This is a genomic window from Vibrio rumoiensis 1S-45 (genome assembly GCF_000286955.2).
GTDB lineage: Bacteria > Pseudomonadota > Gammaproteobacteria > Enterobacterales > Vibrionaceae > Vibrio > Vibrio rumoiensis_A.
In genome coordinates this window covers 1-57,671 of record NZ_AJYK02000043.1, presented here as the reverse complement: position 1 = coordinate 57,671, position 57,671 = coordinate 1, and the positions used below count along the sequence as shown (strand labels likewise).

The 57,671-nt window shown below is 41.4% G+C and carries 53 protein-coding genes (1 of these 53 running past the window's edge); 35 read left to right on the top strand and 18 right to left on the bottom strand.

Going from position 1 to position 57,671, the window contains the following annotated elements; genetic code table 11:
• On the bottom strand, positions 1–1,024 hold the beginning of the coding sequence (gene rne, locus A1QC_RS05625) for a ribonuclease E (protein WP_026025825.1). 2,021 nt of this gene lie to the left of the window's left edge; the window shows 1,024 of its 3,045 coding nt (coding positions 1–1,024); it begins with the start codon at positions 1,022–1,024; its stop codon lies off the left edge, out of view.
• A gap of 665 nt (positions 1,025–1,689) precedes the next feature.
• Between rne and rluC the strand changes: the two genes are divergently transcribed.
• Positions 1,690–2,637 (top strand): 23S rRNA pseudouridine(955/2504/2580) synthase RluC, encoded by a 948-nt coding sequence (rluC, locus tag A1QC_RS05620; RefSeq protein WP_017025201.1) that lies wholly within the window; start codon positions 1,690–1,692, stop codon positions 2,635–2,637.
• Positions 2,638–2,652: 15 nt separating this feature from the next.
• On the opposite strand, the gene A1QC_RS05615 is transcribed toward rluC, so the two are convergent.
• Positions 2,653–3,234: a Maf family protein gene (locus A1QC_RS05615; protein ID WP_017025200.1), complete on the bottom strand. Its 582-nt coding sequence runs from the start codon at positions 3,232–3,234 to the stop codon at positions 2,653–2,655.
• 192 nt (positions 3,235–3,426) lie between these two features.
• Between A1QC_RS05615 and yceD the strand changes: the two genes are divergently transcribed.
• From yceD to A1QC_RS05540, 15 genes are all read left to right on the top strand, one after another.
• A complete protein-coding gene (gene yceD, locus A1QC_RS05610; protein WP_017025199.1) occupies positions 3,427–3,951 on the top strand; it encodes a 23S rRNA accumulation protein YceD in 525 nt (174 codons plus the stop codon).
• A gap of 43 nt (positions 3,952–3,994) precedes the next feature.
• Positions 3,995–4,165 carry a 50S ribosomal protein L32 gene (rpmF, locus tag A1QC_RS05605; RefSeq protein ID WP_017025198.1) on the top strand — a complete coding sequence of 57 codons (171 nt, stop codon included), beginning with the start codon at positions 3,995–3,997 and terminating at the stop codon, positions 4,163–4,165.
• A 9-nt stretch (positions 4,166–4,174) separates the two neighbouring features.
• Positions 4,175–5,200 (top strand): phosphate acyltransferase PlsX, encoded by a 1,026-nt coding sequence (gene plsX / locus A1QC_RS05600; protein ID WP_017025197.1) that lies wholly within the window; start codon positions 4,175–4,177, stop codon positions 5,198–5,200.
• 5 nt (positions 5,201–5,205) lie between these two features.
• A complete protein-coding gene (locus A1QC_RS05595; protein WP_017025196.1) occupies positions 5,206–6,156 on the top strand; it encodes a beta-ketoacyl-ACP synthase III in 951 nt (316 codons plus the stop codon).
• 67 nt (positions 6,157–6,223) lie between these two features.
• On the top strand, positions 6,224–7,150 hold the full coding sequence (gene fabD / locus A1QC_RS05590) for an ACP S-malonyltransferase (protein WP_017025195.1): 927 nt from the start codon (positions 6,224–6,226) through the stop codon (positions 7,148–7,150).
• Between the two features lie 26 nt (positions 7,151–7,176).
• On the top strand, positions 7,177–7,911 hold the full coding sequence (gene fabG, locus A1QC_RS05585; RefSeq protein WP_017025194.1) for a 3-oxoacyl-ACP reductase FabG: 735 nt from the start codon (positions 7,177–7,179) through the stop codon (positions 7,909–7,911).
• A gap of 181 nt (positions 7,912–8,092) precedes the next feature.
• Complete coding sequence (acpP, locus tag A1QC_RS05580; RefSeq protein WP_004406112.1) at positions 8,093–8,326, top strand: acyl carrier protein; 234 nt, start codon at positions 8,093–8,095, stop codon at positions 8,324–8,326.
• A 93-nt stretch (positions 8,327–8,419) separates the two neighbouring features.
• Entirely contained in the window at positions 8,420–9,664 is a 1,245-nt protein-coding gene (gene fabF, locus A1QC_RS05575) for a beta-ketoacyl-ACP synthase II (protein ID WP_026025824.1), read from the top strand.
• 124 nt (positions 9,665–9,788) lie between these two features.
• Entirely contained in the window at positions 9,789–10,610 is an 822-nt protein-coding gene (gene pabC / locus A1QC_RS05570) for an aminodeoxychorismate lyase (RefSeq protein WP_017025192.1), read from the top strand.
• Positions 10,607–11,632 carry an endolytic transglycosylase MltG gene (gene mltG / locus A1QC_RS05565; protein ID WP_017025191.1) on the top strand — a complete coding sequence of 342 codons (1,026 nt, stop codon included), beginning with the start codon at positions 10,607–10,609 and terminating at the stop codon, positions 11,630–11,632. Before pabC ends, mltG begins: the two co-directional genes overlap by 4 nt.
• Complete coding sequence (tmk, locus tag A1QC_RS05560) at positions 11,629–12,270, top strand: dTMP kinase (RefSeq protein ID WP_017025190.1); 642 nt, start codon at positions 11,629–11,631, stop codon at positions 12,268–12,270. Before mltG ends, tmk begins: the two co-directional genes overlap by 4 nt.
• 15 nt (positions 12,271–12,285) lie before the next feature.
• Complete coding sequence (gene holB, locus A1QC_RS05555) at positions 12,286–13,260, top strand: DNA polymerase III subunit delta' (RefSeq protein WP_017025189.1); 975 nt, start codon at positions 12,286–12,288, stop codon at positions 13,258–13,260.
• Positions 13,261–13,332: 72 nt separating this feature from the next.
• Positions 13,333–14,106, top strand: coding sequence for a TatD family hydrolase (locus tag A1QC_RS05550; RefSeq protein WP_017025188.1), 774 nt, complete (start codon positions 13,333–13,335; stop codon positions 14,104–14,106).
• 247 nt (positions 14,107–14,353) lie between these two features.
• On the top strand, positions 14,354–15,973 hold the full coding sequence (locus A1QC_RS05545) for a PTS transporter subunit EIIC (RefSeq protein WP_017025187.1): 1,620 nt from the start codon (positions 14,354–14,356) through the stop codon (positions 15,971–15,973).
• A 4-nt stretch (positions 15,974–15,977) separates the two neighbouring features.
• Positions 15,978–16,445 carry an RDD family protein gene (locus A1QC_RS05540; RefSeq protein WP_017025186.1) on the top strand — a complete coding sequence of 156 codons (468 nt, stop codon included), beginning with the start codon at positions 15,978–15,980 and terminating at the stop codon, positions 16,443–16,445.
• 376 nt (positions 16,446–16,821) lie between these two features.
• Here A1QC_RS05540 and A1QC_RS15430 read toward each other — a convergent pair whose 3' ends face one another.
• Together A1QC_RS15430 and A1QC_RS05535 are read right to left on the bottom strand one after the other, a co-directional pair.
• Positions 16,822–16,920, bottom strand: a complete 99-nt coding sequence (locus A1QC_RS15430; protein WP_017025185.1) for a MetS family NSS transporter small subunit — start codon at positions 16,918–16,920, stop codon at positions 16,822–16,824.
• Position 16,921: 1 nt separating this feature from the next.
• Entirely contained in the window at positions 16,922–18,394 is a 1,473-nt protein-coding gene (locus tag A1QC_RS05535; protein ID WP_017025184.1) for a sodium-dependent transporter, read from the bottom strand.
• A 641-nt stretch (positions 18,395–19,035) separates the two neighbouring features.
• On the opposite strand from A1QC_RS05535, the gene A1QC_RS05530 reads away from it, so the two are divergent.
• Together A1QC_RS05530 and A1QC_RS05525 are read left to right on the top strand one after the other, a co-directional pair.
• Positions 19,036–20,211 carry a patatin-like phospholipase family protein gene (locus tag A1QC_RS05530; protein ID WP_017025183.1) on the top strand — a complete coding sequence of 392 codons (1,176 nt, stop codon included), beginning with the start codon at positions 19,036–19,038 and terminating at the stop codon, positions 20,209–20,211.
• Positions 20,212–20,480: 269 nt separating this feature from the next.
• Complete coding sequence (locus tag A1QC_RS05525) at positions 20,481–21,524, top strand: type VI secretion system-associated FHA domain protein (protein ID WP_017025182.1); 1,044 nt, start codon at positions 20,481–20,483, stop codon at positions 21,522–21,524.
• A 163-nt stretch (positions 21,525–21,687) separates the two neighbouring features.
• Here A1QC_RS05525 and pyk read toward each other — a convergent pair whose 3' ends face one another.
• On the bottom strand, positions 21,688–23,133 hold the full coding sequence (pyk, locus tag A1QC_RS05520; protein WP_017025181.1) for a pyruvate kinase: 1,446 nt from the start codon (positions 23,131–23,133) through the stop codon (positions 21,688–21,690).
• Between the two features lie 329 nt (positions 23,134–23,462).
• On the opposite strand from pyk, the gene mlc reads away from it, so the two are divergent.
• Positions 23,463–24,677 (top strand): sugar metabolism global transcriptional regulator Mlc, encoded by a 1,215-nt coding sequence (mlc, locus tag A1QC_RS05515; protein ID WP_017025180.1) that lies wholly within the window; start codon positions 23,463–23,465, stop codon positions 24,675–24,677.
• A gap of 87 nt (positions 24,678–24,764) precedes the next feature.
• On the opposite strand, the gene A1QC_RS05510 is transcribed toward mlc, so the two are convergent.
• Positions 24,765–25,508, bottom strand: coding sequence for a YciK family oxidoreductase (locus A1QC_RS05510; protein ID WP_017025179.1), 744 nt, complete (start codon positions 25,506–25,508; stop codon positions 24,765–24,767).
• Positions 25,509–25,643: 135 nt separating this feature from the next.
• On the opposite strand from A1QC_RS05510, the gene sohB reads away from it, so the two are divergent.
• Together sohB and focA are read left to right on the top strand one after the other, a co-directional pair.
• Positions 25,644–26,705, top strand: a complete 1,062-nt coding sequence (gene sohB / locus A1QC_RS05505) for a protease SohB (protein WP_017025178.1) — start codon at positions 25,644–25,646, stop codon at positions 26,703–26,705.
• 290 nt (positions 26,706–26,995) lie between these two features.
• Entirely contained in the window at positions 26,996–27,838 is an 843-nt protein-coding gene (gene focA, locus A1QC_RS05500) for a formate transporter FocA (protein WP_017025177.1), read from the top strand.
• Positions 27,839–27,999: 161 nt separating this feature from the next.
• On the opposite strand, the gene A1QC_RS05495 is transcribed toward focA, so the two are convergent.
• Positions 28,000–28,251 (bottom strand): YciN family protein, encoded by a 252-nt coding sequence (locus tag A1QC_RS05495; protein WP_017025176.1) that lies wholly within the window; start codon positions 28,249–28,251, stop codon positions 28,000–28,002.
• 365 nt (positions 28,252–28,616) lie between these two features.
• Between A1QC_RS05495 and topA the strand changes: the two genes are divergently transcribed.
• Complete coding sequence (topA, locus tag A1QC_RS05490; protein WP_017025175.1) at positions 28,617–31,250, top strand: type I DNA topoisomerase; 2,634 nt, start codon at positions 28,617–28,619, stop codon at positions 31,248–31,250.
• Positions 31,251–31,333: 83 nt separating this feature from the next.
• On the opposite strand, the gene miaE is transcribed toward topA, so the two are convergent.
• The 3 genes from miaE to A1QC_RS05475 all read right to left on the bottom strand — a co-directional run bounded on the left by miaE (position 31,334) and on the right by A1QC_RS05475 (position 33,817).
• Positions 31,334–32,095 (bottom strand): tRNA isopentenyl-2-thiomethyl-A-37 hydroxylase MiaE, encoded by a 762-nt coding sequence (gene miaE, locus A1QC_RS05485; protein ID WP_039836476.1) that lies wholly within the window; start codon positions 32,093–32,095, stop codon positions 31,334–31,336.
• Positions 32,096–32,270: 175 nt separating this feature from the next.
• Positions 32,271–33,494 carry an HlyD family secretion protein gene (locus tag A1QC_RS05480; protein ID WP_017025173.1) on the bottom strand — a complete coding sequence of 408 codons (1,224 nt, stop codon included), beginning with the start codon at positions 33,492–33,494 and terminating at the stop codon, positions 32,271–32,273.
• Positions 33,494–33,817, bottom strand: a complete 324-nt coding sequence (locus tag A1QC_RS05475; RefSeq protein WP_017025172.1) for an MFS transporter — start codon at positions 33,815–33,817, stop codon at positions 33,494–33,496. Before A1QC_RS05475 ends, A1QC_RS05480 begins: the two co-directional genes overlap by 1 nt.
• Before the next feature lie 114 nt (positions 33,818–33,931).
• Between A1QC_RS05475 and A1QC_RS05470 the strand changes: the two genes are divergently transcribed.
• The 3 genes from A1QC_RS05470 (at position 33,932) to A1QC_RS05460 (ending at position 37,306) form a co-directional block, all read left to right on the top strand.
• Complete coding sequence (locus A1QC_RS05470) at positions 33,932–34,939, top strand: AraC family transcriptional regulator (RefSeq protein ID WP_017025171.1); 1,008 nt, start codon at positions 33,932–33,934, stop codon at positions 34,937–34,939.
• 177 nt (positions 34,940–35,116) lie between these two features.
• Positions 35,117–36,091 (top strand): HTH-type transcriptional regulator CysB, encoded by a 975-nt coding sequence (gene cysB, locus A1QC_RS05465; protein ID WP_017025170.1) that lies wholly within the window; start codon positions 35,117–35,119, stop codon positions 36,089–36,091.
• Entirely contained in the window at positions 36,092–37,306 is a 1,215-nt protein-coding gene (locus A1QC_RS05460) for a methyltransferase (RefSeq protein WP_017025169.1), read from the top strand.
• 1 nt (position 37,307) lies between these two features.
• On the opposite strand, the gene ald is transcribed toward A1QC_RS05460, so the two are convergent.
• A complete protein-coding gene (gene ald / locus A1QC_RS05455; protein ID WP_017025168.1) occupies positions 37,308–38,426 on the bottom strand; it encodes an alanine dehydrogenase in 1,119 nt (372 codons plus the stop codon).
• A 153-nt stretch (positions 38,427–38,579) separates the two neighbouring features.
• Between ald and lrp the strand changes: the two genes are divergently transcribed.
• The 5 genes from lrp (at position 38,580) to serS (ending at position 46,019) form a co-directional block, all read left to right on the top strand.
• A complete protein-coding gene (lrp, locus tag A1QC_RS05450; protein ID WP_017025167.1) occupies positions 38,580–39,074 on the top strand; it encodes a leucine-responsive transcriptional regulator Lrp in 495 nt (164 codons plus the stop codon).
• A 284-nt stretch (positions 39,075–39,358) separates the two neighbouring features.
• Positions 39,359–42,625, top strand: coding sequence for a DNA translocase FtsK (locus A1QC_RS05445; RefSeq protein WP_026025821.1), 3,267 nt, complete (start codon positions 39,359–39,361; stop codon positions 42,623–42,625).
• A 26-nt stretch (positions 42,626–42,651) separates the two neighbouring features.
• Complete coding sequence (gene lolA, locus A1QC_RS05440) at positions 42,652–43,251, top strand: outer membrane lipoprotein chaperone LolA (RefSeq protein WP_017025165.1); 600 nt, start codon at positions 42,652–42,654, stop codon at positions 43,249–43,251.
• A gap of 15 nt (positions 43,252–43,266) precedes the next feature.
• Positions 43,267–44,616: a replication-associated recombination protein A gene (locus tag A1QC_RS05435; RefSeq protein ID WP_017025164.1), complete on the top strand. Its 1,350-nt coding sequence runs from the start codon at positions 43,267–43,269 to the stop codon at positions 44,614–44,616.
• 92 nt (positions 44,617–44,708) lie between these two features.
• Positions 44,709–46,019, top strand: a complete 1,311-nt coding sequence (gene serS, locus A1QC_RS05430; RefSeq protein WP_017025163.1) for a serine--tRNA ligase — start codon at positions 44,709–44,711, stop codon at positions 46,017–46,019.
• Between the two features lie 111 nt (positions 46,020–46,130).
• Here serS and A1QC_RS05425 read toward each other — a convergent pair whose 3' ends face one another.
• Positions 46,131–46,724: an ATP-dependent zinc protease family protein gene (locus A1QC_RS05425; protein WP_017025162.1), complete on the bottom strand. Its 594-nt coding sequence runs from the start codon at positions 46,722–46,724 to the stop codon at positions 46,131–46,133.
• Between the two features lie 187 nt (positions 46,725–46,911).
• Entirely contained in the window at positions 46,912–48,228 is a 1,317-nt protein-coding gene (bioA, locus tag A1QC_RS05420; RefSeq protein ID WP_017025161.1) for an adenosylmethionine--8-amino-7-oxononanoate transaminase, read from the bottom strand.
• Positions 48,229–48,339: 111 nt separating this feature from the next.
• Here bioA and bioB point away from each other — a divergent pair, with 111 nt between their 5' ends.
• Genes bioB through bioD form a run of 4 tightly spaced genes read left to right on the top strand, consistent with a single transcriptional unit; the run spans position 48,340 to position 52,141 of the window.
• Entirely contained in the window at positions 48,340–49,392 is a 1,053-nt protein-coding gene (gene bioB, locus A1QC_RS05415; protein ID WP_017025160.1) for a biotin synthase BioB, read from the top strand.
• Between the two features lie 36 nt (positions 49,393–49,428).
• The gene (gene bioF, locus A1QC_RS05410; protein WP_039836428.1) at positions 49,429–50,613 is read left to right on the top strand and encodes an 8-amino-7-oxononanoate synthase; all 1,185 of its coding nucleotides are present in this window, start codon (positions 49,429–49,431) and stop codon (positions 50,611–50,613) included.
• A gap of 2 nt (positions 50,614–50,615) precedes the next feature.
• On the top strand, positions 50,616–51,464 hold the full coding sequence (gene bioC / locus A1QC_RS05405; RefSeq protein WP_017025158.1) for a malonyl-ACP O-methyltransferase BioC: 849 nt from the start codon (positions 50,616–50,618) through the stop codon (positions 51,462–51,464).
• Complete coding sequence (bioD, locus tag A1QC_RS05400) at positions 51,461–52,141, top strand: dethiobiotin synthase (RefSeq protein WP_017025157.1); 681 nt, start codon at positions 51,461–51,463, stop codon at positions 52,139–52,141. Before bioC ends, bioD begins: the two co-directional genes overlap by 4 nt.
• A gap of 112 nt (positions 52,142–52,253) precedes the next feature.
• Here the strand turns inward: bioD and A1QC_RS15600 are convergent, their stop codons facing one another.
• On the bottom strand, positions 52,254–52,406 hold the full coding sequence (locus A1QC_RS15600) for a hypothetical protein (RefSeq protein WP_017025156.1): 153 nt from the start codon (positions 52,404–52,406) through the stop codon (positions 52,254–52,256).
• Positions 52,407–52,869: 463 nt separating this feature from the next.
• Between A1QC_RS15600 and htpX the strand changes: the two genes are divergently transcribed.
• On the top strand, positions 52,870–53,733 hold the full coding sequence (gene htpX, locus A1QC_RS05395; protein ID WP_017025155.1) for a protease HtpX: 864 nt from the start codon (positions 52,870–52,872) through the stop codon (positions 53,731–53,733).
• Positions 53,734–53,817: 84 nt separating this feature from the next.
• Here htpX and rsmS read toward each other — a convergent pair whose 3' ends face one another.
• The 4 genes from rsmS to dinG form a co-directional block, all read right to left on the bottom strand.
• A complete protein-coding gene (gene rsmS, locus A1QC_RS15330; RefSeq protein WP_017025154.1) occupies positions 53,818–53,994 on the bottom strand; it encodes a pleiotropic regulatory protein RsmS in 177 nt (58 codons plus the stop codon).
• Positions 53,981–54,547, bottom strand: a complete 567-nt coding sequence (locus tag A1QC_RS05390; protein WP_017025153.1) for a primosomal replication protein — start codon at positions 54,545–54,547, stop codon at positions 53,981–53,983. Before A1QC_RS05390 ends, rsmS begins: the two co-directional genes overlap by 14 nt.
• A 27-nt stretch (positions 54,548–54,574) precedes the next feature.
• The gene (locus tag A1QC_RS05385; RefSeq protein ID WP_017025152.1) at positions 54,575–55,345 is read right to left on the bottom strand and encodes a sulfite exporter TauE/SafE family protein; all 771 of its coding nucleotides are present in this window, start codon (positions 55,343–55,345) and stop codon (positions 54,575–54,577) included.
• 63 nt (positions 55,346–55,408) lie between these two features.
• Entirely contained in the window at positions 55,409–57,496 is a 2,088-nt protein-coding gene (dinG, locus tag A1QC_RS05380; protein WP_017025151.1) for an ATP-dependent DNA helicase DinG, read from the bottom strand.
• Positions 57,497–57,671 lie beyond the last annotated feature (175 nt).

Below are 57,671 nucleotides of genomic sequence, written 5' to 3'. Positions count from 1 at the left end.
CTAACCCACCTAAATCGCGAAGGCGCAATTGACGAGCAATTTCATCTGCTGCTTCTAAGTTGGTGTTTAATGCCGTTTCTTCAATGTCACTACCTTTCGTTGCACGAGCGGAGTTAATATCGATAGACGTTAAAGCTTCAGTTGGGTCGATAACAATAGAACCACCTGAAGGAAGACGAACTTCACGTTGGAAAGCTGATTCGATCTGGCTTTCAATTTGGTAATGGCTAAATAGCGGAACATCACCATCGTATTTCTTAACGCGAGAAACAAAATCAGGGCGAACCAACTGAATATGATCGCGAGCACGTTCATAAATAGTGTTGCTATCGATCAGGATTTCACCAATGTCGCGACGTAGATAGTCACGAATAGCGCGAACAATCACATTACTTTCTTGGTGGATCAGGAATGGAGCGACTTCAGTATCCGATGCTTCCTTAATTGCAGACCAGTGCTTTAGGAGGATGTTTAAATCCCACTCTAGCTCTTCAGCACTTTTACCTACACCGGCAGTACGTACAATTAAGCCCATACCTTGAGGAAGTTCTAATGTGCTTAATGCTGCTTTAAGTTCAGTACGCTCATCACCTTCGATACGGCGTGAAATACCACCAGCACGAGGGTTGTTTGGCATCAAGACTAAGTAGCTACCTGCTAAAGAGATGAATGTAGTTAAGGCTGCGCCTTTTTGACCACGTTCTTCTTTTTCAACTTGTACGATAACTTCTTGACCTTCTTTAAGCACTTCTTTAATGCTTGGGCGGCCTTGATAAGAGTAACCTGCGGGGAAGTATTCTTTGGCTATTTCTTTAAGAGGAAGGAAACCATGTCGGTCAGCACCATAATCTACAAATGCAGCTTCTAGACTTGGCTCAACGCGGGTGATACGACCTTTATAGATGTTAGCTTTTTTAGATTCATGCCCAGGACTCTCGATGTCTAAATCAAACAGTTTCTGACCATCAACTAATGCGACGCGCAACTCTTCTTTTTGAGTTGCGTTGATCAACATTCTTTTCATTTTAAATTCTCGTTGTTTTTCTTCGTGATAATTGCTTATCGCTTTTGTCGTATCAAAGGTGCCAGATCCCATGGCTTTGGCTTCAACCTCACGGCTGTAAAGGGGATGCGCTGGGGCACGATAGTTGCCACACATTCATACCTGTCTTATTCAAAACTGGCTGTCTTAATTTAAGAACAGAATTCAGTTTCAATTACTTTGGGTAGAACAAGAATGCCTGGTCCGATTCTAGTCGGTATTACTTCTGCATTGATAACGTGAGTAGGCGATAAGTTGATCTTCTTCGGTTGTGTCTTACGCCTAATGCGGCACGACGGTGGGAAGCGTTCTACTCATAATCGCAAATAGTTGACATTAAATTTGCATAGAAAATGTTCAATACAACCATTGCAGCTGTGAACTATAGCAGCGAGAATAAATATCAGCAATCAGCTTTGTTATAAAGTGCACAAATAAATGGGAAAACCTGTGGTTAACTTTGAATTTAATTTCATTAAAAGCATTATTAATAGAGTGTTAAAGTCTATTATTTCAGTGTGTTGGTTGTGTTTCTGTTGTTATTTTATTCGCTTTCATGAAAAAGAGATACGTGGGGGATAAAAGCAGAGGTATAATTTTGAGATTGTTGTCACACTCATTTACGTTTGAATGCTAGAATAGCGGTTATGACTGATATTAAAACTGAAGTAAAATTTGTTGATATTGATGCTGATATGGCAGGGCAAAGAATAGATAATTTTTTGCGTAATCAACTCAAACAAATCCCAAAAAGCATGGTGTACCGCATCTTGCGTAAGGGAGAGGTTCGCGTAAATAAAAAACGGGTTAAAGCCGAATATAAGCTGCAAGCTGGCGACATGGTTAGAATTCCACCAGTTCGTATTTCTGAATCAGAAGATGCAGCACCAGTGAGTACCAAGCTCGATAAGGTGTCTGAATTAGAACATTGCATTATTTTTGAAGATGATAGCATGCTGATTTTGAATAAACCTTCTGGCACGGCCGTTCATGGTGGCAGTGGCCTTAAGTTTGGTGCGATAGAAGCATTAAGGGCGTTAAGGCCACAAGCGCGGTTTTTAGAATTGGTGCATAGAATAGACAGAGACACTTCTGGGATTTTATTGGTTGCGAAGAAACGCTCAGCGCTTCGTCATCTTCAAGCACAGTTTCGTGAGAAAACGGTTCAAAAATATTACTTTGCACTTGTGATGGGAGAGTGGAAGTCCAGTTGTAAAGTGATCAAGGCACCGTTGTTAAAGAATGAAATCAATAGCATCGTTCGGGTTAATCCAAATGGGAAACCATCAGAAACACGCTATAAAATATTAGAAAAGTTTGATCAGGCGACGTTGGTACAAGCGAGTCCAATAACGGGCCGTACTCATCAGATTCGAGTTCATTGTCAATATGCTGGCCATCCGATTGCGTGGGATGATCGATATGGTGACCGACGTTTTGATGCTTACACTCGTCAGTTTGGATTAGGCCGATTATTCCTTCATGCCGCCAATATTAAATTTATCCATCCGTCGACAGAAGAGGCCATGGATATCTCGGCGCCGATGGAAACGAAATTAGAAAAGACATTGTCGGCCTTAAGAAGTAAAAAATAACACTACAGTAATGGGCTAAAGGATATTAACCCCTTGTTTATTTAGCATGTCGATGAGTGTAATAAGAGGGAGTCCAACTAACGTGTTTGGATCTTTTCCTTCTAAACGTTCAAATAAAGCGATACCAAGACCTTCACTTTTAAAGCTACCAGCACAATAAAAAGGTTCTTCTTTATCGACGTAATTTTCGATTTGTTGTTGTGTTAGTTGGCGAAAATAAACCGTAAATGTATCTAGTTGAACGTCGGTATTTTTGTTAGTGGAATTGAATAACGCTAATCCAGTGTAAAAGGTAACCGCTCGTCCTGATGCATTGAGAAGTTGAGTTATTGCATTTTCTCGGGTTAACGGTTTGCCAATGATCTGACCATCAATTACGCAGACTTGATCAGAGCCAATAACCAATGAAGGGCGATCAAGCGAGCAGGATTCAGCTTTGGTTTGAGCCAAGCGAAGAACGAGATCTTGGGCATTTTCATGGGCTCTTGGCGTTTCGTCACAATCAGGTTCTTTAGTTTCAAAAGATATGGACAATTTCTCTAGTAATTGTTTTCGATAAATAGAAGTTGAAGCTAAAATTAATTGTGTTTCAATCATACTTTTCACTTGATGCTCGGTTCAATGGTCAATTGAGTTATACAGTAAACCAATCAGAAAGCGACGTCATTGAAATTTCTTTGTGGTCACTTTTAGATTAAGAAACGATTAAATAAAAGCGAGTAAGGAAAGTGCAAGTTTTTTGCCTTTTCCTTTGACTAAATTCATTTTGGAGGATAATATTCGCGCCCTATGCAAAAGGTAAAAATACCGCGTACAGTAGACCCAGCAAAATCTGCTCAAAAACGCTTAGATTATCAAGGTATAATCCAAGTTAGTTTATTAAAGCGAATTGCCGAGTTAACTGAAGGCGTCAAACGCGACGCAGAAGTTACATTGTCCTTTGATATGGATGAACAGCGACTAACCGTTATCTCTGGTAAAGCTAACGTTGAAGTCGAATTAGAATGTCAACGCTGTAATCAAAACTTCACCCATTGGTGTGAAGTAGAGTTCACTTGTACTCCTTATTATAATGAGAAAAGTGAACAAGACGCACCGGAAGAGTACGATTTGGTAGATCTGAACGAGTACGGTGAGTTGGATTTGATTAAATTAGTGGAAGACGAGTTCATTCTAGAATTACCTCAAATTGCAATGCATGACGAATCTGAATGTAGCGTTCAATCAAACAATTTGGTGTTTGGTAAACTTCCAGAAGAACTTCTTGAAGATAAACCGAATCCATTCGATGTTTTAAAAAATTTGAAGCGTTAGTGCTCTAGATAGCATCAACGTCTAAAAACAAAGGAGTAGGGTCATGGCCGTACAAAAGAGCAAAAAATCACGTTCAATGCGTGGCATGCGTCGTTCACACGATGCGCTAACAACTAGTGCATTATCTGTAGACGCAACTTCAGGTGAAACTCACCTACGTCACAACGTGACTGCTGACGGTTACTACCGTGGCAAAAAGGTTATCAACAAGTAAGGTTGACCTTTGCAAACTATTACCGTTGCACTTGATGCAATGGGCGGGGATTTCGGTCCTCGCGTAACAGTGCCTGCCGCCGTGCAGGCATTGTCACATTTCCCAGAGCTGAAAGTTATTCTGGTTGGTGATCGTGGACAAATCACGAAACAACTGACTCATCTCGGATTTACTCCGACCCCTCGTCTCATCATTAAACATAGTGAGAGATGTATTTCTAATTGTGAAAAGCCTTCTTTAGCTTTGCGTAATAGCGCAGGTAGCTCGATGCGTATTGCATTAGACCATGTTGCTGATGGCATGGCTGACGCTTGTGTGAGCGGTGGTAATACCGGCGCTTTGATGGCTTTGTCTAAATTTCGTTTAAAGTTACTTCCCGGCATTGATAGACCTGCTTTGGTGAGCGCTTTACCTACCATATCAGGTAAGAAAACTTGGATGCTTGATCTTGGCGCAAATATCTCTGTTGATGCCGATACTTTATTTCAATTTGCCGTAATGGGCAGTGCTTTGGCGCAAGTTCATATAGAAAAGCCTCCACGCGTGGCATTGTTGAATGTTGGCGAAGAAGAAATAAAAGGCAACGATTTGGTTAAACGTTGCTCAGAACTGCTCAGCCAAACCAAAGAAATTAATTATTCTGGCTATATTGAAGGAAATCAGCTTTTTTATGATGTCGCAGATGTGATAGTTTGTGATGGTTTTGTCGGAAACGTGTGTTTGAAATCCTGTGAAGGTGTCGCACACTTGTTTCATCAAAAGCTGAAAAATCATTTTAGTTCTTCAACAATGAAAGGGTGGATTGCCCAAAAAGTGTTTTCTCGACTATTTAATGAGTTAAAAACACTGAACCCCGACCAGTATAATGGTGCAAGTTTGCTAGGATTGCGCGGCATTGTTATCAAAAGCCACGGACAAGCGGACACATCTGCTATTATCAATGCAATTGGTGAGGCGGTGTATGAAGTCAAACAACAAGTCCCAAGCCGTATAAGCGATCGTTTAGAAGCGGTTTTACTCGAGAGGCATTATTAGTCTTCATGAATAGCAAAATTTTAGGTACCGGTAGTTACCTACCGAGTCAAGTGCGTACTAACGCCGATTTAGAGAAAATGGTCGATACGAGTGATGAGTGGATCATCACCCGTACAGGTATCCGTGAACGTCGTATTTCTGCACCGGATGAATCAGTTGCAGATATGGCATACCATGCTTCAGTCAATGCGATTGATATGGCTGGAATCGATAAGAACGATATCGACCTAATCATTGTTGCAACCACCAGTGGTAGCCACAAGTTCCCATCGTCTGCTTGCCAAGTTCAAGCTGCCCTAGGTATTAAAGGCTGCCCAGCTTTTGATATAGCGGCCGCTTGTTCTGGTTTTGTCTATGCCTTGTCGGTTGCTGATCAGCACATTAAGACAGGTATGGCGAAAAATGTGTTAGTAGTTGGTGCTGACGCGTTATCGAAAATGTGTGATCCAGAAGATCGTTCAACCATTATTTTATTCGGTGATGCCGCTGGGGCTGTTGTACTTGGTGCAAGTGAAGAGCCGGGTATTATCTCCACGCATTTACACGCAGATGGTCGCTTTGGTGAGCTACTTAGCTTAGAAGAAGCCAAGCGTGGTGAATACATTGATGCATGGCTGCACATGGCTGGTAATGAAGTATTTAAAGTTGCGGTTACTCAGTTATCTAAATTGGTTAAAGACACGCTAGAAGCTAATGGCATGGCCAAAACTGAATTGGATTGGTTGGTGCCTCATCAAGCGAACCTTCGTATTATTTCTGCGACGGCCAAAAAATTGGCGATGTCTTTAGATCAAGTAGTGGTTACGCTTGATCGTCATGGTAATACGTCGGCGGCAACGGTACCGACGGCTTTAGATGAAGCAGTACGAGACGGTCGCATTCAACGCGGTCAATTGTTATTACTCGAAGCATTTGGTGGCGGTTTTACTTGGGGCTCAGCACTCGTAAAATTCTAATTATTCCTATCTGCTTAACGTTACATGTTTAAGCCGATTTCATCTTTATATTTCAAGGAAATTTGCTATGAGTAAGTTTGCTATTGTTTTTCCTGGTCAGGGCTCTCAAGCCGTTGGCATGTTAGCGGAGCTAGGTGAGCAATTTGATGTTGTGAAAACCACTTTCGCAGAAGCATCAGATGCATTGGGTTATGATTTATGGGCTTTGGTCCAAAATGGCCCAGCAGAAGACTTAAATGAAACATTTCGTACACAACCGGCATTGTTAGCTGCCTCTGTTGCAGTCTGGCGTGTATGGCAAGAAGTGGGTGGAGAGCAACCTGAAGTGATTGCTGGACACAGCTTAGGAGAATATTCCGCATTGGTATGCGCTGGTGTGATTGATTTTAAGCAAGCTATTCAGTTAGTGGCGTTACGCGGTGAATTAATGCAACAAGCGGTTCCTGCGGGTGTTGGTGCCATGTCTGCCATTATTGGCCTTGATGATGATGCCATTGCGAAAGCTTGTGAAGAGGGTGCGCAAGGTGAAGTGGTTTCTCCCGTTAACTTTAACTCGCCAGGCCAAGTCGTGATTGCCGGTAATAAAGCTGCCGTTGAACGTGCAGGTGAGTTATGTAAAGCCGCTGGAGCAAAACGTGCACTGCCTTTACCGGTTTCAGTGCCTTCACATTGTGCATTAATGAAACCTGCAGCCGATAAACTAGCGGTAGCTTTAGCTGATATTGAATTTAAAACACCTACGGTTCCAGTCATCAACAATGTTGATGTGATTGCTGAAACGGATCCGGCAAAAATTAAAGATGCACTTGTTCGCCAATTATACAGCCCTGTTCGCTGGACAGAAGGCGTTGTTGCAATGCATGAACAAGGCGTAGAAAATTTATTAGAGTTTGGCCCTGGTAAAGTATTAACAGGTTTAACCAAGCGTATTGTGAAAGCACTGAGTGCACAGGTTGTGAACGATAATGCATCCCTTGATGCTGCTCGTAGCTAACATTTCAGTCATAACGAGGATTTATAATGAATCTTGAAGGTAAAGTTGCATTAGTTACTGGTGCCAGTCGTGGTATCGGCCGAGCTATTGCTGAGCTATTAGTTGAACGTGGTGCTAAGGTTGTTGGTACGGCGACAAGTGAATCTGGCGCTCAAGCAATTAGCGATTATTTAGGGGCTAATGGCAAAGGCTTAGCACTAAACGTAACGGATACAGATTCAGTTGCGAATACAATTAAGTTGATCAATGACGAATTTGGCGGCATTGATATTTTGGTGAATAATGCGGGTATTACTCGTGATAACTTGTTGATGCGTATGAAAGATGACGAATGGCAAGATATTATGGATACCAATTTAACCTCGATTTTCCGCTTGTCGAAAGCGGTTCTTCGAGGCATGATGAAAAAACGCCATGGTCGCATCATCAATGTTGGTTCTGTTGTAGGAACTATGGGTAATGCAGGTCAAGCTAACTATGCGGCTGCGAAAGCAGGTGTGATTGGCTTTACCAAATCAATGGCTCGCGAAGTTGCTTCTCGTGGAATAACTGTGAATACGGTTGCTCCTGGTTTTATCGAAACTGATATGACAAAAGCACTGAATGATGACCAACGTACTGCTACACTATCCCAAGTGCCAGCAGGTCGATTAGGTGATCCGCGTGAAATAGCATCAGCAGTGGCATTTTTAGCCTCTAATGATGCCGCCTATATTACTGGCGAAACACTGCATGTGAATGGTGGTATGTACATGGTTTAAATCATTCGAGTGTTTTTTAACCAGCACTTTGCATGATTTATGTCAAAAATGTACCAAATTTCAGTGAAAATGCTGAAATTTGTGGTTCGACCAGCTAGGTCGCCCTTGCAACTTTTCAAAGTTTGAATAAACTACGGACAACATCGCATTTAAGCGAACTCTCTGTAATAGGAAAAGAAAAATGAGCAACATCGAAGAACGCGTAAAAAAAATCATTGTTGAACAACTAGGTGTAGACGAAGCTGAAGTTAAAAATGAAGCTTCTTTCGTTGACGATCTAGGTGCTGATTCTTTAGATACAGTAGAGCTAGTAATGGCTTTAGAAGAGGAATTCGACACTGAAATCCCTGATGAAGAAGCTGAAAAAATTACTACTGTTCAAGCTGCAATCGACTACGTAAACAGCGCACAGTAATAACATCCCCAGGCGGTCTCCTTGACCGCCTGAGTTTTATCTAACACCTTCCATTTTTACACTACCTCAATTTTAATCTCCGGAGAAAGAATCGTGTCCAAACGTCGTGTAGTTGTTACAGGCATGGGGATGTTGTCACCGGTAGGCAACACAGTTGAATCCTCTTGGAAAGCCCTTTTAGAAGGTCAGAGTGGTATCGTGAATATCGAACACTTTGACGCAACAAATTTTTCAACTCGCTTTGCAGGTCTAGTTAAAGACTTTAACTGCGAAGAATACATGTCGAAGAAAGAATCTCGCAAAATGGATTTATTTATCCAATATGGCATTGCTGCGGGTATTCAAGCCTTTAATGATTCCGGTATTGAAATCTCTGATGAAAATGCGGCACGAGTGGGTGTGGCGATTGGTTCAGGTATTGGTGGTATAGGTCTAATTGAAGAAGCAGCGGCAGTATTGCATGAGCGCGGACCGCGTCGTATGAGCCCATTTTTTGTGCCATCAACCATTGTTAATATGATTGCCGGTCATCTTTCTATCATGAAAGGCTTACGTGGCCCTAATATCGCTATTTCAACGGCTTGTACTACTGGCTTGCATAATATCGGTCATGCCGCTCGTATGATCGCTTATGGCGATGCTGATGCGATGTTAGCCGGTGGTGCAGAGAAAGCCTCTACACCTCTTGCTATGGGCGGTTTTGCCGCAGCAAAAGCACTGTCTAGTCGTAATGATGAACCAGAATTAGCTTCTCGCCCTTGGGATAAAGACCGTGATGGTTTTGTTCTAGGTGATGGCGCAGGTATGATGATGGTTGAAGAATACGAACATGCGAAAGCTCGTGGCGCTAAAATCTACTGTGAGATTGTTGGCTTTGGTATGAGCGGTGATGCTTATCATATGACTTCCCCAAGCGCGGATGGTTCAGGTGGTGCACTTGCAATGGAAGCGGCGATTCGTGATGCTGGTATTACTGGTGACCAAATCGGTTATGTAAATGCTCACGGTACGTCAACGCCAGCCGGTGATGTGGCCGAAACCTTAGGCATTAAACGTGCTCTTGGTGAAGAAGCGTCTAAAAAAGTATTGGTGTCATCAACTAAGTCGATGACGGGTCATTTACTTGGCGCAGCAGGCTCTGTTGAAGCGATCATTACGGCAATGAGCCTAGTTGACCAGATTGTGCCTCCAACCATCAATTTAGATAATCCTGATGAAGGTTGTGATCTTGATTACGTACCACACACAGCACGCAAAGTTGAAAACATGGAATACGCTCTATGTAATTCCTTTGGCTTTGGTGGTACGAATGGTTCATTGATCCTAAAGCGTATTTAATGCTCGGTTATTAAGAATACCATTTTATAAAGCGGTCTAATGTTATAGCATTAGGCCGTTTTTTTTCGGTATGATGTCAGGTTCATAGATTCATATTATAAAGTGAGGATCAGGTGGTGATGCCATGTATTTTGTAAATGGACAACAGCGAGATGTTTTCACTTTAGATGACCGTTCATTTAACTATGGCGATGGTTGCTTTACTACCATGTTAGTTGAATCTGGCGCGATCTCGCTATGGCCACAGCACCAAGCCAGAATGAGTCATGCACTGCAGAGGTTATCTATTCCTGAACTCAATTGGCAGGAGGTTCATACATGGATAAACCAAGCCATTTCAATTTATCATGCTGGCCGTGTTCCTCAATTGAGTGGAGTCAAGCTACATGTAAGTCGAGGCACAGGAGGGAGAGGCTATAGCCCTCGTGAGGTAGAGAATACTCAAGTGACTATTCATCCGTTTGACTATCCATGTCACTACCGTCAATGGCAAGTGCAAGGTATTTCCCTTGGTGTGAGTTCCCTTCAATTGGGACTTAATCCTATGCTTGCAGGTTTAAAACATAATAATCGTCTTGAGCAAGTGTTGATCAAGGCTGAGATCGATAAACAAAAATATGATGATCACGTGGTGCTAGATATTAACCATCATGTCATTGAAGCAAGCGCTTCTAATCTTTTTTGGGTGAAAGATCAGTGTTTATATACCGCCGATTTAAGCCGATCGGGAGTCGCTGGGATCTTACGGGAGCAAGTGCTTACACTAACAGAGCGTTTATCAATGAAGTCCAAAGTGGGTTCGTTTACCTTAGAACATTTAACAAATGCAGATGAAGTGTTCATCACCAATGCATTGCATGGCGTTGTGCCAGTCACCAGTATTGATACACGTTGTTTTCAAATCGGAACTATCACTAGAGCCTTTCAGGAGAGTTTAAATCCGTGATTAAAAAGTTAATCCTATTATTCATCATTTTGGTGGTCGCCGGTGTTGGGGCTGTAATGTTTGCTAAAAGTGAAGTGGAAAGCTATCTCAATCAACCGATCAAAATAGGTTCGGACGATTTAGTGACGGTTGAACATGGAATGAGTTTAAGAAGTACGCTTTCTAAAATGGAAAGAGCAGAGTTAATTCAAGCCAGTCAATTTGAGCGTTTATTGCCTCGCCTATACCCTGATTTTGTGCATATCAAGGCAGGTACATACCAAGTGATCCCTCAAATGACCTTGAAGGGGCTTCTCACAGAAATGGTAGCAGGCAATGAATATCAATTTACCATTACCTTTATTGAAGGCAGCCGATTTAGTGAATGGCGTGATCAGCTTCTAAAAGCAAAAGGTCTAAAGCATAAGACTGAAGCCATGACAGAAGCGGATATAGCAAAAGCGCTTGGCAGCGATAAAGAAAAGTTAGAAGGTCTTATGTTGGCTGAAACCTATCATTATACTGAAGGCACTAGCGATCTTGCTATTTTGAAACGTTCTCATAAAGCCTTGGTAAAACAACTCAATGCAGCATGGGAGACGCGCCAGGAAGGCTTGCCTTTGCAAACCCCTTACCAAGCATTAACATTGGCCTCTATTATTGAAAAAGAAACGGCCATTGAATCTGAACGTGAAAGAATTGCATCCGTGTTTGTGAATCGATTGAATAAAGGGATGCGTTTACAAACAGATCCTACCGTTATTTATGGCTTAGGTGATAAGTACGATGGTGATATTCGAAAGAAGGATCTGACGACGCCAACGCCATATAATACCTATGTTATTAACGGCTTACCGCCAACCCCGATTGCTATGCCGGGCGTTGATTCAATTAAAGCAGCACTAAACCCAGAAAAAAGCCCTTACCTGTATTTTGTGGCAAGCGGAAATGGTGGGCATGTTTTCAGTAAATCGTTAGCGGAACATAACCGTGCAGTGCGTAATTATCTTAAACAATTAAGAGCCAATAAGAGTAAAGAATGAATAACGCTAAATTTATTGTGATAGAAGGCCTAGAAGGGGCTGGAAAAAGTACGGCCATTAATTGTGTTTTAAATGTACTGCATCAACACCGTGTGGGTGAAGTCATTCAAACCCGTGAACCGGGTGGTACGGTATTGGCGGAAAAGCTTCGTAGTTTAGTGAAAGAAGAGCATGAAGGTGAGGTTTTACAAGACATCAGTGAATTATTGATCATGTATGCCGCACGCGTACAATTGGTTGAAAATAAAATTAAACCTGCTTTGGCGCAAAATACATGGGTTTTAGGTGATCGTCATGATTTGTCTTCCCAAGCTTATCAGGGGGGAGGTCGTCAGCTCAGTCAAGATATTATGTCTAATCTAAAGCAGACTGCATTGGGTGATTTCAAGCCCGATCTTACTTTGTATCTCGACATCGACCCTGAAATTGGCTTACAACGAGCCAGAGGAAGAGGCGAACTAGATCGGATTGAGAAGATGGACCTTAGTTTTTTTGAAAGAGTGAGGGCTCGTTATACAGAGCTTGCTCAATTGGATAAGACGATTATCACCATTAATGCTAACCAAACCATTGAGCAAGTGGCCCATGATATTGAAGTAGCATTAAATCAGTGGTTTTCTAACGGTCAAACGATCTAATGATTAAGAAATTGAATGGTGAATGAATTGTACCCTTGGTTATTACCTTTATGGCAGCGTTGGAAAACCACTCTTAAGCAAGGTTCCATCCCGCATTCGATGTTGTGTTGCGCCGCACCGGGTACTGGGATTGAGCACGTTATCACTAAATTATCTTCAGCTATAGTGTGCAAAAATGCTGATGATGAAGCCTGTGGTTTTTGTCATAGCTGCGAGTTAAGTCAAAGTGGGCACCATCCAGACATACATTGGGTTTTACCTGAAAAAGAAGGTAAAGGTATTAATGTCGAACAAATTCGAGAAGCCAACCGAAAGGCGATGGAATCATCTCAACTTGGTGGCAAGCGTGTCATTATTATTAATCCTGCAGAATTAATGAATGAATCGGCTTCTAATGCGTTATTAAAAACATTAGAAACACCGCCAGAAAAATGTGTTTTTATTCTAATAACATCGGATAAACACAAGCTATTACCGACGATTATTAGCCGTTGTCAAAGTTGGCAGTTACCGCCAGTTAAACCGCAAGTTTTGATGGATTGGCTACAAGAACAGCCCGTTCTATCTAGTAACAATCCAATTGATTGGTTCTGCTTAAAGATGTATGCGCAATCTCCAGTGAGTGCCTTGGAATTTTTAGAGAAAGACAAGCATGCACAGTGGGAGACATTGCTTGAGTTAACGGCAAAGACATTGAAGCATCAATCTCTACCTTTGGCTGAATTACAGACATTCTTTAAGTCTGATCCAATTGAGAAAGTATCTTGGTTGACTTATCTATTCAGCGATATTCAAAAAGCGCACTTTAATGTGCTTGAGCTTCAAGCTCCCCCTATCTTTCATGAAATGGTTGAACTGGTCTCTTACCAGTCAGCCTATTCTCATTTCCACCATTTACAGCAATTGCATCACTCTTTGAAAACATCGAGTGGGTTGAATGCAGAGTTGCTTATTGTTGATTGGTTTATTTCTTTGATTGAAGACAGGTAATTATTGTCTATCATTTGAGTGGTGTACCAAATACATTTCTAATCAAGACCTTATTATAAACTGGAGCTATACATGTTAGTTGACTCACATTGTCATCTCGATAAGTTAAATTATGATGATTTGCATATCGACGTTTCTGATGTTGTCACCAAAGCGAAGCTGGCGGGCGTTGAACAACTGCTTAGCGTTGGCGTTACGCTAGAAGCATTTCCAAATATGTTGGAAATGATCGCTTCATTTGATCAAGTGCATGCCTCGTGCGGTGTCCATCCTTTAGACTGTGATAGTGACTTTGATCTCACCTTGTTTAAACAATACGCATCCCATCGTAAAGTGGTCGCAGTTGGCGAAACAGGGTTGGATTTCTTTTATCAACCAGAAACGGCTAATCGTCAGATTGAATTATTCGAACAACACGTTGAGGTTGCTAACGAGCTCAATAAACCTTTGATTATTCATACACGCAATGCGCGCCAAGAAACATTAGATGTACTGAAAAATGGCCATGCAGAAAAATGTGGTGGAGTGATCCATTGCTTTACCGAAGATTTAGAGTTTGCCAAGTCAGCGATGGAGCTTGGTTTTTATATTTCTCTTTCTGGAATTATCACGTTTAAGCAAGCGACAGAGTTGCAAGATGTCGTCAAGCAATTGCCTTTGGATCGCTTGTTAGTCGAAACCGACTCACCTTATTTAGCGCCAGTACCTCACCGAGGTAAAGAGAATCAACCGGCTTATGTTTTAGAAGTGGCTCAATTTTTGGCTAGTCTTAAAAATTGTGAACTAGAAGATGTGATTAGTGCGACAGGGCAGAATTTTCATAATTTATTCATTAATCGAGTGTAAATTTTATTAATTTAACATTTGCATTACAAATGTTAAATGTGAAAAAACATGAAAATAAAACTTGTTTTATTTGATGGGCGAAATAAATGAAGCAAAAAAATCATGTAAGATCAAAAAAAAATCACTTAAACATGACATATTTAGTGAACCGATTGACAATAAAAACCGACAAGTCTACTGTACGCCAACAAAAATTATAATTGTAAAAAATCGTAAAACTTAAATATAAATCGAAGGAGTAAGGGTTATGAAGGCCTTTTTTAGTAAACTGTCGCAAGCATTAATGCTTCCGATAGCGCTGCTTCCAGCAGCAGGTATTATGCTGGGGATCGGGGGAAGTTTTACCAACCAAAGTATGATAGATGCTTATAACATTTCTATTCTACAAGACGGTACAATACTGAATAATTTCTTGCAAATTATGACAGCTGCTGGTGATATTGTTTTCGGTAACTTGCCACTTATGTTTGCTGTTGCGGTCGCTATTGGTTTTGCAAAAACAGAAAAAGGGTCAGCAGCACTAGCTGCAGTCATCTCTTTCCTTATCATGAACGTGGTAATTGCAAAGTCTATGGCGGTTGCAGGTATGGTTGATGGGACATCAATCGTATTGATGGGTAACCACTACCAAGGTATTTTAACCGACATGCTAGGTATTCATAACACAATGAATATGGGCGTGTTTGGCGGTATGATAGCTGGTGCATTTACGGTTATTCTTCATAATAAATACCATGATATTCAATTGCCTGATTACTTAGGCTTCTTCGGTGGGGCACGTTTCGTTCCTATCGTTAGTGCATTTGCTGCTTTGTTTTACGGTATTGCATTAGTTTTCATTTGGCCATATATCGGTGCTCTTTTTGGTTCTATCGGTGCTGGTCTTGGTGAGCTAAAAGATGCTGGTTATGGTTTCATTGCATCATTTGCGTTTGGTATTATCGAGCGTTCTTTGATCCCTGTCGGTCTACACCATGTATTCTATTTACCACTATGGCAAACCAATATTGGTGGTTCTGCTGATATCGCTGGTCAAGTTGTATCTGGAACACAAAACATTTTCTTTGCTTCTTTAGCAAACGGTGATTACTCGCAATTTTCTTCAACAAACTTCATGACAGGTAAATTCCCATTCATGATGTTTGGTCTTCCTGCAGCGGCTTATGCTATGTATACGCTTGCCGACGATGACAATAAGAAAGCGGCTGGTGGTATGTTGTTCTCAATTGCATTGACAGCATTCTTAACTGGTATTACTGAGCCTATTGAATTTACATTCTTATTCTTGGCAGCCCCGCTTTATTACTTCATTCACGTACCACTAGCGGGTATTTCTTTCATGTTGATGGATTTATTAAACGTGAAAGTAGGCATGACGTTCAGTGGTGGTTTCATTGATTTCAGCTTGTTTGGTATGTTACCTGGCTTAACCGGTACTCATAACAACTGGTATTACATTCCTCTAGTGGGCATTATTTACGCGCCTATCTATTTCTTCTTGTTCCGTTGGTACATCGTTAAGTTCGACGTTAAAACGCCTGGCCGTAAAGGCAGCGCCGTTGCTACAGTGTCGAAGAAAGATTACCACGATGCAAAAGCGGCAGGTAAATCAGGCGGAAATGACGCACAGATTGATGCGATGATTGAAGCGCTAGGTGGCGCAGATAACTTAGTTGATGTTGATGCATGTATTACTCGTTTACGTATCACTGTTAAAGATGGCGATAAAGTAAAAGACAATGCATTCTGGACAGAAAACTTGGGCGCAAAAGGTCTTGTTAAAATTGGTACGACCGGTATTCAAGCCATTTACGGTGCTCAAGCAGCTGTTTATAAAGCAGCAATTAATGCGAAGCTTGGCCGTTAATTGAATGAGCTTTAAGCATAAATATAAGCGAGTGGGTACTTTCGTCATTGATCTCGCTATCGTGCAAATGTTTGCCATGATAGCGAGGGATATTTACCTTGGGGTGTTGGCTTATGCATCTCAGGGAAGCGGAGTATCTGTCTCGTTTAATGATACGTTGGCATTGCCAGTGTTGTTACTCATTATTGTTGGAGTGATGCTTATCACTATCGGCGTATATATGGGGTATCACTGGATTTGTTATCGCTTGCTTGGCAATTCATTTTCACGGTATTTTTTGCGTTTATCGGTTGAATCAACGAATGACCAACCGATGAATCAATCACGATATTTAAAACGTGAGTTTCAAAAAATATACTTGAGTGTTGCAACGTTAGGGCTGTATGTTTTATATAGCGGCGCTCAATTTTTAACGCATAGTAATCCGCCTTGGCACGATAGAAAATTCGATACGAATGTAATTGAATACTAATCCGGATTAAGCGGTACACAAAAACCAGTGATTATATCGCTGGTTTTTTTATGCCTGAATTTTATGACCTATCGGTGATTTATGTCGGTAAGGGAATTCGTGGTTTTTGGACAAAAGCCAACCTGCAGCCCAATCCTATCTAGCCTTCTCTGGCTGACAGCATCATTGACAATTAAATAAGTCTGGTAAGGGAGGAGCGGCTTCGTTGATGGGGTAAGTTAACTAGCTAAAATGATACAAGGTAGGGCTATAAAAAATGCCAGTTAGTATAGTGCTAACTGGCATTCAGGTATTGAGCCTGTTGAGTTCAAATAAACGCTATCTCGTTAAGTGAGGCTGCCACTTTTTAAGATGACAGCTTCAATGTTATAAACGTTTAGTCTTGATTAGACATCGCTCTGCGAATACATAAAGCAGCGCCGCCCCATGTAATACCTAGGCCGATAATCATCATGATAATTGCACCAGTAGTCATATTAAGCCTCTTTTGATTTTTTTGCGTTAACTGCGATAGCGATAACTAGCATCGCCGCTAATAATCCCCAACCAAGTAATAGAAGGTCAGACATTTCATAGCCGCCGTAGCCTTCATTTAGCGTTGCGATAATCTTATTCGCTAAAATAATAGCAATCATAATTGGTGTAACAAAGCGGATGCAAAGTTCGAACCAAATACCAATGCTAAAGTCAGAAAGATCATTCGCATGTTTACGAATATCGGCAATTTTAAATAACCAACCAACTAGCACTAATTCAATTAAGCAGCTTGAAAGTAGGGCGATGTTGTTAATAAAGTAATCTACTAAGTCAAGCAGCAATAGGCCGCCATTGGTAGCAAAAGAAAGTGATACCAATAAACCTACACCACAAACAATGCTTGCCGCTTTCTTACGAGACCACTTCAACTTATCAATAAAGGCAGAGGTTACCGCTTCCATGATGGAGATATGTGAGCTAAGACCAGCAACCACTAGTGCTAGGAAGAATAGCGGACCTAATATATAAGGTGCTGGAAGTAGGTTTATCGCCGCAGGAATGGTAACAAATGCAAGGCCAACACCAGCCGATACAACGTCTGTTAATGGTTTAGCTTGTTCTTGCGCCATATAACCCAATACTGAGAAGATAAGGACACCGGCAAGGATTGAGAAGCCACAGTTGATAAGAACCGTCATCAATGCATTGTTACTGATATCCGACTTTTCAGGTAGGTAGCTTGAATATGCCAGCATGATGGCGAAACCAACTGATAGCGTAAAGAACATTTGACCGTACGCCGCAGACCACACTGATGGATCAGTTAGTTTACTGAAATCAGGTTGGAACAGATAGTTAAGGCCATCAACCGCACCTGGTAAGAAAACCATGCGACCAATAAGAGCTAATACCATGATGAACAGGATTGGCATCATGATTTTACCTGCACGTTCAATCCCGCCTTTAACACCACTAAAAATGGCACCAAAAGTGATTGCCCATGCGACTACCATTGGAATGGCAATATGCCATTGAATGCTGCCTAGTTTGCTTGGAGAATTATCACCGCCAAGTTGTAGATACTCCCCAAAGAAGTAAGCATTTGGATCGCTACCCCAACCTTGAGTTACTGCTAAACCGGTGTACGAAATAGCCCAACCAATAATGGCAACATAGTAAACACCGATCACCGCAGCGATCATGACTTGGAACCAACCAAGCCATTCAAATTTACTGTTAATTTTGGCGAGTGTTTTAGGTGCTGAACCACGGAATTTGTGCCCCATGGTAAATTCTAAAATCATAAAAGGTATACCAGCAGTGAGCATGGCAAAAAGGTAAGGAATAAAGAAAGCACCACCGCCGTTTTCATACGCCATGTATGGAAAACGCCAAATATTACCTAATCCTATCGCCGATCCTACGGCTGCTAGAACAAACCCCGCACGGGAGCCCCATTGTTCTCTTTTCATGTACAAATCCTCTGTAACTGATTATGTGGATACTTAATCATAGGAGATATTAACCATGCCAATGGCCTAATATTCTACTTATATCATTAAGTTCCAGCTTATTATTCTAATTTTATGAATGTGTGTTGGCATAAGGTAGTATCTTCACCTATGCATACTCTGAGAGTACATATTGAAGATAAATAACGCAATAGAGTGTGTTGATGTCAGGTAATTGTTAAGTTAATCAATAAGGCTTGATATATCTAAAATTGTGTTATATCTAACTGGATTGATGTCATTTTCCAGTGTTTACAGCTATTTTGTTTCGATTAATGGTGATGTTAATGCTGTTAATTAATGCGGTCTGTATGATGTTTTAATGTACAAATTTATGACATGACACGATACTTTGTGCTGAATTATCTGGTTGAATTAGGCTGTTAAGTTAGCGAGTTAGTTCTTGTTCATTTTGTTTTAGTGTTTCTCAAGCCTAAACTGGCCAGTCATGCTAATATCTTGTTGTTTTTACTTTCTAGAGTTTTATTATGAATTACGATTTTAAAATTGCGTTAATGGTTATCTGTGGCGAATTAAGCTTTATAGGTGCTTATGCACTTATTGTGCTTACACATTAATTAAAAGATATTTAGGAGGAGTGTGTGAAAAACAGTGGTGTGATTACTGATCTAGGTGTTTCTGTTGATCCCACAGTCCTCAGCAAGTATTCCAATGGAAAGCATGCTTTGGTTGCCCAAGGTGGAGGGCAAAAGGGTATATTTACTGCTGGAGTACTTGATAGCTTGTTGGAAGCATCAATTGATCCTTTCGATGTATTTTACGGTACTTCGGCCGGAGCGCTGAACATCACCTCTTTTCTTTGCCGCCAAAAAGGTCTCGGTAAGGCATTTATTACCGACCTCACCACTCGCCCAGAATTCTTTCGTCTTTTTACTCATATTCGCCGCAAAAAACGCCTTGATTTAGATTGGGTGTTTGAGCAGCTTTCTGAGCCTCCTTATCTTCTGGATGTTGATGTAGGCCGTTTTGTTCTTGGTGATCGACAAGCTTTTGCTGCTGTCACTAATATTGATGATCTACATGATGAATATTTGCCGATTATGGTGAATGAATGGATTGATGTCTTGAAAGCAACTTGTGCGATTCCAGCTCTCTACAGACATGAAATTGAAATTAACCAAAAGCGCTATGTTGATGGTGGTGTTTCAGCGGCTATTCCTGCGCAAGAAGCCTGGAGAAAAGGCGCAAGACTTATTACCGTTATTCGAACTGAACCGGTGGATTTAAACGCAGAAATAGAACCAGAGCCGACCAATGAACCTTCATTTCTGAGTAAAGTCGGGCTTGATCAACATTTTGAAGCGATTCAAAATAGTATTGCTAACCGAACGGCAGGTTGGCGGGTGGATTTGAATGGCTTTCTTCAAGAGCGTATTGCTAAATCACAATCAATCGAAACGGATAAATTAAAGCCATTATTAAATGGCGGGCGTTGGTTGTTTGGAAGTGGCGATGTGTATCGCTTATGCCACTTGTTAGGGGATCAATTTGATGCGGGGATCATGGACATGCTGATGATTCACCATCAGACCTTTACCTTAACCCACAACTTTATGCTTAAACCACCGGATGATTGCTTTATTCTACAAATTGCTCCAGAAGAGCCGCTGCGTTCTTCTCCGCTTTTAAGTAAAGCTGAAGATTTAGAGTTTGATTACCAAATGGGTATTCAAGCCGGGCGTAACTTTATTGCTCAATTTTCATCGCTCAGTTCCAACCCCGACGTAATTCACCAAGGCGCATACACTAAAATGTAATTGAAATCTAAGCCACTTTCTTAATTAACTGAAACTGAGGTTTATACTCAAGTAAGTATATTATGGAAAGTGGTGAGGTTCATTCAATTAGGTTAGTTAAGTGTGTCGCATATTCCTTGTTATAACTTTTCCCGCTCTCGCTTTTCCCTCAATATCCACTTTAATCAGGTTTACACCTGAACCTTTTATTCTCCCCTCATCGAGGGTGATGAATACCAATCAGAGTAAACGTGACTTTAGCATCATAAGCTGTTGTAAATGGAGTGACTATGGAAGAGCACACTTTTCTTACTTTTGTGGTAATGAATACGCGCTTATTGAAAACAGGAGGCGCAGCCTCTCATCAATTTAAGCAAGAGGGGGGGTATATTGGTAATGATGATTCATGCCATTGGTTATTGCCCGATCCAAATAACGCCCTGATTACACCTTATTGCCAAGTGAAATATCAGAACGGCCAGTATCACCTTATTGATCTTCAAGGTGGGATTGGGGTGAATGATCAACAACCTCAATTTGAACAAAATAGATCGATTGCCGTTCAAAATGGAGATGTATTTAGAATTGGATCTTACCAACTGAAAGCACATTTAAAGGTGGTTGAAGTTGAAATGGAGCAATCTTACCGTAGTGTGAGTGAAGCGGTTGGACAAGATGTTCAAGAGCCCTCACAAACTTATATACCTCAACTGGATATTGATTTGCCATCATTTACGGATGCCCCAGTATCACAACCAGAGGCTACACACGTAGAGATTGAGCCCTCTGCGCACAAGGAGCAAAACATGTCGCCAAATGCGGATGTATCAAGGAAGAATCAAGCAGAATCTGAGTCATTAAAATCAAGCATTGAAGGGTTATTGTCAATTCATAACAGACAAGACAGCTATTTTCATTTACTCAATCGCAGTTTTCAGCCTATCCAAGATAATCCATTGCAAATGGGGCTTAGTATTGATGAAACTGAACAATTAATGTTTGGTGAAGAAAAAAGCTTATTTCATTTAGATCCTCCTCAAGCGATCTCGAACAGTCTTAAATCCATCGAGAGTCACAGCGAAAGAATGCATCAATCGACGACCATGGCATTGCAATATCTTTTAAATGAGTTGTCGCCAGAAACGCTATTAAAGCGATTCCAAAGCTATAAAAAGAATGCGCCAGATAATGTAGATGCAGATGCTTGGGCCTGGAAGATGTACCAATCCTATTTTTCAGAATTGACTTCAGGCCGCCAAAAAGGTTTTGAAAAGCAATTTTGGGAAGTGTTAGAGCAGTCTTACGATAGTATTCAGCGTCAGCAAAATAGTTAACCTAAGATTTGGATAACTAGGGCCATTTAATACCAATAAATTCAAGTGGCTATGGTGGCGTATAGGACTTCTTATTCAAACGAATATGAAACGCACTAAGCGAATAACTAAATGAGGAGCCAAATGGCTCCTCATTTTTATTTCTAAACGTAGTTTATAGATTTTATTCGACTTCGATTATTCGCATACAGTTAGTGGAACCAATCAAATCCATGACATCACCTTGTGTGATGATCACTTTATCGCCTTTGTTCAAGAAATGTTTGTCTTTTAAGGTTTGAATCGCTGCAAGTGCGCACGGCAATCCAGAACCAGCATCGTGTTCAAAGAAAACCGGTGTCACCCCTCGGTAGAGAGCTGCACGATTCAACGTACTTTCATTACGAGATAAGGCAAAAATAGGTAGTCCCGAACTCAAGCGAGACATCATTAATGGCGTTCTACCCGATTCTGTCATGGATATCACCGCGGTAATGCCTTCCATGTGGTTAGCGGAATACATGGTTGCCATAGCAATGGTTTCTTCTGCTGATTGGAATTTACGATCAAGGCGATAGTTAGACACATTAATCGATGGCATTTTCTCTGCGCCAACACAGACTTCAGCCATTGATCTCACGGTTTCAATTGGAAAGGAGCCTGCTGCTGTTTCAGCAGATAGCATCACGGCATCAGTGCCATCTAAAACCGCATTGGCAACATCCATGACCTCTGCTCGAGTTGGCATTGGGCTCGTGATCATTGATTCCATCATTTGTGTAGCGGTAATGACGTTTCTATCTAAGCTGCGTGCGCGACGTATTAATTGTTTTTGAACGCCTACCAGTTCAGCATCACCAATTTCAACGCCTAAATCGCCACGGGCAACCATCACCACATCGGAAGCTAAAATAATATCATCCATGCTTTCTTGGTTAACGACCGTTTCAGCGCGCTCGACTTTCGCAACTAATTTTGCCTCTAATCCGGCATCACGAGCAAGTCGACGTGCGTAATGCATGTCTTCACCATTGCGAGGGAATGATATCGCTAGGTAATCGACTTTGATTTTCGCCGCGGTGAGAATATCTTGTTTGTCTTTTTCTGTTAATGCGTCAGCGGAAAGACCGCCACCTTTTTTGTTGATGCCTTTGTTGTTGGAGAGCGGCCCTGCAACCGTTACTTCGGTATGGACTTTATTGCCTTCAACACTGGTTACTTTGAGCTGAACACGACCATCATCTAACAATAAAACATCGCCAGTTCCGACATCTTTAGGGAGTTCTTTATAATCTAAGCCAACCGCTAATTGGTCGCCTTGGCCTTTTTCTAAATCACTGTCTAATGTGAACTTGTCGCCAATATTGAGATGAATTTTGCCATCTTTAAATGTTGAAACTCGGATTTTAGGGCCTTGTAAATCCCCCAAGATAGCGACATGAATACCTAATCTTGCGGCAATGTTACGAACCTTTTCTGCTCGGATAATATGATCTTCTGCAGAACCGTGCGAAAAGTTCATTCTGACAACATTTGCCCCAGCTTTGATGATTTCTTCAAGGACATTACCTTGGTCTGTAGCGGGACCTAAGGTGGTGACAATTTTTGTACGTCTAAGTCGTTTCAACATGAAAAACTCCATCGTTGTTGAGTGTTTATATACCTAAGTGGATTCTGCACTTGGAAATATATATCTTGGTTTAAATTATCATGTTTTGCTTTGTTATTTCATTGTATGACTGCGAGATATGTGACTCCAAATAGATTGATTTTGGTTATCGCTTTGAGACTTTTATTTTTGAGACTATGGTTTAGCATGCATCAATTTGATGAAAAAGAACTAGAATATGAACAAATTAGCTTTTAATCGTGATACCTATCACGCTCCTTAACTGCTGAGCTTCACAATTAGTTTGCAGTGTAAAAAAATTAAAGCCTGATTCTAAAAAGGAGTAAGTAATGTACATGGCTCAACCTGGTCACATTGATCAAATCAAGCAAGTCAATACAGGTCGTGTATATAAACTTATCGATCAATTTGGTCCAATATCGCGTATCGATCTCTCTAAATTGAGTGGTCTTGCACCTGCGAGTATTACAAAAATCTCTCGTGAATTGATGGAAGGGCACTTGATCCATGAAACGGTCGTGCAAGAGTCCATTTCACGAGGCCGACCTGCCGTGGGGCTACAAACTGACAATGCTGGTTGGCAGTTTCTTTCTATTCGCTTAGGTAAGGGGTATTTAATTATTGCCCTTCATGAACTCGGTGGAAATGTTGTTGCCGATTATAAAGTTGAAATAGAAGAGACTGACCAAGTCGCTTTACAACAGCGTATATTGACGGAAATTGAACAATTCTTTGCGAGCCATGCTCATGTGGTCGAAAGGATGACCAGTATTGCGGTCACATTACCAGCCTTGGTGAATTTCGCGGAAGGCATCGTACTGCAAATGCCTTATTTTAATATTGAGAATCTAGCGTTAGGCCCTGCGATTTATGAAAAGACCGGCGTGCCAGTTTTTATTGCTAATGATACTTGTGCATGGGCCTTGGCAGAAATGCTGTTTGGGCAGTCTCAAGAGGTGGATAACTCACTATTAATTAGCAACCATCAAGGTGTGGCGGCTGGAGTGATTCTGAACGGGCGATTAGCCTATAGCCGCAATGGTAATATTGGCGAACTTGGCCACATTCAAGTTGATCCTGATGGCATGCTATGTGAATGCGGTAAGCATGGGTGTTTAGACACGGTTGCTTCATCGGAAGCGGTTTGTCGAAAGGTAGAACAAGCATTACGACAGGGTCAGAAATCGATGATCCCAGTGAGTGATGTTTCGATGGAACGAATTTGTGAAGCCGCCTTGAAAGGTGATGAACTTGCAAAAAATACGATTGAGCAGCTTGGTAAAGATCTTGGTAAAGGTATTGCCATTATGGTGAATATTTTCAGCCCAGAGAAAATATTACTCGGTGGGGCGCTCAATCATGCAAAGTCGCTGCTATACCCTGCGATTGAAAAATCACTACAGCAATACAGCTTACCGATCTTTCATAAGAATGTGCCCTTAGTGGAATGTAAATTTTTTACTCAAACCACTATGCCAGGGGCTGCACTGATAAAACAAGCGCTTTACGATGGTTCTTTATTATTGAAAGTGAGTGAAGGGTAATCTAGCGGTATCTGGAATCACTTAGGTAGGTAATGTAAAAGCCAGCAATTGCAATGCTGGCTTTTTGACTGATGAGGCTAATGGCACTTATTTTTTAGGTTGTGCATCTATGCATTGACCATGCACTTCTTTCCCTTCTGGTGCCATTAAATAGACATACAATGGCATAATATCAGCGGGAGTTTTGAGTAGCTCTGTATCTTCAGCTGGGTAGGCTGAAGCGCGCATCTTAGTACGAGTTGCGCCAGGGTTAATCGCGTTTACACGCACAGAAGTATCACTTAACTCGTCAGCAAGAATCTGCATCATTCCTTCGGTAGCAAATTTAGAGATGGAGTAACTTGCCCAGTAAGCTCTACCAATATGCCCAACCGTTGATGAGGTAAAGACGATGCGGCCATCATCCGATTTGTGCACTAAGCGCAGTAAGGCTTGCGTCATTAGTAATTGGGCTTTAACGTTCACTTGCATCACATCATCAAATGCGGCTTCTTCAATTTGCTCAAAAGGCGTGATTGAACCCAGTAAGCTCGCATTATGCAAAATCCCATCAAGCTTGCCAAATTGATCACCAATTGTATCGGCCATATCTAAATAATTCTGTTTTGTAGCCCCTTTCATATCAAGAGGGATGATTGCTGCTTGGGGGCCGCCATTTTTTTCAATCTCGTCATAAGTCGCTTCTAATTTAGAAACTGTTCGTCCAAGAAGAATAACCGTTGCACCTTTTTGAGCATATTCAAGGGCTGCCACTTTGCCAATACCATCACCAGCACCGGTCACCAAAATGACTTTTCCAGCAAGAGCGGTAGGAGAAACAGAATAATTCACAATATCCAATCCTTATCTAACTTTATGTCGCTTATTAGTTTATGCCATAATGTACCGCTATTTCGAGTAATAAGTGGTTGGCATTATTTTTACGCGCTTACCATACACTAAACCACGAGTTTTGAGGGAATGATATTGGAATTTTTGTTGGATTATGGGCTATTTCTAGCCAAAGTAGTGACCTTTGTTGTTGCAGTAATTGCTTTGATCGTTGGTGTTAAGATTATAGGCGGCAAAGGCAATGGAGCAAAAGGGGAGCTACAGATCACGGATTTATCAGAAAAGCACAAAGATACCGTGGCTCAATTAGAAGAACATTTGCATGATGAGGCGTTTTTGAAAGCGCGTCATAAATCTGAAGCGAAAGCGCAAAAAGAACAAGATAAGCAAGACGCAAAGCAAGCGAAAAAAGCGGCTAAGTCCGGTGAATTACAAGATAACCGTAAACCACATCTATTTGTTCTCGATTTTAATGGCAGTATTGATGCCAAAGAAGTGTCTTCATTGCGTGAAGAAGTCACGGCTATCTTATCGGTTGCTAAAGAAGGGGATGAAGTGCTGGTTCGCTTAGAATCTGGTGGTGGTATGGTGCATGGTTATGGTTTAGCGTCGTCACAACTTGATCGTTTAAAAGCGGCCAATATACCGCTTACCATTGCCGTTGATAAAGTCGCAGCAAGTGGTGGTTATATGATGGCTTGTGTGGCAAATAAAATTGTGTCGGCGCCATTTGCCATTGTTGGCTCCATTGGTGTTATCGCTCAAATCCCTAATTTCAATAAGCTGTTAAAGAAAAATGATATCGAATTTGAGCAAATGACAGCTGGTGAATATAAGCGAACATTGACGATGTTTGGCGAAAATACTGATAAAGCGCGCGATAAATTTAAGCTTGAACTAGAAGAAACGCACGTATTGTTCAAAGACTTTATTCGTGACCATCGTCCAGAATTGGATCTTGAAAAAGTGGCAACGGGTGAGCATTGGTTTGGTTCTCAAGCGCTTGACTTAGGCTTGGTTGATGAAATTAAAACATCAGATGATTTAATTGTTGAAGCGACCAAAGAAAAAGCTGTGCTTGCATTACATTACGTACGTAAGAAAAAGCTATCAGATAAGATATCTGGTACGGCGGCAAAAACTGCCGATAGCGTATTGTTAAAATTAGTTTCACGCGGTCAACGGCCGATTGTGTAAGTCTACTCATTAATAGGTAGATGAGAAGAACTGATTTATATCAATCTTTGTTTAATTAAGCTCACTTCGGTGGGCTTTATTTTTATCTGAAATTTCTCGATTTATTTGATTTTTGTGCCATTTTTAATCACTGTTCGTGGCTTTTTATTGTGTTTTATCCGCTTATTCATGGATTAGAGAATCTTTGCTGTGTGTTTTGCATACAGCGTGTAAGCTTGAATTAGATCACATTAAAGGGCAATAATCAGCCATCTTCTTTTAGTTTGTACCTAATTGTTACGAGAGTGAAAATGGACAATAATCAATTCGAATCGTTAATGCCGCCTGAAATGGCCAAAAAAGCCGCCGAAGCGGGTGCTTATAAAGTAAATAAACCCTTTTTTAAAACCTTTATGCTGGCAATTACCGCTGGTATGCATATTGGTATTGCGTTCATTTTTTACACCACAGTGACAAGTGGTACGGAATCTATCGCACCCGGTCTTGCTCACTTTGTTGGTGGCTTAGCATTCAGTCTTGGTCTTATTCTCGTGGTGGTGACAGGAAGTGAGCTTTTTACCAGTTCTACCTTAGTTGTCGTCGCAAAAGCCAGCGGTATGATCACTTGGGGGCAGTTAATGAAAAACTGGATTCAAGTATATTTTGGTAACTTCGTTGGGTGTTTGTTACTGGTAGGTATTATGTTGGTGGCTCAACAATACATGAGTGACAATGGTGAAATAGGTATTAATGCCATGCATATTGCTCAACATAAAATGCACCATACTTTTATTTCAGCAGTTGCACTTGGCATCATGGCTAACCTATTGGTTTGTATCGCTGTTTGGATGTCTTACGCTGGGCGTACGTTAACCGATAAAATGCTTATTCTAATTCTTCCTGTTGCCATGTTTGTAGCATCGGGTTTCGAACATAGCATCGCAAATATGTTTCAAATACCTCTAGCCATTGGGATTAAAAACTTTGCTCCAGCAGAGTTCTGGCAAATGACAGGAACAACCGCCAGTCAATTTGCGGATTTAAATATGATTGACTTTATTACTCACAACCTGATACCCGTAACGATAGGAAATATTATCGGTGGTAGCTTATTTGTTGGTTTATGGTTTTGGTCGATCTATCTGCGTAAATAAGCGAATAATTATTGCATGATATATTCAAAAATTGCCCTAGAGTTAACTCACTAGGGCAATTTTATTTTTTGATGATTGCAATTTTATTGGCTTGCGTGGGTCTTAGCTACTTAAACCCACGTTTGCTCTTTAGCTTCTCGTTATTCCAAGCACAAATTCAATTAAGGTTGCGCTAAACAAAATTCTTTAGAAAGATGCAAAGCTAAATACTTAAACATATTAAAAACAGCGGTAGTTTTTTCTGTTGGTAATCCTTGTTCATCTAAAAAGAACTCACCTTTAAAGATCAGAACCTCGTCTTTTTCGGTCACAGAGGTCGCACGCATGCCTTCAATATAGTCTGCATGATCTTGAATGATTTGGTTGGCAATCATTAATAATTCGAGTTCAGAAATGGCGATTTTGTTGTTCATGATTAGAGCCTATTTTAGGTTTGAATCGTTAGTGAAACGATAATCTTAAGCATTTAGCGTAACGACACTTTTAGTGAAAATCGCTTTTGAGTGATGAATTGTAGAGTGTTGCTTCAGTAAAGTTAACGAAAAACTTTATGATAAAATCACATGCTGAAATTGCACTTTTCATTATATGCAGACTGGATTTGGCACAAATTAAAGTTGGCATGAAATTTGGCGATTAGTCATGCAGTCACACTGAAAAATGAAAAAACAGGTTGATCTTATTTAAAACTCACTCGATAGTAAAAAAAGAAGCAATCAATTATAACAGCGCGCGTAGACTAATAAACGCGGCCTGATGAGGATGTTTAGAATCAGTTATGGGCAAATCTCTTGTTATTGTAGAGTCACCAGCCAAAGCTAAGACGATCAATAAATATCTTGGTAAAGATTTTGTTGTGAAATCAAGTGTTGGTCATGTACGTGACTTACCTACTGCGGGTCAAAGCAGTGGCAAAAAAGCAACTCCTATTTCAACCAAAGGTATGAGCCCTGAAGAAAAAGCTCGTATTAAGAAAGAGAAAGATAAAGCGGCTCTCATTAAAAAGATGGGCATTAACCCATTTAATCATTGGGAAGCGAATTACCAAATTTTACCTGGTAAAGAGAAGGTCGTTGCTGAACTTCAAAAACTTGCCAAAGATGCAGACTGCATTTATCTCGCAACCGATTTGGACCGCGAAGGAGAAGCCATCGCGTGGCACCTTCGTGAGATCATCGGTGGTGATGATTCGCGATATAAGCGTGTGGTGTTTAATGAAATTACCAAAAATGCCATTCAACAAGCATTCGAAACGCCAGGAGAACTAAACCTTGATGGTGTGAATGCTCAGCAGACCCGTCGTTTTCTAGACCGTGTGGTGGGTTTCATGGTGTCGCCACTGCTTTGGAAGAAAGTGGCGCGTGGTTTATCAGCGGGTCGTGTTCAGTCGGTTGCCGTGAAATTGCTGGTGGAGCGTGAGCGTGAAATTAACGCATTCATCCCAGAAGAATTTTGGGATGTGCATGCGGACACTAAAACTCAAGACAAAACAGATTTTCGTTTATTAGTTGCGCAAAAAAATGGCGTGGCATTTAAACCGGTTAATGAAGCAGAAACAAAAGCGGCATTATCGATACTTGAAAAAGCCACTTATGAAGTGTGTAAGCGCGAAGATCGCCCAACATCAAGTAAGCCTTCAGCGCCATTTATTACGTCAACACTGCAACAAGCGGCAAGTACCCGCTTAGGCTACGGTGTGAAAAAGACCATGATGCTCGCTCAGAGGCTCTATGAGGGCGGTTACATCACTTATATGCGTACTGACTCAACTAACTTGAGTAAAGAGGCTGTAGAGGCTTGTCGTGAATTCATTCAATCTGAGTTTGGTGATGCTTATTTACCATCTAGCCCGCTAACTTACGGAAGCAAGCAAGGTGCTCAAGAAGCGCACGAAGCGATCCGACCTTCAAGTGTTGACGTGAAAACCGAAGACTTGCAAGGAATGGAAGCCGATGCTCATAAATTGTACTCATTAATTTGGAATCAATTTGTTGCTTGTCAGATGACGCCTGCAAAATACGATTCCACCACCGTCAGTGTTAAAGCTGAAGATTTCACCTTGAAAGCGAAAGGTCGGATCTTGAAATTTGATGGTTGGACACGTGTTCAGCGCCCAATGGGTAAGAACGAAGATCAAATTTTACCGGCTGTGGCAGTGGGTGAGACCCTTGAGTTGAAGCAACTCGATCCTAAGCAGCACTTTACGAAGCCACCGGCACGCTTTACCGAAGCTGCTTTGGTTAAAGAGCTTGAGAAAAAAGGCATTGGTCGCCCTTCAACCTACGCTTCTATCATTTCCACCATTCAAGACCGTGGTTATGTAAAAGTCGATCAGCGTCGTTTTTATGCAGAGAAAATGGGTGAGATTGTGACTGACCGTTTAGACGGTAGTTTTAATGACCTAATGAACTACGACTTTACGGCTCGTATGGAAGAAAAGCTCGATAAGATTGCTGAAGGTCAACTGACTTGGACACAAGTATTAGATGAGTTCTTTAATGATTTTACGGCCGATTTAGATCAAGCCGATTTGGATGAAACCGAAGGTGGTATGACTCCAAATAAGATTGTTGAAACCGATATCGAATGCCCCACATGTTCGCGTCCAATGGGGATTCGTACCGCTTCAACCGGTGTATTCCTGGGTTGTTCTGGCTATGCGCTTCCACCAAAGGAGCGTTGTAAAACCACCATTAACCTCGGTGATGAAGAAGGTGTGGTGAACGTTTTAGAAGAAGACGTTGAAACGGCTGCCCTTCGTGCTAAGAAACGTTGTCCTATCTGTGAAACCGCGATGGATGCGTATCTAGTTGATGATAAACGTAAAATGCACGTTTGTGGTAATAACCCGAACTGTGATGGTTATGTGGTTGAGTTCGGTGAATTCAAACCGAAAGGCTATGACGGCCCATTGGTTGAGTGTGATAAATGTGGTTCTGATATGGTGCTGAAAAATGGCCGTTTCGGAAAATATATGGGTTGCACGAACGAAGAATGTAAGAACACACGTAAAATTCTGCGTAATGGTGATGTGGCACCTCCAAAAGAAGATCCTGTTCATTTCCCTGAATTACCGTGTTCAAATTCGGATGCTTACTTTGTGTTACGTGATGGGGCTTCTGGTCTCTTTATGGCGGCAAGTAACTTCCCTAAATCGCGTGAAACTCGTGCACCATTGGTTGCTGAAATGGCGGAATACAAAGATCGTATTTCTGAAAAATTCCAGTATTTAGCCAGTGCACCAGTGGCAGACCCAGATGGTGTTCCTGCTTTGGTTCGTTTTAGTCGTAAATCGAAAGAGCATTATGTTCGTTCAGAAGTCGATGGAAAACCTTCGGGTTGGACGGCGCTTTACGTGAATGGAAAGTGGGAAGTGACTGACAAACGTAAGAAACCGAAAAAAGAATCGTAATCTAGGTTTCTGACGGATAAACAAAAACCAACTGTGTGATGCAGTTGGTTTTTTTGATCGTAAATTATTCTAATTTAGGCTATTTAGCTTTTAGGCGGCACACCGCTGTGGAATCTAAAATCGGCTTCTTCACGTTCAATTAACTGTGCTTCTTTTTCACCGATCAAACGAACACGTTCAGAAATATCTTCCCCAGCAATCGCCTCCGCTAAAGCGAGGTAATCTTGGTAATGGCGCGCCTCTGAACGTAGCAATGAAACGTAAAACTTGTTTAATTCATCATCTAAAAACGGTGCTAATTTAGCAAAACGCTCACAAGATCGAGCTTCGATATACGCACCGATGATCAACTTGTCGATCAAGGCCGCAGGCTCGAAAGTTCGCACCATCTTCATTAAACCTTTCGCGTACGTGCCGGCTGTCATATTTTGGTATGGGATACCACGGCTTTCCATGATTTCTAATACTTGTTCAAAGTGATGGAACTCTTCTTTGATTAACCGCACCATCTTATCAACCAAATCTTGGCCATGTGCGAATCCATTTTTGACCGTTAAGCTTGACGATTGCATGATGCTTTTTTCAGGAAAGTTGGCATCACGTATGCATTTGTAGACGTAGTCTTCGTAAGGTTTCGCCCATTCTATTAAGGTTTGTCCGCTTTCTTTGTCTACGGCGTATTTTCGCACCATAAACATGGCGGTTTGGGCAGCTTTAAGCTCGCAGTTACAATGGTCTATTAATAAAGTCACCAATTGTTCTGGCTGTGTGGCTTTTTCAATCCAAGCATCAGGCGTTGGGCACTTTAAGAATGAGTTGATTGGGGCTAAGAGCGATTGATACATCGTGGTTATTTCGGTTGATTTGAATAATGCTGGTGATTTTATCATGGAAAGCGGGAAGTTTTTTGATCTATGCGTATTAACTTGGTGATAGACCAATTCTTAAACAAAACCTGAACACGATTTTGGTAAGTAAGCCTCCAATCGGTGATGTGTCATCGATTGGAGGTATAAGAGATTAAATGGAATGGAAGAAGTACAGTTGAGATTTCATTCGAATGATAATCCCTCGTATACCGTCAAGGAACCCTAAGAAAGCCGCAGGTTTTTCACCACTAATCCATGCGAGACCTACTGCGCCAACGGGGAGATCGTAATCTTCGGTTTCTATAATTTTCAAACGAACAAAGTGATGCTTATTTTGTAAATTTTTGCCTGTCGTTGCTGTTATCGATTGATCAAGGCCCAGTAAGTTGCTTTGTGCTTCACCTGTAGCTTCGACAATACCTTCCACTTCTGCTGCAAACACTTTACCTGGGTAAACCGAAGAGGAAAACTCTGCCGCTTGTCCTACTTTAATATTACGAATCGCTTGATGATTTACTCTCATCAATACGTATTTCTCTTCGGTGTACATTTGTAGCCGAGAGATTCGAGATACTAATTGGCCTTCACGAAGAATAAAGTTGGTGACAAAACCATCTGCAGGGGCTTTTACCTGCGTACTGGCTAGATCCCATTTCGCTTTTTCCATATTTTGCTTTTTATCATTTAATTCCGCTTGTCGACTGGCGACCGTTAACTCAGATTGACTGATCTGCAATTTAGCTCGTTCTGCATCGACGGTTTTTTTGGCCAATTGAAACTCTAATGTGCTGACTTTTTGTTTCGCTATTTCTACTAGGCTGATTTGTTTATCGATTTCACTTTCAGTAATCGAACTCTTTGCCACGCTGTTTTGCTTCTGATAGCGAGAAAGCATCTTTTGCTGCAGATGATAATCAGCTTTCGCTGAAGAGATCTCACTGTGTGATGTCGTAATATCATGCAGCATAGATTGATAATGAGATTGAGCTATCGAGACTTCTTGCTCTGCAGTCGTGATCGCTATTTTGGCATGATCAAACGCAGCTTTGGCTTGTTCCAGAGCGATTTTATAAGGCGTACTTTCAATATCATAAATAAGTTGGCCTTCTTTTACTTTCTGGTTAGGCTTTACATAAATGTGCTCCACTTTACCTGTGATATTAGGCATGTTTGGGCGTAATTGAATGTGTGGGGATTGCACCACAGACCCGCCGGATAAATCCATTGGCGCGTAATTGATTAAACCAATCCATACAAACATTAACCAGCCCGTACCACCAAAATACGCAAAACTTTTAGTGGCTTTATTCCAAGGCATGCCAACTAGACGTAATAAGTAAATAAAGAGAGCCCAAACGGCTAAACCTTCTAACATTATGCTTCCTCTTTTTCGTGATCGGTTTGTGGTGTGCCTTTCCAGGTGTCGCGTAAGCTAATAATGGCTTTTTCCATATCAACAAAGGCGAGAATGACGGCAAGCACCCACACCCAATGCCAAATAAAACCAATCCAAGTGAGTACCGTGATTAAGCCAATTTGATGGTGGCCCTTGCTATGCGCTTTATTGATTGGGAGTTCATGAAACTTCCAAAAGCCGAATAACGCTGCGCCAATAGTGGCAACTAATACAACCGTCGCGACAACATGCAAAACGGTGTCAACGCTAGTGCCGACAAATGGCATACTCATTAAACTCATATCAAACCCTCACTATTTAAGTTGTCTGTATTGTGCGTGTGGTTTGAATTTTGGATAAAAATATGACAGATTATTTCAAATTAATGTTTATATTGATTCAATCTGTGGGGTGGTATGAAAGGAATACATTTTATTCGGGCCATTGCTTTTGTTAATTTGTATCAACACGTGTGCCAGAATTATCAAATTAAGACCGAACAATTAAGCTTACCTGAGTCGATATTTATTAATCCGATGACGTTGATCCCATTGTCAGAGCTGAATGTTTTATTGAAAGAATTAGAACAACTCACCAATGACCCCGATTTTGTAGTGAAAGTCATGGTAGGAATTAATGAAAGTGGGCTAGGGGCGATTGGTCGATGGATTTTCTCTGGTCATGATCTCGCAACAACCATTCGCCGAATAAATTATGGTTCGAGTTGTTTGCAATCAGGTGCCTTTATGGCAGGCTCGCAAACCGGCTCGATTATTAAATGGACTTACCATAATCCGTTTATTGAACGTGATGTCAAAATTCATGATAGCGTACGGATAGCGTCATTTATGTTGAAGGTGATGCGTCGCTATTTAGGTGATCAGTTTTCGCCCATGCGAGTCATGCTCTCAGGCTCACGAGTTAATCAGCAAATTTATAAAGACTATTTTGGTTGTGATATTGGCTGGAATCATCACCAAACGGAATTATGGTTTCATTCTGATACTCGTTTAGCCACCATACAAACGGATGTTCAACCAAAGCAAAAATTGGCAATGAGCTCTCATGATTTGGATGAATTTCTGAATATGCCTCAATCGGATGATGAGATGAAAGTTATTTATGAGATCGTCAATTACAGCTGTCATTATGGTTTGCCAACCTTAAATCGAGTCGCAGCTTTACTGGAATTGTCGGAACAGCAATTTCAAAGACGTTTACATAAAATGAACCTGAATTTTACGATAATTTGTGGTTATGTGATGAGTAACCTTGCGGTGAACTTAATAGCGAAATCAGTGCCTGTTGAGGAAATAGCCGAGCGATTAGGGTATCGCAATATTGAAAGTTTCAATCGTATGTTTAAAAAGCACCGTGGTGTGACCCCAACCCAATATATTCAACATTTTCAAGATTATTTCTAAAGGGCTTCTTCATTTTCCACTATCAAAAAGGCGCTATAAGCGTTATAACTAATACTTATATACCCAAGTAACTTTATTCTCGCTGAATACCGTATTTTGAGGTTACTTGGGTATAAGCCAAAAACACATGCATTGAGTGGTTTGGGGAGTTGTTGTGTCTATCGAGAGGGAACGAGCATGAAACTACAGCAGTTAAGATACATCGTTGAAGTGGTTAATAATAACTTGAATGTTTCTGCTACAGCGGAAAATCTTTATACCTCTCAACCGGGTATCAGTAAGCAAGTCCGATTATTAGAAGATGAGCTTGGTATTCAAATTTTTGAGCGTAGTGGTAAGCATTTAACGACAGTCACGCCTGCTGGACAAGAAATTGTCAGAATTTCACAACAAATATTGTCACGAGTTGAAAGCATTAAGGCCGTTGCCGGTGAGCATACAAACCCTGAAATGGGAACGTTGAATATATCTACAACCCATACTCAAGCTCGTTATGCGCTACCCGATGTGATTAAAGGCTTTACTGCTCGTTACCCTAAAGTCTCTTTGCATATGCACCAAGGCACACCGAGCCAAATGTCGGAAGCCGTATCTAAAGGTACGGCGAACTTTGCAATTGCGACAGAAGCCCTGCATTTATACCAAGATGCCATTATGTTGCCTTGTTATCATTGGAATCGTTCAATTGTCGTGCGTAAAGATCATCCTTTAGCTCAGTTAGGAAAAATTACTATTGAAGAGCTTGCTAAGTATTCATTGGTGACGTACGTATTTGGTTTTACTGGGCGATCTGAATTAGATACTGCATTTAATGAAGCGGGATTAAAGCCTAAAATTGTGTTTACAGCGACCGATGCTGATGTGATTAAAACCTACGTTCGTTTAGGTATTGGTGTTGGTGTGTTTGCGAGCATGGCAATAGATAAAGAACAGGATGCCGATCTTGTTGCGATAGATGCAAGTCATATTTTTGGGGCGAGCACCACCAGTATTGGTTTTAAACGTGGCACCTTCTTACGTACATATATGTATGATTTCATGGAACGATTTGCCCCTCATCTTACTCGTCCAGTGGTTGAAAAGGCGATAGGATTAAAAAACAATCAAGAAATTGAAGCCATGTTCAAGGATATTGAGTTGCCTGTTCGTTAAATGATGTTTTCACTGGCAGAGCGTTTTAACATTCTGGATCAATCTTTGTTGCAAACTCAAGCTTTGTGGCGGATTGATCCTTTTCAATTAAGCTTTCATTCTTCTCTTCCTTGGCAAGAAATCGCACCTGATTTGTGTCAGTTTCTTGCTCAATTGACCGATGATGACATTATCGAGTTTAAGCAAAATACGGCGAGTTTGCTTCCTGAATTATCCATTTTTATTCCTCAGTTAAGCACCCTGTGGCAAGCTTGCGAACTGGAGAACTTACGTGAGAGCCCACTTCATGGTGTCGAAGCTTTAAGTGTGGGTATCCCGGGTCGTAAGTGGCAACAAATTTGCGCGATGGGTTCAGCTGCGCTGAAGGAAAATAAAGGGACAAAATGGCTTGAATGGTGCTCTGGTAAAGGCTTTCTAGGTCAAGTGCTTGCACAACAATCTCACTTACCAGTCACCAGTTTTGAGTGGCAACAAGGTTTATGTGATTCAGGACAAGTATTGGCAAATCAGCGCAAACTTAAAATGACTTTTGTGCAAGGCGATGCTTTGTCGGCAAGTAGCACTTCTGTTTTTAATCAGCAACAACATGCGGTAGCGCTGCATGCCTGTGGCGACTTACACGCTCACTTAATCGAGCATGTATGCCAACAGCATTTACCGGCTTTAACACTTTCTCCATGCTGCTATCACTTAATTGAAGGTGATCATTATCAAGCTTTATCAACTCATGGTCAGCAATCCAAATTACAACTTAGTAAGAATGAGCTCAGAATTCCTTTGCAAGAAACCGTTACCGGTGGACAGAGAGTGAAACAACACCGTGAGCTTGAAATGACCTATCGATTAGCATTGGATTCATTATTACGTGAAAAGATGGGGCATTGTGAGTACACCCCATTACCGAGTATTAAAAAATCGGAATTAGGATTGGGATTTGAGCATTTTTGCCACTGGTCGCAACAGCAAAAAGCATTAATATTCCCAATGAATGATTTAACCTCTTGGGAAGCAAAAGGGCGTCAGCGTTTTATGCAAATGGAACGTATAAGCCTCATACAACAAGTATTTCGTCGACCACTAGAGATGTGGTTAGTGTGTGATAAAGCACTGCGTTTACAACAACAAGGCTATAGCGTGTCGGTGAGCACTTTTTGTACCCGGGAAATCACGCCACGTAATATTCTGATCCAAGCTGTATTGCCCACTCAAAGCTAACCTACGAACTTAATGCTTCTTTAGGATTTACATATTGTAACCCAAAACCTTCAGCCACTTCTTTTATTGTTATTTTCCCATCAATGACATTGAGCCCTTTCAAGAAGCCGACATCATCTAATAATGCTTGTTTATAGCCTTTATTAGCGAGCTTTATAATATATGGCAAAGTAGCGTTATTTAAGGCGAAAGTTGAGGTTCTGGCGACGGCACCGGGCATGTTCGCGACACAGTAATGAACGATGTTATCAATAATATAAGTTGGCTCCGCATGGGTGGTGGGTTTTGATGTTTCGAAACATCCCCCTTGATCGATGGCAACATCAACAATAGCAGAACCTGCTTTCATCGAGGTTAGGTGCTGTTTTGTAATGAGTTTTGGTGCAGCGGCACCTGGAATAAGTACAGCGCCAATAACCAAATCTGCCTGTGTGACAAGTTGATCAAGTGCTTCTTTTGTGGAATACACCACCTGTGCTTTGCCTTGAAATTCTTCATCAAGTTTGCGAAGTGTGTCGATGTTTTTATCTAAAATAGTGACATTTGCGCGTAACCCAATGGCCATTCTGGCGGCATTGGAACCCACTACGCCACCACCTAGAATTAATACATTTGCAGGGGCAACGCCCGGTACACCTGATAAAAGTAACCCACTACCACCATGAGATTTTTCTAGCGTTTGGGCACCTGCTTGGATAGACATTCTACCGGCAACCTCCGACATTGGCGCTAATAGTGGCAGACGACCCATATTATCTGTTACAGTCTCATAGGCTATACAGACGGCTTTGCTTTCGATTAGTGCTTCGGTTTGTGGAAGATCGGGTGCTAGGTGTAAATATGTGAATAATATTTGCCCTTTCTTGAGCATTGCACGTTCAATGGATTGAGGTTCCTTAACCTTAACAATCATATCTGCAACAGCATAAACGTCTGCTGCAGAGGGAAGAATGGATGCGCCAGCTGCAACGTAATCATCATCATTAAAACCGATGCCGATTCCGGCGAGCGTTTCAACGTAAACATGGTGTCCGTAAGCATAGAGTTCTCTTACACTGGCTGGAGTCATTCCAACACGATATTCGTGATTTTTGATTTCTTTCGGTACGCCAATTTTCATTCTAACCCCTGTTTTATACTTGGTTGTTATGCCTATCTTGGGTTCATTCGTTGGGTGAATGTAAAGTGTAGTCGTGTTTTGGTAATATTTGATTCTGAATACAAAGAGAATGTAGAATATATTTTTGCAGGGAAGTAAATAAGGTGAAAATGAATGACTGATAATTATAAAAAACCGTCAAAGGATTTAGACAGGATTGACCGTAACATTCTTAATGAATTACAAAAAGATGGTCGTATTTCAAATGTGGAGCTATCAAAGCGTGTTGGTTTATCACCAACTCCATGTTTAGAACGTGTACGTCGTCTTGAGCGTCAAGGCTATATTACAGGTTATACCGCACTATTGAATCCTCAATATTTGGATGCCTCACTTTTGGTTTTTGTGGAGATCACACTGAACCGTGGTGCACCGGATGTTTTTGAGCAATTTAATTCGGCGGTACAAAAATTAGATGATATTCAAGAATGTCATTTAGTGTCCGGTGACTTCGATTACTTACTTAAAACTCGTGTGTCTGATATGGGTGCTTACCGTAAACTATTAGGAGACACATTATTACGTCTTCCGGGTGTTAATGACACGCGTACTTACGTTGTAATGGAAGAAGTTAAACAGTCAAATCAACTAGTGATTCAAACTCGATAAGCAAAAACTGTCCATAGGATGTCAAGATGCGTTCAAATCTGCTTCTTGACACCGTTTGGGTATAGGTTTTTTTACCTGTTTCGGTTATTGTTATCGAGTGTTGTCTACCGAGCGGCTTAGGCCGCTCGTCGTATTTTAGGACCACCGAGCCAAATTTTCGATTTTTGTTGTCAACTTGCTAAGATTAAACAGTTAATCGAGTGGTTTTGTCGGCAACAATATAGGAAATGACTTTCTTTAACCGCTCGGAATAGGGGAAAATTTTGTTTACGTCCAGCAAAAGCATTTTTAAACAAAGTAAAGCGAAAACTATTACCATCATTAAAGCAAAAGAATCGAAATTAAGGCCACGTCTTAATGGCTCACAACGCCTGAAAGAATGTGGGCTCATTCTAGGCTTGCTCGTTGCGATTTTGATGATGGTCGCTTTATTTTCATTTAACCCTGCTGATCCTTCTTGGTCTCAAACCTCTTGGAGTGGCACTGTGCATAATGCTGGTGGCTATCTAGGATCTTGGCTTGCCGATACATTATTCTTCTCATTTGGTGTTTTTGCTTACCCATTACCTTTTATTATTCTTGGCGCAAGCTGGGCGTTTTTTCGTTCGAGAGATGAAGGTGAAACGATCGATCTTCTTTTATGGGGAACTCGTCTTCTAGGCCTGGTCATCATGTTATTAACAAGCTGTGGTTTAGCCGATATTAACTTTGATGATATTTGGTACTTTTCATCTGGTGGCGTGGTAGGGGATGTGCTTACATCGGTTGCGACTCCTGCTCTAAATATTTTAGGGTCAACTTTAGTCTTCATGTTCCTTTGGGGGGCGGGTTTCACTCTACTTACTGGTATTTCATGGTTAACGATTGTTGAGAATATTGGTCAAGCGGCATTGCGTGTGATTCAACGTTTATTCAACCGTACAAGGCAATCGGACAATGTTACCCTGTCTGCAACGCAGTATAATCATACAGAATTGAATAACCTTGATATTCAAGGGATTGATCACCAAGAGCTTTCTTTACAGCCTCACGCGAAGAGTAGGGCTTTTGATGATGTGGAACTCGATATTACAGAAACAAAACAAAACGTTAAGGTAAATGAAAACCAAGTGAGTGAGGGTGGCAGCAGCGAAAGAAAAGCGCCACGTTTCAATATTCATTTTCCGCGTAAAGAATCGAAGAGAGAGGTTGAAGCAGAATCGATCTCGATTGCAAGTGATGAGATCGATGATCCATTATTTTCTGCGCCTTCAGCGTCTCATATTCATCGTAATGAACCTGTTCTCAATACTGTGGATCGCCACGTCTCTTCAAACCCTGAATTTAATGCGACTAAAGATAGGTACCAGAATCCAAATGCGACAATTGCTGAGCTAGATCAGCAAGCAGAGTCGGAAGGTGACTTTGTTGTGCAAGAGGCGAGTTCAGTTTCACCAATCACAACAAAAGCTAAGGTTGACACAACACCCACGCATAGTACCAATCATGCAAACCATGAAATAAAAACTCAAACTGCTGCGCCTACTCAAGCATCATCATTCGAAAATATTCATATTGATGAAGAAGAACAGAAATCGCCATCCGTCGGTAATTTGGATGATGTTTCAGTTGAAGAGACAGAAACAGCACCAACTTCTGATATTGAAGCGCCATGGGTACAAGCATCCTCGAATGCCACCGTGTCTACTGCACAAACTTCCGCTGTAAATCAAGATTCTGAAAATGCTGTGCAAGGAAATTTCGAGAAGTCAGAAGCTCATATTCCAGAAGTGATGAAGGCAGACGTTCCGAGTGTTAATCCTCCTAGTGAAAACTCGCATTCGGTTCAACATTCCGGTTCAGAACAAACGTTACAAGCTAATTCTATTCCTCAGGCTTCGCCTGCGATTAATGAAGCTGTAAACGTTCATAATGAAACGATGACTGAAATTCAAGCGCCAGCGGATCCTGACGCTGCAGCTTTTCAGAATTTGGTTTCAACCGCACAAGCGAATGCGATGGCTTCACAAAACCCATTTTTAATTCAAAACGATGCTAATTTGCCGGTACCGACTGCGCCAATGCCAACGTTAGAATTACTGTATCATCCAGAAAAACGTGAAAGCCACATTGACCGTGATGCATTAGAGCAGATTGCTCGACTTGTTGAATCAAAATTAGCGGATTACAAAATTGAAGCACGCGTTGTGGACATTTTCCCTGGCCCTGTTATCACACGATTTGAACTTGATCTTGCACCGGGCGTGAAAGTGAGCCGTATTTCTGGTCTTTCAATGGATTTAGCTCGTTCATTATCTGCGATGGCCGTTCGTGTAGTCGAAGTGATCCCAGGTAAACCTTATGTTGGACTTGAATTGCCAAACATGAGCCGAGAAACCGTGTATTTATCTGATGTGATCAGCTCTGAACAATTCCAAAATAATAAATCACCAACGGCTGTGGTTTTAGGTCAAGATATTGCCGGTGAAGCGGTTGTGGCCGATTTGGCTAAAATGCCTCACGTGTTAGTGGCAGGTACAACCGGCTCTGGTAAATCGGTTGGCGTGAACGTGATGATCTTAAGTATCTTGTATAAAGCGACACCAGAAGATGTGCGCTTTATTATGATCGATCCAAAAATGTTGGAGCTTTCGATTTATGAAGGCATACCACATTTGCTTTCAGAAGTTGTGACCGATATGAAAGATGCCTCTAATGCATTGCGTTGGTGTGTTGGTGAAATGGAGCGTCGTTATAAATTATTGTCAGCCGTTGGGGTTCGTAACCTGAAAGGCTACAACGAAAAATTGAAAATGGCGGCTGAAGCTGGTCACCCCATTCATGACCCATTATGGCAACCTGGCGATAGCATGGATGAAATGCCGCCACTGCTAGAAAAACTGCCTTCAATCGTTGTGATTGTGGATGAATTTGCTGATTTGATCATGGTCGTCGGTAAGAAAGTTGAAGAGTTGATTGCTCGTTTGGCGCAAAAAGCGCGTGCAGCAGGTATTCACTTGGTATTAGCGACTCAACGTCCATCGGTTGATGTGATTACGGGTTTGATTAAAGCCAATATCCCGACTCGTGTAGCCTTTACCGTATCAACCAAAACGGATTCACGTACCATTCTTGATCAAGGTGGCGCTGAGTCTCTATTGGGTATGGGTGACATGTTGTACTTACCACCGGGTTCTAACCATACGGTTCGTGTTCACGGTGCATTTGCTTCTGATGATGATGTACATGCGGTTGTTAACGATTGGAAAGCGCGTGGCAAGCCTGTTTATATTGATGAAATCGTTCATGGTGAGCCAACAGCAGAAAGTTTATTACCGGGTGAACAATTAGAAGGAGAGGAAGATGCCGATCCTCTTTACGATCAAGTGGTAGAATTTGTGACAGAATCACGCCGTGGCTCCGTATCAGGTGTTCAGCGTCGCTTTAAAATAGGCTATAACCGAGCGGCTCGCATTGTGGAGCAACTTGAGGCACAAGGCGTAGTCAGCTCACCAGGTCATAATGGTAACCGAGAAGTCATTGCACCACCGCCAATAAAACAGTTTGATTAGTTTGACTATAAGAGTAGAGGAATAAAATGAAGAAATGCTTACTTGTTTTGCTCTTTGCCAGTGCGAGTGTTTTCGCTGGGCCGAAAGAAGAATTGAATACTCGTTTAAATCATAATGAAGGCTTTAGTGCGGATTTTACACAAAAGGTGACTAGCCCTGAAGGTGAAGTATTGCTTGATGGTAAAGGTTCAGCACAAATTTCTCGACCAAGTTTATTTCGCTGGAAAACGTCAGCACCAGATGAAACCTTACTCGTTTCTGATGGAAAAAGTGTTTGGTATTACAGCCCATTTGTGGAGCAAGTGACCATTCTTAACCAAGAGCAAGCGACGGCGCAAACTCCCTTTGTATTGCTAACACGTAACCGTGCGAGCGATTGGGCAAACTATAATGTTACTCAATCAGATGATACGTTTACTCTGAAGCCTACGGCAACCGATACAACAATTGGTACTTTCCAAATCAAAATTAATGACAAAGGTGTTGTTCAAGCATTTAATGTGATTGAGCAAGATGGTCAACAAAGTCGTTTTGCCTTTACGAACTTTAAAATGCAAAAGCCTGATGCATCATTATTTACCTTTAAAGTGCCAAAAGGTGTTGAGGTGGATGATCAACGCCAATAATCAGGTGAGATAAAGATGAGCAATTTCAGCTTAGACTTTTCGTCAGATGAAGATTTTAGACCACTGGCCGCTCGGATGCGGCCAGTGTCTATTGAGCACTATTGTGGGCAGCAACACATTCTTGGCCCAAATAAACCGCTGCGTCGTGCATTAGAAGCCGGCCATCTGCATTCGATGATCCTATGGGGACCACCGGGAACAGGAAAAACAACGTTAGCAGAAGTTGCGGCAAATTATGCCAATGCAGAAGTTGAACGAATTTCTGCAGTCACATCTGGCGTTAAAGACATTCGTCTGGCTATCGATAAAGCCAGAGAACATAAACGTTCCGGTAGAAAAACAATTCTATTTGTTGATGAAGTCCATCGCTTTAATAAGAGCCAACAAGATGCTTTCTTGCCTCATATAGAAGATGGGACGGTTACTTTTATTGGCGCTACCACTGAAAACCCTTCCTTTGAATTGAATAACGCATTGTTATCTCGTGCTCGTGTTTACAAGCTAACCTCACTTGAACATCGAGATATTATGGATGTGCTTGAACAGGCGATTCATGATTCGGAACGTGGCTTAGGTAAAACGCCAGCTGACTTCGAAGAGAATGTGTTAGAGCGTCTAGTTGATTTAGTGAATGGCGATGCGCGTATGTCACTCAATTACCTTGAACTACTTTATGATTTAGCTGAAGAGAACACTAATGGTCGTAAGGTAATTACGTTGGCTTTGTTAGCGGAAGTGGCTGGTGAGAAAGTCGCCCGTTTCGATAACAAAGGTGATATGTGGTACGACTTAATCTCTGCAGTGCACAAATCGATTCGAGGCTCTGATCCGGACGCAGCCTTGTATTGGTCTGCGCGAATGATCGCCGCCGGTTGTGATCCACTTTATATTGTTCGCCGCTTACTCGCTATTGCTTCAGAAGATATTGGCAATGCTGATCCAAGAGCGATGCAAGTGGCCGTTTCGGCATGGGATTGTTTTACCCGAATTGGCCCTGCAGAAGGAGAAAGAGCCATTGCTCAAGCGGTCGTCTATCTTGCTTGTGCACCTAAAAGTAATGCTGTGTATACCGCTTGGAAGCAAGCCTTGGCAGATGCTCATAATCAGCCAGAATATGATGTCCCTCTGCATTTACGTAATGCCCCAACTGGGTTGATGAAAGATCTGGGTTATGGCGCAGAATATCGATATGCCCATGATGAACCAGGTGCTTATGCTGCGGGAGAGAATTATTTCCCCCCTGAAATGGCGCAAACCCGCTATTATCAGCCAAGCAATCGTGGCTTAGAGGGTAAAATCAACGAAAAGCTAAAATATTTGGCTGAATTAGATGTAAAAAGCACACAAAAGCGCTATCAAAAGTAGTGCTTTTTGGGTATCGTTTTAGCTATATAAACAAATTCCTTTTAAAGTGGTAATTCATCGCTTTAATCACTCTTAGACCAACAGGATTAGCAATGCTTGATTCTAAACTATTTCGTACAGAGCTGGATGAAACAGCTGCAAAATTAGCCCGCCGTGGATTTACTTTGGATGTGGAAACCATCCGTAACCTTGAAGAACAACGCAAGTCTTTACAAGTGAAGACTGAAGAATTACAAGCACTACGTAATTCCCGTTCCAAGTCCATTGGTCAGGCTAAAGCGAAAGGGGATCACGAAGAAGCTGAGCGAATCATGGCGGAAGTCGGAACGCTAGGTGCTGATCTTGATGCCGCAAAAGTCGCATTAACTGAGTTACAGATTCAATTAGATGACATCACATCGTCAATTCCAAACTTGCCAGATGATGCAGTACCTAACGGTAAAGATGAAGATGACAATGTTGAAGTTGCTCGTTGGGGTGAACCAAAGCAATATGATTTTGAATTAAAAGATCATGTTGATTTAGGTGAGATGGGTGATGGTCTTGATTTTGCGAGTGCAGTAAAAGTAACGGGTTCGCGTTTTATCGTTATGAAAGGTCAATTTGCTCGTTTGCATCGTGCCATTGCACAGTTCATGCTAGATCTTCATACCGATCAACATGGCTACACAGAAATGTATGTGCCTTATTTAGTGAATGCAGACAGCCTATACGGTACAGGTCAACTTCCTAAATTTAGTGAAGACTTATTCCATACGAGCCCTTTGACGGAACAAGTGAGTGATGAGCCATTAAAGACCTTGTCATTGATCCCAACAGCAGAAGTTCCAGTTACAAACTTAATGCGTGATACCATCACTGATGAAGCAGATTTGCCAATTAAGATGACAGCGCACACACCGTGTTTCCGTTCAGAAGCGGGTTCATACGGTCGTGATACTCGTGGTTTGATCCGTATGCACCAATTCGATAAAGTTGAACTGGTACAAATCGTGAAGCCAGAAGATTCAATGGCTGCATTAGAAGAGTTAACTGGCCATGCAGAAAAAGTTCTTCAGTTACTTGAGCTGCCGTATCGTAAAGTGATTCTTTGTACTGGCGATATGGGCTTTGGCGCAGCTAAAACTTATGATTTAGAAGTATGGGTACCCGCGCAAGAGACGTACCGCGAGATTTCTTCTTGTTCAAACTGTTGGGATTTCCAAGCTCGTCGTATGCAAGCACGTTTCCGCCGTAAAGGTGAGAAAAAGCCTGAGTTACTACATACGTTGAATGGTTCTGGTTTGGCGGTTGGTCGTACTATGGTGGCGATTCTTGAAAACTATCAGCAAGCTGACGGTAAGATTGAAATCCCACATGTATTACGTCCATACATGAATGGCTTAACGCATATTGGTGGCTAGCACTTTTTGCAACAAGTGACATTATAAAAAATACCCCATTCATTAGTTTGAATGGGGTATTTTTGTTTTTCTATAGGCTTAAGTTTTAAACTTAGAGCTTAGTTTACTTGTCTATTTATCGCTGTCGTTAGAACTTGCTGTATCGTCAGATGCTTTTTTTACTTTCACACGTGGTTGAACATATTTGTGGGAAACATCAACGACGGCAACATTATCAATAAAAGTACGACCAATAAGTACAGGGTATTCTAATTGCGAGCGGTCTACTAAAGTAAATTCAGTATTTGATTTGTAACTGCCAACTTGTACGCCTAGCTCAACAACAGGTCTTGATTCTGAAGGCTTATCTGTAGATGCCTGTTTTACTTCAACCCAGCGTTTTACCGGTAAAGTGATGGTATCTGATTTCCAATTTTTATGCGCTAAATTGAAATCCACAAAATTCTTTCCATCTTTCTTGTACGTGTGGATGTTGATCGCACTGATCGACGATGTGGTTGCCCCGGTATCAATACGGGCAAGAATATTACGATCTAAATCATTGACGTAAATCCATTCTTTCTCACCTAAAACAAGGTCTCCGCTTTTAGTGTGAGTGGAAACATCAATTTCTTGAGGTGTAACTTTGCTTACTGGTTGTACGGCATCAGCTGCTAAAGCAGAAAATGAACAAGAGAGCAAAGCAACAATTAACCATTTAAACATATTGAAAAACCTTTAAATTCATCGAGTAGAATATCGTTAGAATTCTAGCACAAAGTTAATAAGACCGTGCAGGCAAAGTCGTCAATTTTACTTGCATCTTGCAAATTGAATATTTTTCAGACGAGCCCATAACAATGGTATTACCTAGGTGCGCCTTACTATTCTTACTTAAATTTACAGCTTGACCTTAGTTGGCGATAAAACACATTGGTGAGTTGAGTGCTGATTCAACCGCAGATATCAATTGAATGATATCGCATTGATTCGAAATATAGGGCGGCATCAAATAAATCAATCGGCCAAAAGGTCGAATCCAAACACCTTGGTCAACAAAGTGCTGTTGAATGACTTCCATATTAACAGGAACATGAGTTTCGATAACGCCAATTCCCCCTAGCCAGCGTACATCCTTTACCAAGGGATACTTGCGTAACATTGGAAGTTTTTGTTCGAATGTGGCTTCGATTGATGCCACTTGTTGCTGCCAATGATTTTGTTTGATTAAATTTAAACTCGCCGTTGCGATGGCACAAGCTAATGGGTTAGCCATGAAGGTTGGCCCATGCATAAAACAACCCGCTTCACTGCTGCATACCATGTTAGCGACAGCTTTTGTTGTGACGGTTGCTGCAAGGCTCATATAGCCGCTGGTCAGCGCCTTTCCTACGCATAATATATCGGGTTGAATATTGGCATGTTCACACGCGAACAATTTTCCGGTTCGCCCAAATCCAGTCGCAATTTCATCAAGAATCAACAGCACTCCAAATTGATCACATAATTGCCTCACGCGAACAAGAAACTCTGGGTGATAGAGGCGCATACCACCCGCGCCTTGTACTATGGGCTCTAAAATAACCGCAGCAATTTCATGTTGGTGCTCAGTGATTTTGGTTTCAAAGTCGAGAATATCGTCAGGATTAAATTCTGGCCAATGGCCGTTTTGAATTTGATAGCACTCAGGAGATTTGGCAAAAATATGCTCAGGTAAAAAACCTTTGTACATTTTATGCATCGAATTATTAGGGTCGGTGACGGACATTGCAGCAAAAGTATCGCCATGATACCCATGTTCTAAAGTGAGAAACTTAGAGCGTATCGATTGTGAAGTATCTTGACTGTGTTTTGCGTACCAGTATTGAAGCGCCATTTTCAAACTGACCTCAACGGCAACAGATCCCGAATCGGCTAAGAAAACATGATTCATATTCTTCGGTGCGAGTGACAAAATATTTTTGCACAATGAGATGGCGGGATCATGTGTTAAGCCACCAAACATAACGTGTGACATTGCGTCAATTTGTGAATGGGCAGCCTGATCTAACGCAGGGTGACGGTAACCATGAATCGCAGACCACCATGATGACATCCCATCAATTAAGACTTCTCCTGTTTCAAGATGAATGCGCACACCTTCGGCGCTTTTTACTGGAAAACAAGGTAATGGGCTGAGTGTCGATGTGTATGGGTGCCAGATATGTTCCCGGTCAAATTGTAAATCCATAATATTGCTCGTTAATTAATCTATTGTAAACCGTAATGAATCAATGTTATTGACAGTCTATCTTCTGTGGGTAGACTAGCCAAGCTAAAAACCAATAGAGAAGGATCGACCGTGGAAGTGAGCCAACACTGGACTGTGCAGCAAGTACATGAATTATTAGAAAAACCATTTATGGACTTGATATTTGAAGCCCAACTTGTTCATCGTCAACATCAGCAAACGAATCATGTCCAAGTGAGTACGTTGCTTTCGATTAAAACAGGTGCATGCCCTGAAGATTGCAAGTATTGCCCTCAAAGTGCGCATTATCGTACCGATGTAGAAAAAGAACGCTTAATGGAAGTAGAGCGCGTACTTGATGCGGCGAATAAAGCTAAGAATTCTGGATCGACTCGTTTTTGTATGGGTGCGGCTTGGAAAAACCCTAAAGCGCGTGATATGCCATATTTAACCGAAATGATTAAAGGCGTAAAAGATCTCGGTCTCGAAACCTGCATGACGCTTGGTATGTTAACGCCCGATCAAGCTCAACAGCTTTCGGATGCTGGTCTTGATTATTACAACCATAACTTGGACACATCCCCTGAGTTTTACGGAAAAATCATTACCACACGTACCTACCAAGATCGATTAGATACCCTTTCTCACGTACGTGAAGCTGGAATGAAGATTTGCTCGGGTGGCATTATTGGCATGGGTGAAAGTGTTAGTGATCGCGCTGGACTATTGGTGGAGCTTGCCAATCTACCTACTCAACCAGAAAGTGTCCCGATTAATATGTTGGTGAAGGTGAAAGGGACACCAATGGAAAACGTTGATGATGTTGAACCTTTTGATTTTATTCGTCTTATTGCCATTGCTAGAATTATGATGCCTCATTCTGCAGTGCGTTTGTCGGCTGGTCGTGAAAACATGAACGAACAGATGCAAGCTTTGTGCTTTATGGCGGGTGCAAATTCTATTTTCTATGGCTGTAAGTTATTAACGACACCCAATCCTGACGAAGATACCGATTTACAACTGTTCAAAAAATTAGGTATTAACCGCCAAGAAGTACATCAGAAACCTGATGAAATCCAAGAAAATGATTTACTTGATCGAGTTGTAGAAAGAGTCGCAGCAAGACCAAGTAAAGATGATTTATTCTATGAAGCAATCAGTTAAATTTGAATGCTTGATGGTTGCCGTTAGCGGGGCTAAATGATGTTTCAGCAGCGAATCCATAAAGCGCTTGAGCACAGAAAAGCGTTAGGTTTGGAGCGAACCGTTGATATTTCTGAGCGTGAATCACAAGCTGTTATGAGTCGGAAAGCTCAACGGTGTATTAACTTTTCAAGTAATGATTACTTGGGGTTAGCTCAAGATGCTTCTTTGATTCAAGCATGGCAAACCGGGCTTGATATTTATGGTTGTGGAAGTGGTGCGTCACCAATGGTAACCGGTTATAGCCCTGCACATGCTAAGTTGGAAAAGCAGCTTTGCGAATGGTTGGGTTATCCTAGCGCGGTTCTATTTAATTCAGGCTTTAGTGCGAATCAAGCGTTGATATTTAGCTTATTAGAAAAAGGGGATGCCGTGTTCCAAGATAAGTTGAATCATGCATCACTCATCGAAGCCGGTATGTTGTCCCCAGCAACAATGTTGCGTTTTAAGCATAACGACCTAAGTGATTTATCGAACAAATTACAAAACGGCATGAAAGAACAAACAAATGGGCAATCGACTTTAGTGGTGACAGAAGGCGTTTTTAGTATGGATGGTGACCGTCCTGATCTAAAAGCCATGTCTGAACTATGCAAAAAAAATAAAGCTTGGTTTGCAGTCGACGATGCACATGGGTTTGGCGTGTTAGGTGATACAGGTCAAGGCAGTTGTCATTCTGCTGGGATCAAGCCACAAATCCTCATCGTGACGTTTGGAAAGGCGGCCGGTATTTCAGGTGCAGCGATTTTATGCGATCACGAAACGGCTAATTATCTTTCTCAATTTGCTCGTCATTTTGTTTATTCAACGGCGATGCCGCCAGCTCAAGCGCATGCATTATCCCACTCCATCTCAATGATACAAACTCAATTTTGGCGACGTGAAAAGTTAGCAGAATTGAACGCGGAATATCAACATGGTTTGAAACATTGTTTGGGGTATGTCGAAACGGATACACCAATAAAGCCTTTCATTTGTGGGGATAGCCAATCAGCGATGAGTTTGTCCGAAGCATTAAAAGCGGATGGTTTATGGGTGAGTGCGATTCGACCACCGACCGTTCCCCAGAATAAGGCAAGGCTCAGAATAACGTTAAGCGCTAATCACTCACTGATTCAAGTAAAGAAACTCACCAGTGCCATTTCTAAAAATGTGATGGATTTTAGAAATCATGAAGGATAACGATGTCATCATTTAGCCTTTTTGATGTTGAATACGCTCATGATATTCAACCTCCTTGTTTTATAGAGAAGAATTCTTCTTCAGCGAATAAAACTGCTATTGCACAAGCGTTTGGTAAAGCCGCGAAAACATACGATAAGCACGCTGCTTTTCAAAGAGATGTCGGGCACCGATTAATCGCTTTGTTGCCAAAAGATTTATCTGCTTGCAAAGTCTTAGATCTCGGTTGTGGCACGGGGTATTTTAGCCAGTTGCTTGCATTACGTGGTGCGCAGGTCACTGCATTTGATCTTTCCGAGGCGATGTTGCAGCAGTGTCAATTACGTTGCAAGCATCTGAATGTCGAATATGTGCAAGGTGATGCTGAAAAATTACCGTTTGAAGGTGAACAGTTTGACTTTGTGTTTTCGAGCTTAGCGATTCAGTGGTGCGATCATCTTCCAGCATTAATGTCATCCTTAATGGCGATTGTAAAACCATCAGGGAGAATATTTTTTTCTACCTTACTTGAAGGTTCATTGTTTGAACTAAAGGACTCATGGCGGCAAGTTGATTTGCATCAACACGTTAATCAATTTCACCACTTAGAAGCAATCAATATTGCGTTAGCTCAAGCTGGTGGGCAATTGCATCGCGCAGACTGTATGTCCATTACCGTGTGGTATCAATCGGCGCTTAGCTTAATGAAAGATTTAAAAGGTATTGGTGCTACTCATATTTCTGGTCGTTCTGATCGATTAACGAAGCGTAGTGATTTGAATGCAGTTGAAATCGCCTATCAACAATTTAAAAACCATCAAGGTCAATTACCTGCAACTTATGAAGTTTGTATTGGGAGTATTATCAAATGATTAATTCAATATTCGTTGCTGGAACCGATACGGATGTAGGTAAAACCGTTGCCTCACAAGCGATTTTATTTGCACTAGCACAGCAGGGTATTAAAACTTCTGGCTTTAAACCCGTTGCAGCCGGTTGTGAGCCCACTGAGTCTGGTATGGTGAATAACGATGCACTTTGTTTGCAAGACGCTTCAACGGTTAAACTTGATTATCATGTTGTGAATCCTTATGCCTTAGCCTTGCCAGCTTCGCCACATATCGCTGCCAATAAAGAAGGCGTGAACATTGAATTTGATGTGCTATCTTCTGCGTTAGCGGAACACCGACACCATGCAGATTTTGTGTTAGTTGAAGGCGCTGGTGGTTGGAGAGTCCCTGTTTCGAAAAGTGAATGTTTATCTCGTTGGGTTCAACAAGAAAAATTACCTGTTGTGCTTATCGTGGGGGTGAAGTTAGGCTGTTTAAGTCATGCAATGTTAACGGTTGAAGCTATTCAAAATGATGGCTTAACCCTTGTTGGCTGGGTTGCCAATAGAATCAACCCTGGTACTGAGCATTATAGTGACATCATTGAAATGCTTGAAGCTAAAATCCCGGCGCCAAAGCTTGGAGAAATTCCTTACCTTCTTTCTTCTAAACGCCAACAAGCTTATCGTTATCTTGATGTTTCGCCTTTGTTAAAATAGAACGATGCTGCGACCAAAGTAATAGCATGAGTTGAAGTGACTCTAAGATAGATACAAAAAAGCTGCCATTCACATCGAACTGGCAGCTTTTTTTATATCAATTTTTATGTCATTAACGCGATAAGTTAGGCTCTGGAATATGTTTTGTCGCTTGTTCTGACTTCTTCTCAGCAAGACCTAAGCGTTCCTTCGCTTCTTCTTCCGATAGACCAAGATGACAAGACAGTAAATCTATCGCCATTTGGTAATTTTCTTTATCCGCCATACCAATATCCTTTAGGTTGTTATATAGGAACTACCTTAATCCTTTGTGGAAAATTCAGCAATAAGACTAAAGTATAAGCACAATCGATTTAATGAGGAGAGCATTTGTAAGTTTTAGTAAAATCAGAGGTTTGATAATTGAACTAATGGCTTAATAGTGTTAACTATTCGTATAGCATTAATCTTTTAATGGTTAATGACTATGATGAATATAAATTTTTGTTGTTCACGTTATGGTGAATGAAAGGTAAAGATAGGGTGGACATCAAATGTTTCAATTGATCCCTTAACCTTGCACTGAAAATCGCAGATGATACTCAGTAATTGCCAAGAAGTGGTATTTTCGTGAAAACTGCATCTTGAATAAACTTGAGTCTATACTGTTGTTAAAGAACGTTTAACGCAAAAGTATGAACATAATCAATTAGGTTATGTTGTTGATGGCTTCTACGGAGAAAGAAAGAATGAAGCGAGTGATGTTATTTTTAGCGACAAACTTAGCGGTTGTATTGGTGCTAAGTGTTGTTTTAAATATTGTATATGCCGTAACAGGAATGCAGCCAGGGAGTCTGTCAGGACTACTCGTGATGGCAGCCTTATTCGGGTTTGGTGGTTCATTTATTTCTTTATTGTTATCGAAAAAAATGGCGTTACGCTCTGTGGGTGGGCAAGTTATCGAAAGCCCACGTAACGAAACGGAACATTGGTTGATTCAAACCGTTACTCGTCAAGCTCAACAAGTGGGTATTGGCATGCCTACTGTTGCGATTTACGATTCGCCAGATATTAATGCCTTTGCAACCGGTGCTAAACGCGATGATTCGTTAGTTGCAGTGTCCACTGGTTTGTTGCACAACATGACTCGTGATGAAGCTGAAGCGGTATTAGCGCATGAAATTAGTCATATCTCAAATGGTGATATGGTGACCATGACATTAATGCAAGGTGTAGTGAATACATTTGTTATTTTCATTTCACGAGCCATTGCGAATGTAGTCAGCTCGAACAACAGTGATGAAGGTCGTGGCGGAAGCATGATGAGTTACTTCTTAATCTCAATGGTTCTAGAAATGGTATTCGGCTTCTTGGCGAGCTTTATTACGATGTGGTATAGCCGTCATCGCGAATTCCATGCCGACTCAGGTGCAGCTCAGCTTGTTGGTAAGCATAAGATGATAGCGGCACTTGAACGCCTTAAAGTGAGCCATGAGCCTCAGCTTGAAGGCTCGATGATGGCATTCGGCATTAATGGTAAGCGTACGATGATGGAGCTGTTAATGAGCCATCCACCACTTGATAAGCGTATTGAAGCGCTGCGCAATCAATAATGATTTAGTCGGTAATTCATACCATATAAGTTCCAAGGCTTGGTGAGCGATCATCAAGCCTTTTTTTGATTAGTGCATCTGGGATTACTGTTTCGCAGCGATTGTGCGGTTTAAGTCTTGCTGGACAATTTCTAGAGCTTTTAAGGCCACTTCAGGTGCAATTTCGTTTGATTCCAATAGATAGATCAAATCAACCGCAAGTTGCACTTCTTCGGGTGCAGAATCTAAAGATTGAGGTGAAGCGGTTTTAGTTGTAGTCATTACTAGGATTTTGCCTTTCTCTGAATGTAATTTGTTTTTCAATCTTTAATTTAGCGGCTGAGCAGCGCTCTAATCGTTGTTCAGCCAGTAATAAATCTTTTTGAGCTTGAGCTCGTTCGTAACTACTACAAGTGTTCACTTGATTCGTTTTTTGAAAAACGAGATCACGTAAGCGTATTTCCCACTCTTGGTGTTGTGATAAATCCTGATAAAGCTCACTAATCGGTTTACGATAATGGCTGCTGTGCTTTATTTCATTATGCCGAATATTTTGAGTGGCTAATTCACGTTGTATTGCAGCTAATTGGGAGAGTAACAGCTGAGTTAAGTGTTCAGCCCGTAATTGAGTCAACCGGTCTGCTTGTTGCTCTCTAATAATGCTCTCAAAAGTGGATTTTGTTTCGCTGACACAAGGAACAAGCAAGCGAGATCGGCATTTGAATAAATGCTCATCAAATAAGGCTTGGTGATGCTCCCCTTTGATGCGATCACGTTGAGCCGCTTGTTTCGATAACTCTTCAAGTTTATTGGCTAGGTCGCTAAATTTACTCATTGTTATCTCTTTATTGAAACGAAGTCATTAAAACCAAGCTTGATAGGCGAGTTTGATCGCCAATACACTGACGACGATCACAAATACTGGTCGTATAAAAGCCGCACCAAAACGAATCGCAGAATGCGCACCCACGTAAGCACCAGCCATTAAGCATAGACCCATCGTTAGGCCTAATGTCCAGTTGATGTGACCAAGAATAGCAAAGGTAACCAATGAGGTGAAATTACTAGTAAAGTTCATCGCTTTAGACACGCCAGAAGCAAGCAAGATGTTCATTCGGTAAAGTGCCATGTTACTCACTGTCCAAAATGCGCCAGTTCCGGGCCCAATCGCGCCATCATAAAACCCTAAACTCAAACCCTGCAATATCTGCTTCTTGTGGACTTTCTTATTTGCAGGAGGCAGAGCATTATGGCTGTCTTTTGGCGCTTTACTAAATATTGTGTAAATCGCGGTGGCTAAAATGATTAATGGCAGGATTTTTTCTAGCCAAGCCGTGCTGATAACATTAATGACGAGCGTGCCACTGATTGCACCAATTAGTGTCGCAACAAAGGAACGATACCAAAAATTTGGGGTAAATAAGCGTTTTTGATAGTAAGTAAAAGCGGCGGTTGAAGAGGCAAATGTAGCCGATAGCTTGTTGGTCCCTAAAGCTAAGTGCGGAGGCAAACCAAGAGAAAGTAGAGCAGGGACGGTTAGCATTCCGCCGCCTCCTGCTACCGCATCAATAAAGCCTGCCGCAAACGCAACAATGCCAAGAATAAGTAGCATCGTTGGGTCAAGCATTTCCATAGTCATTCTTCTTGGTTATTTCTACGACATTCGCAATTTTTTGAGATAAGCGATAGAAAGATATTAATATTCAACTTTACGAGCAAACGGTGGTAAAGCATCCAAAAGTGCTTTGCCATAGCGTTTTGTCACGATCCGACGATCAAGAATGACAACTCTACCAGAATCTTGTTCTTTACGCAGTAGCCGACCAACTGATTGGATGAGCTTTTTACTGGCTTCAGGTACTGAAATTTGCATAAATGGATTACCACCACGCTCAACGATATATTCAGAGTGCGCTTGTTCCACAGGGGAGGTTGGTACACCAAATGGAATTTTAGTAATAATTAAGTTTTCTAATAGTTTACCGGGAAGATCCAACCCTTCAGAAAAACTACCAGTACCAAAGATCACGCTAGTTTGGCCAAATTGGCAATAGGCTCGGTGCTTATTCAGAATTTCACTTCGAGACTTTTTACCTTGAACTTGTAAATTCCACTTATTCTTTACTGCTATCGCTTCTAATGCTTGTGCAACTTGATTCATTTGCCAATAAGAAGAAAACAGTACTAAATTGGCTTTTTTATCTTGTAGATAGGTCGGTAAAATCTCAGATAAATAGGCCGTAAAATTCGGATGTTGAGGCTCATATTGTAATTTTGGCACCATGAGTTCGGCATTGTTTGCATAATCGAACGGAGAAGCTAAAGCGAGAAATTGCGTCGCATCCTCAACTTTTTGGCTGATACCCGCTTGAATGGCGAAGAATTGAAATGAGTTTAATGCACGCATGGTCGCGGAAACTAAAACGGCACCAGCGCAGCGGCTCCATAATTGTCGATCTAATTGCCAGCCCACTTCTAAAGGGGACACGTTGATGGTGAAATCATCTTCACGATCTGTGCTTATTTCAATCCAACGCGCCAGTGGTGCACCTTTGTCGTGATTGGGTTCGGCCATTAAATGCCATACCTTAGCTAGATTTTCTAATCGCTGTAAATAAAAACCTGCTTCGGCTAAGGCAGGTTCTGCCAAGCGCGCGGATAATTCACCATCTTTAACTCTTTCGCTGATTAAGTCAGTAATTTTTGCCATAGATTGATGGGCTTTTTTGCTTAAAATCTTTAAAGATTTAGATTCTTCTTCTAGCCATGAAGGGAGTTCTCCATGCTCAAAGCGGTAAATGTTTTCTTTAAATTCACCAGCATTAAATTGTTTACTCAGTTGCGTTAAAGCTGGCACCAGTTGCTGAATAGAATCTTGTAATTCATTACGAAAACGAGAGCTGCGCTTTATATCAGTAAGATTAGCAATTTTAACAACGGATTTATTCAAGCTTTCAAGCCAGGTTGCCGTCCCTTTTAAACTAGCTGTAGCCGAGGCGTGCTCTCTTGCAACATTTGGTAAATGATGAGCTTCATCAAAGATATAAATGCTTTGTTCAGGTTCCGGTAAAATTACTCCGCCACCAAGGTCAGCATCTGCCATCACTAAGCTATGATTGGCAATGATTACATCGGCTTTATCTAGATCAGCGCGCGCTTTTTGAAATGGGCAATCACGATGAGTTGGCATGGAATTATTACAGCTGTGCTTATCACTGACGATAACCTTCCAAATGTCATCTGGAATGGTTTCTGCCCAACTGTCTCTATCACCATTCCATTTGTTATCAGAAAACGCGGTGTATAACGCTTGAAGCTGTTCGATATCTTTTTTTTGTGGCTTGGATTCGAACATAGCGAGTTGTTGTCCGTCTTGCTCTGTTTGTTTTCCACAAGCTAGCGATAACTTTTCTAAGCAGCAATACCGCTGTCGACCTTTAGCTAAAATAAAGGAAAAAGGCGTTTCAACAAGGCGACGATATAAAGGCATGTCTTTATGTATTAACTGCTCTTGTAAGGCGACAGTAGCAGTGGAGATGATTATTTTCTTTTGAGAGAACTGCGCAAATGGAACCGATGCCATTAAATAAGCCAGAGACTTACCTATTCCTGTTCCAGCTTCGGCAACAATAATCCGGTTAGATTTGTGATAAGTCCCCGATAATGTTTTGGCGATTTCCGCGACCAAATAATTTTGCGCCCTGCGTGGAATAAATCCATCAAGCTGAGCTGAAAGGTTTTGATAACTTAGCTTGATGGCTTTTTGAATATTAGTGGAAAGCATGTTCAGTTCTCATAAAATAACAACTGGATATTATCACAGTGTTGTTGCTATTTCTTACTCTATTTCTCTCTGAATATTATTGAGTTAACTGTTAATAAGAGAAGGGGGGAAAGCTGATTTCATCGCACTTCTTAATAGTAAGTTAATTGAGTCTGTCAGATGTTTCATTGATATT

Coding starts and splice junctions, on each gene's coding strand:
- lrp (WP_017025167.1), top strand. CDS start 38,580: ATGACTGATAATTATAAAAAACCGTCAAAGGATTTAGACAGGATTGAC.
- A1QC_RS05425 (WP_017025162.1), bottom strand. CDS start 46,724: ATGTTTAAATGGTTAATTGTTGCTTTGCTCTCTTGTTCATTTTCTGCT.
- serS (WP_017025163.1), top strand. CDS start 44,709: ATGCTTGATTCTAAACTATTTCGTACAGAGCTGGATGAAACAGCTGCA.
- A1QC_RS05595 (WP_017025196.1), top strand. CDS start 5,206: ATGAATAGCAAAATTTTAGGTACCGGTAGTTACCTACCGAGTCAAGTG.
- A1QC_RS05385 (WP_017025152.1), bottom strand. CDS start 55,345: ATGGAAATGCTTGACCCAACGATGCTACTTATTCTTGGCATTGTTGCG.
- acpP (WP_004406112.1), top strand. CDS start 8,093: ATGAGCAACATCGAAGAACGCGTAAAAAAAATCATTGTTGAACAACTA.
- fabG (WP_017025194.1), top strand. CDS start 7,177: ATGAATCTTGAAGGTAAAGTTGCATTAGTTACTGGTGCCAGTCGTGGT.
- holB (WP_017025189.1), top strand. CDS start 12,286: ATGGTGAATGAATTGTACCCTTGGTTATTACCTTTATGGCAGCGTTGG.
- htpX (WP_017025155.1), top strand. CDS start 52,870: ATGAAGCGAGTGATGTTATTTTTAGCGACAAACTTAGCGGTTGTATTG.
- dinG (WP_017025151.1), bottom strand. CDS start 57,496: ATGCTTTCCACTAATATTCAAAAAGCCATCAAGCTAAGTTATCAAAAC.
- bioF (WP_039836428.1), top strand. CDS start 49,429: ATGATGTTTCAGCAGCGAATCCATAAAGCGCTTGAGCACAGAAAAGCG.
- A1QC_RS05495 (WP_017025176.1), bottom strand. CDS start 28,251: ATGAACAACAAAATCGCCATTTCTGAACTCGAATTATTAATGATTGCC.
- A1QC_RS05615 (WP_017025200.1), bottom strand. CDS start 3,234: ATGATTGAAACACAATTAATTTTAGCTTCAACTTCTATTTATCGAAAA.
- bioC (WP_017025158.1), top strand. CDS start 50,616: ATGTCATCATTTAGCCTTTTTGATGTTGAATACGCTCATGATATTCAA.
- A1QC_RS05525 (WP_017025182.1), top strand. CDS start 20,481: ATGGAAGAGCACACTTTTCTTACTTTTGTGGTAATGAATACGCGCTTA.
- A1QC_RS05540 (WP_017025186.1), top strand. CDS start 15,978: ATGAGCTTTAAGCATAAATATAAGCGAGTGGGTACTTTCGTCATTGAT.
- bioA (WP_017025161.1), bottom strand. CDS start 48,228: ATGGATTTACAATTTGACCGGGAACATATCTGGCACCCATACACATCG.
- A1QC_RS05550 (WP_017025188.1), top strand. CDS start 13,333: ATGTTAGTTGACTCACATTGTCATCTCGATAAGTTAAATTATGATGAT.
- A1QC_RS05480 (WP_017025173.1), bottom strand. CDS start 33,494: ATGTTAGAAGGTTTAGCCGTTTGGGCTCTCTTTATTTACTTATTACGT.
- A1QC_RS15430 (WP_017025185.1), bottom strand. CDS start 16,920: ATGACTACTGGTGCAATTATCATGATGATTATCGGCCTAGGTATTACA.
- A1QC_RS05470 (WP_017025171.1), top strand. CDS start 33,932: ATGAAAGGAATACATTTTATTCGGGCCATTGCTTTTGTTAATTTGTAT.
- A1QC_RS05475 (WP_017025172.1), bottom strand. CDS start 33,817: ATGAGTTTAATGAGTATGCCATTTGTCGGCACTAGCGTTGACACCGTT.
- cysB (WP_017025170.1), top strand. CDS start 35,117: ATGAAACTACAGCAGTTAAGATACATCGTTGAAGTGGTTAATAATAAC.
- rpmF (WP_017025198.1), top strand. CDS start 3,995: ATGGCCGTACAAAAGAGCAAAAAATCACGTTCAATGCGTGGCATGCGT.
- pabC (WP_017025192.1), top strand. CDS start 9,789: ATGTATTTTGTAAATGGACAACAGCGAGATGTTTTCACTTTAGATGAC.
- A1QC_RS05390 (WP_017025153.1), bottom strand. CDS start 54,547: ATGAGTAAATTTAGCGACCTAGCCAATAAACTTGAAGAGTTATCGAAA.
- focA (WP_017025177.1), top strand. CDS start 26,996: ATGGACAATAATCAATTCGAATCGTTAATGCCGCCTGAAATGGCCAAA.
- mlc (WP_017025180.1), top strand. CDS start 23,463: ATGTACATGGCTCAACCTGGTCACATTGATCAAATCAAGCAAGTCAAT.
- rluC (WP_017025201.1), top strand. CDS start 1,690: ATGACTGATATTAAAACTGAAGTAAAATTTGTTGATATTGATGCTGAT.
- bioD (WP_017025157.1), top strand. CDS start 51,461: ATGATTAATTCAATATTCGTTGCTGGAACCGATACGGATGTAGGTAAA.
- pyk (WP_017025181.1), bottom strand. CDS start 23,133: ATGTTGAAACGACTTAGACGTACAAAAATTGTCACCACCTTAGGTCCC.
- A1QC_RS05435 (WP_017025164.1), top strand. CDS start 43,267: ATGAGCAATTTCAGCTTAGACTTTTCGTCAGATGAAGATTTTAGACCA.
- miaE (WP_039836476.1), bottom strand. CDS start 32,095: ATGTATCAATCGCTCTTAGCCCCAATCAACTCATTCTTAAAGTGCCCA.
- fabD (WP_017025195.1), top strand. CDS start 6,224: ATGAGTAAGTTTGCTATTGTTTTTCCTGGTCAGGGCTCTCAAGCCGTT.
- rsmS (WP_017025154.1), bottom strand. CDS start 53,994: ATGACTACAACTAAAACCGCTTCACCTCAATCTTTAGATTCTGCACCC.
- tmk (WP_017025190.1), top strand. CDS start 11,629: ATGAATAACGCTAAATTTATTGTGATAGAAGGCCTAGAAGGGGCTGGA.
- ald (WP_017025168.1), bottom strand. CDS start 38,426: ATGAAAATTGGCGTACCGAAAGAAATCAAAAATCACGAATATCGTGTT.
- yceD (WP_017025199.1), top strand. CDS start 3,427: ATGCAAAAGGTAAAAATACCGCGTACAGTAGACCCAGCAAAATCTGCT.
- A1QC_RS15600 (WP_017025156.1), bottom strand. CDS start 52,406: ATGGCGGATAAAGAAAATTACCAAATGGCGATAGATTTACTGTCTTGT.
- A1QC_RS05535 (WP_017025184.1), bottom strand. CDS start 18,394: ATGAAAAGAGAACAATGGGGCTCCCGTGCGGGGTTTGTTCTAGCAGCC.
- lolA (WP_017025165.1), top strand. CDS start 42,652: ATGAAGAAATGCTTACTTGTTTTGCTCTTTGCCAGTGCGAGTGTTTTC.
- topA (WP_017025175.1), top strand. CDS start 28,617: ATGGGCAAATCTCTTGTTATTGTAGAGTCACCAGCCAAAGCTAAGACG.
- A1QC_RS05545 (WP_017025187.1), top strand. CDS start 14,354: ATGAAGGCCTTTTTTAGTAAACTGTCGCAAGCATTAATGCTTCCGATA.
- A1QC_RS05460 (WP_017025169.1), top strand. CDS start 36,092: ATGATGTTTTCACTGGCAGAGCGTTTTAACATTCTGGATCAATCTTTG.